The sequence below is a fragment of the Synechococcus sp. HK01-R genome (assembly GCF_014217855.1).
Classification (GTDB): domain Bacteria; phylum Cyanobacteriota; class Cyanobacteriia; order PCC-6307; family Cyanobiaceae; genus Synechococcus_C.
Map to the genome: position 1 here is coordinate 1,117,684 of NZ_CP059059.1, position 56,162 is coordinate 1,173,845.

A 56,162-nucleotide genomic window follows, 5' to 3' on the forward strand; every position below is an offset into this window, starting at 1 on the left:
CAGCCGCCATCCGCTGCAGTCCTTCCGCAGGGGTGGCACCAAGGGTTTTGTGTTTGTGATCAAACAGTCCCAGGTCCACTTGGGCGATTCGGCTGGACGCCACGTGGCGATAAACCTCAGAGAGAAGACCGATCTCCAGCCCCCAGTCGGAGGGGATCCGCAGGTTCATGGCCAGATCGCGGCTGAAGGCGAATTCACCTGCGAGCGGGTAGCGGAAGCCCTGGAGGTAGCGCAGATAAGGCAGTGGCCCGAAGATCTGTTCCAGGCTCGCCAGCAGAGGACCAACGAACAGCCGTGTCGCACGTCCCTGCAGGGCTTGTGTTTCCAGGGAGAGCCTGCTGTAGAAGGCTTTGACATAGGCCACGCCGTGGGAAGGGTCCAGGAGTGGCCTCAGCATTCGCTCGGGGTAGGCCGGAGAGAAGGTGCGAATGTCGGCATCAAACAGGCCGATCACCTCCGCTTGACGGCAGGCCACCCCCAGACCCTGCCAAACAGCCCAGCCTTTACCTGCCGGTCCAGTGACGTCGAGGCCCAGCTCGCGCATCGACTCCAGCAATTCACGAACGGCTGGTCCATTGGTCCAATGCACACGCACCGGGAAGGGCATGCCGCTGAAGAAGGCTTCGGCTGCGGCGACATCCTCCGGGCTGTCTGCTGCAAGGGCAATCACCAGTTCATGGAGCCCTTGCAGTTCCCCGAGCACGTCACGGATCAAGCCCAGGGCCGGCCGGCTGAATTCCTCCATCAGACAGGGGATCAGTAGGACTGTAGGGCGTTGCTGGAGCTGGCGCCGGAAGCCGGGAAGATCCAGATTGCCAAGCCCGTAGTCATGAATGGTGGCGATCAACCCCTGCTGAAAATCCATGTGGTGATTAATGCGACAACAGGTCGTAGAGCGCTGTCCCATACCTGGGGCAGTTGCCGATGGATCGATGCAGCAGCAGCAGCGGATGCAGCATCAAACGTTGCCATCGCTTCTCGCGGATCTCTACGACCAGCATTCTTCGGAAGAACTCGAGACGCTGTCGTCGCAATTGCTGCATTCCCGAGTGGCGTCAGGAAATGGCCATGCCGAGATTGCTGCCGAACGCCGCTGGAACGGTGCCACGTGTGTCTTGATCGCCTACGCCGATGCGGTGACGGCGGAGGGTGAGCCTGGCCTGCGCAGCTTGAAGCGGTTGATCGACGATCATCTCGCCCCCCTCGCCACGGTTCTGCATGTGCTGCCGTTTCTGAGGTCCACCAGTGATGGTGGCTTCGCCGTCTCGAGTCATGAGGAGCTGGAGGATCGCTTCGGTTCCTGGAGTGATCTGGCGGCGCTTGCCAACGGGCGTTGCTTGATGGCCGATCTCGTGCTGAACCATGTGTCCGCCTCCCATCCCTGGGTTCGGGGTTTTCTGCGTGGCGCGCAACCTTCCGCGCGCTGTGTTCTGGCCGCTTCACCCAACCCCTGCTGGGATCGAGTGGTGCGTCCACGCAGTTCGTCGCTGTTCACCACCCTGGCGACGGATCATGGGCCGGAAACGGTCTGGACCACGTTTGGGCCCGATCAGGTGGATGTGAACTGGCGGGATCCGGAGGTGCTGCTTGGCTTCAACCGTCTCTTGGAACGTCTCTGCAGCCATGGCGTCGGCTGGCTGCGCCTGGATGCGGTTGGTTTTGTCTGGAAAGAGCCCCACACCGACTGCATCCACCGTCCTCAGGCCCATCGGTTGGTGGAGATCCTGAGGCTCCTGCTGGAGGCGCGCTGTGTGGACGGGGTGGTGGTGACAGAGACGAATGTTCCTGAGCAGGAGAACCTTTCTTATCTGCAATCTGGGACTGAAGCCCATCTCGCCTACAACTTTCCACTGCCGCCCTTGCTGCTAGAGGCCAGCCTCAGTCGGCGGGCTGATCTGCTCAACAGCTGGTTAGCGCGTTGGCCTCAGCTTCCGCCGGATACGTCCATGCTCAATTTCAGCGCCTGTCATGACGGAATCGGTTTGCGCCCCCTTGAGGGCTTGATGGAGCCTGATCGATTGCTGCAGTTCCTGCAGCAGTGTGAGCAGCGAGGCGGGCTGGTGAGCCACCGCCGTCTTGAGGACGGTCGCGAGGTGCCCTATGAAATCAACATCAGCTGGTGGAGCGCCATGGCTGATGCTGGTATCGACGCCTCACGCCTGCAGCGTCAGCGTTTCTTGCTGACGCAGCTGCTTGTGCTCGCCCTTCCGGGGGTGCCCGCCTTCTACCTTCCGGCGCTGCTGGCCAGTCCAAACGATCGCGCCTCGTTTCGGCGCACGGGCCATCGGCGCGATCTCCACCGAACGCGGTATTCAGTGGATCACCTGCAGCGGCTTCTCGCTGACCCAACGACTGAGGCCAGCAGGGTGTTGTTCGCTCTGCGTCAGGCGATGAAGGTGCGAGCTGAGCAACCAGCCCTACAGCCTTGGGCACCGATGCACGTGCTTAGCCAGGGGCGTTCCGATTTGGTGATCCTTCAGCGGGGCGAAGGAGCAGAAACGCTGCTTGCTGTTCACAATTTCAGTGATGCTCGACTGAGTGTTCCCTTGCGCGCTTTGATCGCTACCCCTCCTGGGTCCCGATGGCAGGATTTGCTCTCCGGTCAGACCTTTTCCGAGGCCCAACAGGCCTTTGATCTGGAACCTTTTGCAGCGCACTGGTTCACGACAGCATGAGCATGCCTGCCTCCTCGTCATGGTCTTGGTGGGTGGTGAGCGACCTCGATGGAACCTTGATGGACCATCGCTACGACTGGCAGCCTGCTCGGGAGACGATTGGCTGGTTGCAGGATCGAGGGATCCCTCTGATCCCTTGCACCAGTAAGACGGCTGAGGAGGTGCGCCTCTTTCGAGCGGAGGCTGGTCTGCACGATCCCTACATCGTTGAGAACGGTGGGGCCGTGCATGGCGAGTCCATGGATGGCCAGCCTTGGACCTTGGCGCTGGGCGTGCCTGCAGCTGATCTGCGGCCCGTGTTGCTCGAGCTGGAGCATCGTCTCGGCACATCGTTGCCAGCGATTGATGGTCTTTCAGGCATGGAAGCCCGCGCTTTGCTTGGTTTGGAGGGGGAGGCGTTGCGTCTGGCCTGTTGCCGGAGCTGGAGTCTCCCGTTTGTTCCGCCACCGCAGGATGAGCGCGCGCGTCTGTCGGAGTTGGCGCAGTCTCTTGGTGTGGCGGTGGTGCAGGGGAACCGCATGGGGCACCTGCTGGGTGCGGGGGTGAGCAAGGGGCGAGCACTACGCGCTTTGCAGGATCACCTGCAGCCCCCCAGGGCCAAGGTTTTGGCCCTTGGGGATTCCCCAAACGATTTACCGCTTCTGAATGCAGCGGATGTTTCCGTTGTTGTCCCCGGGCCAGCGGGTCCTCATCCAGTGTTCGCTGAGGCTCTCGATTCAGGCCGCTTCCTGCTGGCGGAAGCACCCCACGCAACTGGGTGGGCGTTAGCCGTGCGCAGCGTGATTGCAGCCTGAGTGTCCAAGCCAAGAAGCGCACAACAAAAAGCCCCCTCCGAAGAGGGGGCTTTCCGGTTCAGTTGACCTGAACCTGTTGTTGATTCCAGATCAACCGATGGCGGGAGCTTGCAGAGCCACGGGGGTGGACTCAGCAGCAGCCAGGTCGAGGGGGAAGTTGTGAGCGTTGCGCTCGTGCATCACTTCCATGCCGAGGTTGGCGCGGTTCAGCACATCAGCCCAGGTGTTCAGGACGCGGCCCTGACCATCAAGGATGGACTGGTTGAAGTTGAAACCGTTCAGGTTGAAGGCCATGGTGCTGACGCCCAGGGCGGTGAACCAGATGCCGACCACAGGCCAGGCAGCCAGGAAGAAGTGGAGGCTGCGGCTGTTGTTGAAGGAGGCGTATTGGAAGATCAGGCGACCGAAGTAACCGTGGGCAGCCACGATGTTGTAGGTCTCTTCCTCTTGGCCGAACTTGTAGCCGTAGTTCTGGGACTCGCTCTCAGTGGTCTCGCGGACCAGGGAGGAGGTCACCAGGGAGCCGTGCATGGCGGAGAACAGGGAGCCACCGAACACACCAGCCACACCCAGCATGTGGAAGGGGTGCATCAGGATGTTGTGCTCAGCCTGGAACACCAGCATGAAGTTGAAGGTGCCGGAGATGCCGAGGGGCATGCCGTCAGAGAAGGAACCCTGACCGAAGGGGTACACCAGGAACACAGCAGAAGCAGCAGCCACAGGAGCGCTGTAAGCAACGCAGATCCAGGGGCGCATGCCGAGGCGGTAGGAGAGTTCCCACTCGCGGCCCATGTAGCAGAAGATGCCGATCAGGAAGTGGAACACAACCAGCTGGTAAGGACCGCCGTTGTAGAGCCACTCATCGAGGGAGGCCGCTTCCCAGATGGGATAGAAGTGCAGGCCGATGGCGTTGGAGGAAGGAACAACAGCACCGGAGATGATGTTGTTGCCGTAGATCAGGGAGCCAGCAACAGGCTCACGGATGCCGTCGATGTCGACGGGGGGAGCTGCGATGAAGGCAACGATGAAGCAGGTGGTGGCAGCCAGCAGGGTGGGGATCATCAGCACACCGAACCAGCCCACATAGAGGCGGTTGTTGGTGGAGGTGACCCACTCGCAGAAGGACTGCCAGCCATTGGCGCCGGAGCGCTGCTGAATGGTGGTGGTCATGAGAACGGGAAAAGATGCTCCGAAGAGCGGTTACGGAAGGGCAGGGATGCCCTGCCACGCACGACTGTAACGGAACATTGAGCTGTGTGTCGACGGCTTTGTGAAGCTGTTGTGAAGAAGCTTGAAGGGGCGTTGCGGCCTCGGTGGTTGTTAGCGTCCTGCCAATGGGCCGATCCATGTCGCTGTCACCCTTTGCGCTTCAGCCCCCCGCTGCGGGTGAGCGCGTGCTGCTGGTGCGATTGCCCTGCAACCCCATCTTTCCGATCGGGCCGATCTATTTGGCCGATCACCTCCACAAGTGTTTCCCTGGCCTGCCTCAGCGGATCCTCGATCTAGCCGCTTTGCCGGTGCTGGATGTGGAGCGCGTCTTGCTGGCTGTCATCGACCAGTTCCAGCCGACGTTGCTGGTGTTCTCGTGGCGCGATATTCAGATCTACGCCCCCGTTGATGGCCGCGGAGGCAACCCTCTTCAGAACTCCTTCGAGGTTTTTTACGCGCGCAATCCGCTGAAGCGTCTGCGAGGTGCCCTGGGTGGCGTCCGGCTGATGGCGAGTCACTACGGGGAGCTTTGGCGTAACCAGCGCCTTGTGCGTCGGGGACTAGCGCGGGCTCAGCGCCACCGCTCGACGGCCCGGGCCGTGCTTGGTGGTGGCGCCGTCAGTGTTTTCTATGAGCAGCTTGGCCGTTCCCTCCCTAAGGGCACGATCGTTTCCCTCGGCGAGGGTGAACCCTTGCTGGAAAAGCTTCTGCTCGGGCATTCGCTGCAAAGCGAACGCTGCTACGTCGTTGGTGAGCCCCCCCGGCCAGGACTGATCCATGAACAGCCTGAAAGTCGCCCGAAGACGGCTTGCGATTACGCGTACATCGCTTCGATTTGGCCTCAGCTCGACTGGTATCTCGACGGAGGCGACTTCTACGTCGGCGTTCAGACCAAGCGGGGCTGCCCCCATAACTGCTGCTACTGTGTTTACACGGTGGTCGAGGGCAAGCAGGTGCGCCTCAACCCTGTGGAGGAGGTTGTGGCAGAGATGCGTCAGCTCTACGACCGAGGTGTGCGCGGTTTCTGGTTCACCGATGCCCAGTTCATTCCAGCCCGGCGTTACATCGACGATGCCAAGGAGCTGCTTCGGGCCGTGAAGGCCGAGGGGCTCACCGGCATCCGCTGGGCGGCTTACATCCGTGCCGACAACCTGGATGCCGAGCTCGCTGAGCTGATGGTAGCCACCGGGATGAGCTACTTCGAAATCGGCATCACCTCTGGCTCCCAGGAACTCGTGCGCAAGATGCGCATGGGCTACAACCTGCGCACCGTGCTCGAGAGCTGTCGGATGTTGGCAGCAGCCGGTTTCCGCGATCACGTGTCGGTGAACTACTCCTTCAACGTGATCGACGAACGCCCGGAGACGATTCGTCAGACCGTGGCGTATCACCGCGAGTTGGAGCGGATCTTCGGGGCTGACAGGGTGGAGCCCGCGATCTTCTTCATCGGCCTGCAGCCCCACACCCACTTAGAGCAGTACGGCTTTGATCAGGGGCTGCTGAAACCTGGCTACAACCCAATGAGCATGATGCCCTGGACGGCGCGCAAGCTGCTCTGGAATCCGGAGCCGATGGGCAGCACCTTCGGGAGGATCTGTCTTGAAGCGTTTGACCGCAATCCAGGAGATTTCGGTCGCACGGTGATGGATCTATTGGAGCGTGATTACGGCGTTGCGCCGTTGGATCAAGCGCTGCGCGCGCCGGTAGAGGGACGGGCCGCCTTGGCTAAAGCCGTGAGCTGACGCACCAGGAGGGCGCTGAGGGCCAGGATTCCGACGACTCCGCCGAGGGGATTGCCACCAGGACCTGTCAGCCATTGCGGTGAAAGGGGAGACCACTGAATCAGTCCCGACTGCAGGGCAAACCAGCCACCCACCAGTCCGCCGTGGAGGCCGACGCACCCCCAGAGAGATCCCTGATCGAGCCGCCGGCGGGTTGCCAGGGCTATCCCCAGTAGAAACAGCCCGATCAGCAAGCCCAGCATCGGCCAGAAGCCAAGGTTGAAGCGGGTATGCACCAGGCTGAAGATCAGCGCCTGACCCGGAAGGGCCAAGCGCGGGCCAATGAGGTGGTTGAGCTCTCCCCAGAGCCAGCCTCGGAAGAGCAGTTCTTCCGCCAGGCCGACCCCAAGGCAGAGCACTACGGCATTCAGGAGCTCCGCGAGGCTTAGATCCCCCAGCCACTGACCCCAGCCACCCGCCAGGCTGAGCCCTGTGATCAACAGCAGCAGAGCGAAGGCCCAGCCGAGGCCGCCGCGGAGTCGTGCACCTGGCCCTTCGCTGCGCTGAGACGACCTAACGCCCAGGGTTTGCCAGGGATGGGCGCTGTCCCAACGGATGCGCACCCAACTCGGCAGAACCAGCAGAAACAGCAGTTCGCTGACGAGGGTGCCCATCAGGTCTCTGGAGGCCAGCGGGATGCTCGGGAAGAGCCAGCTGATCGGTTGGATCAGAAGCCAGCCCAGGCCATAGAGGGCTGGAATCAACAGCACGGTCGGTAGCCAGCGACGGCGCTGCCGCAGCCAGTCCTGCCAGCGGGCAGCGACAGACCGGCGGGCTGGAGTGCTCAGCTCTCTGGCTCCAGAGTGCTGGTCAGCCCTTTGGCCCTGAGGGTTTCGCAGTAAAACTCCGCCGGTTCGAGATCGCAGACGATCACCAGGCCAACCCCGGTGTTGTGCGCTTCGAGCATCACAGCCATGGCGTCCTGCTCGCTCAGCTGCGGCACCACCTGCTGCAGGGTCGTCACCACGTATTCCATGGTGTTGACCGGGTCATTGTGGAGAAGCACTTTGTAGCGGGGCGAGCGCTTGCGCACCCGTTCGCTCTGCTTCTCGATCACGGCGGCGCCGCCGGGGCTGGGGCTGGAGGTGTTCACCACCATGACCAAGGATCTCGGCTCTGGGCAATGTAAAACCGACACGGTCACAGACGACGAATGCGCGCCATCGCTTCGTCCACATTGGCGCGGCTGTTGAAGGCGGAGAGTCGGAAATAACCCTCACCGGCGGCGCCGAAGCCGCTGCCAGGGGTACCCACCACATGAGCTTTGTTGAGCAGGTGGTCGAAGAAGCCCCAGGAGTCCTTCCCAGCCGGGGTTTTCAGCCAGACGTAGGGAGCATGTTCACCGCCATGCACCTCGATGCCTGCAGCACTCAGTTCCCGGCGAATGATCGCGGCGTTCTCCATGTAGAAGCTCACCAGTGCCTTGATCTCTTGTTGGCCCTGGTCGGAGTACACCGCTTCAGCACCACGCTGGATGATGTAGCTGACGCCGTTGAACTTGGTGCTCTGACGGCGGTTCCAAAGGCCCCAAAGCTCCACTTCGGAGCCGTCATCGGCCTTGCCTTTCAATCCCTTCGGCACCACGGTGAAGGCGCAGCGGGTTCCGGTGAAGCCGGCGTTCTTCGAGAAGGAGCGGAATTCGATGGCGCAGTCACGGGCGCCTTCGATCTCGTAGATCGAATGGGGGAGTTCAGGGTCCTGGATGAAGGCCTCATAGGCCGCATCGAACAGGATCAGGGAACCATGGGCGCGGGCATAGTCGACCCAGGCCTTGAGCTGAGCCCTGGTGGCCACCGCCCCAGTGGGGTTGTTGGGGAAGCACAGATAGATCAGATCCACTGGCTCGCTAGGGATCTGAGCTGTAAAGCCATTGTCGGCACTGATCGGCAGGTAGGTCAGTCCGCCGTAGCGGCCGTTGTCACCGGCCTCTCCGGTGCGGCCCGCCATCACGTTGCTGTCGACATAGACGGGGTACACCGGGTCGGTGACGGCGATGTGATTGCCGCTGCCGAGGATGTCGAGGATGTTGCTGCTGTCGCACTTGGAGCCATCGGAGACAAAGATTTCCTCAGCGCTGATCGCACAGCCGCGCGCTTGGAAATCGTGCTTGGCAATCGCTTCGCGCAGCCAGCCATAGCCCTGCTCCGGGCCATAGCCATGGAATCCCGCGTTGGTTCCCATTGCATCGATGGCGGCCTTCATTGCCTCCCGGCAAGCAAGGGGCAGAGGCTCGGTCACATCGCCGATCCCCAGGCGGATCAGGGCCGCCTCAGGGTTTGCCTCGCTGAAGGCCTTCACCCGACGAGCGATTTCCGGAAACAGGTAGCCGGCCTTGAGTTTGAGGTAATTGCTGTTGACCAGAACCACGGGAAAACGAAGCACGTTGCTGGGGGGCATCCTGCTACGCGGCCGGGAGCTTTGGAGGGATCCCTCCATACGATGCGAGAAGTGCCCCGGTGGCCATGACCGTTGCGACGCCATCACCCAGTGCCGGATCCGACCACGCGTCGGAGGCCTGGCCGCCGGTTCCTTTCGAGAGCCTGGTGAACGAAGGGATCAATCGCCCCGCTCGCTACATCGGTCATGAACTCGGTGTGGAGCGGCGTGACTGGTTGGCTGCCAGGGTGCGCTGGGCGCTCACGTATCCCGAGATCTATGAAGTGGGCTCGAGCAATCTCGGCCACATCATTCTCTATTCGATTCTCAACGCCGTTCCGGGGCAGCTCTGCGACCGTGCCTACTTGCCAGCCGCCGATCTGGCCACGCGTCTGCGTGAGCTGAAGCAGCCTTTGTTCGCTGTGGAGAGTCGACGACCTCTCCCCGCCTTCGACATCCTTGGCTTCAGCCTCAGCTATGAGCTCGGCGCCACCAACATCCTCGAGATGCTGGATCTTGCGGGCATTCCCCTCCGTGCCGCCGATCGGGGCGATTGGCCTCTGAATGCTCCCGAGGCGATGCCACTGATTTTTGCCGGTGGCCCCACCGCCACCAGTAATCCCGAGCCTTACAGCCCCTTTTTTGACTTCATCGCCCTGGGGGACGGGGAGGAGTTGCTACCTGAGATCGGTCTTGTGGTGGCGGAGGCCAAGGATGCCGGCCTGACTCGCTCAGCTCTGCTGAGGGACCTGGCTCAGGTTCCAGGGGTCTATGTGCCCTCGCTTTATGCCCCAGCGACCGACGGGGTCACCCTCGAACCCATCCACCCGGAGCTGCCCCGCAGGCTGTTGCGGCGGGTCGCTACCCCCATGCCCCACTACGCCATGGGCTTGGTGCCCCACGTGGAAACGGTCCACGACCGGCTGACCGTTGAGATCCGGCGCGGGTGCACCCGTGGGTGTCGCTTCTGTCAGCCCGGCATGCTGACGCGTCCAGCCCGTGATGTGGAACCGGAAGCGGTCATCGAGGCCGTGGAGACCGGCATGAAAACGACGGGCTACAGCGACTTCTCTCTGCTGTCGCTGAGTTGTAGTGATTATCTGGCGCTTCCGGCGGTTGGGGTCGAGTTGCGCAACCGACTGGCCGATCGGAACGTCACCCTGCAGCTCCCGAGCCAGCGGGTGGACCGTTTTGATCAGAACATTGCTCACATCCTGGGCGGCGGCCGTCAAGCCGGCTTGACCTTCGCGCCGGAAGCCGGCACCCAGCGCCTGCGCGACATCGTCAACAAGGGACTGACTGACGACGACCTGCTGAATGGCATCCGCACCGCCATGGAGAACGGCTATCGCAAGGTGAAGCTGTATTTCATGATCGGTCTGCCGGGTGAGACCGACGCCGATGTGCTCGGCATCGCCGACACCTGCGTGATGCTTCAGCAGCGCTGCCGCGATCTGGGCCGCCTGAATCTCAACATCACGATCAGCAATTTCACCCCGAAGCCGCACACGCCCTTCCAGTGGCACAGCGTTTCCACAGCTGAATTTCAGCGCCGCCAGCAGCTGTTGCGGGATGCCTTCCGGCAACTGCGGGGCCTGAAGGTGAACTTCACCGACGTGCGCCTGTCGGCGATGGAAGATTTCGTGGGTCGCAGTGACCGCCGCCTGGCGCCGGTGATTGAAGCCGCCTGGCGTGCCGGTGCCGGAATGGATGCCTGGTTTGAGTCGCTCGACCGCACCTACGAGGCCTGGACCGGGGCGATCGCGGCCGCGGGATTGGAGGGGCGCTACCGGGAGATGGAGGTGGGCAGTTGGAGTGCGGTCACGGCCCTCAGTCGCGATGACCTGGAGGCGTTCTGCCGCCAGCCGCTGCCCTGGGATCACATCGATACAGGGATTGATAAGGCCTGGCTTGCGGAGGACTTGCAGCGGGCTCTGGCGGCGGCGGTGGTTCCTGACTGCTCTTTCGAGGGCTGCAGCAGTTGCGGCGTCTGTGGTCCGGATCTGGGCCACAACGTGGTGGTCCCGCCACCGCCCGTGCCGACCCAGCAGCCCTCCGTGCCACCCCCCAGCGCCCGGGTCTGTCGCCTGCGTTTCCGCTTCAGCAAAACCGGCGCCATGGCGCTCCTGAGCCATCTCGATGTGGTGCGGATGCTGGAGCGGGCCCTGCGGCGCAGCGGTTTGCCGGTGAGTTACACCGGCGGCTTTCACCCCCTGCCACGACTGCAACTCGCCCTCGCGTTGCCCCTTGGCGTCGAGGCTCACGGCGAGTGGATGGACCTCGAATTTCTCGAATCCGTTGATCCAGAAGCGGTCCTGGCGGCCTGGCAGCCCACGCTTCCTGAGGGATTCCGGCTGCTTTCAGCCGAGGAGGTCCCCGTGTCCGAGCCCAGCCTGTCCCAGCGGCTGGAGGCCGCCGAGTGGCGGTTCTGGCTCAAGGTCGTGGAGGGTGAGAGACCAGAGCCATCGCATTGGCAAGAGGCCATTGCTGCCTTGATGGCACGCACGGAACTGCTTTGGCATGACACGGATAAAAAGGGCCGTCCTCGGGTGCGCGACTGCCGACCCTGCCTGCAGGATCTCCAGCTCAGCCAAGCCCATGGTGATGGCGTCAGGCTGAACCTTTCGGCAGCCATCGATCCCCAAGGCCGCAGTCTCAAGCCCGCGCAGATTCAGTCCTGGTTGGGGGATGCACTGGGCTGCTCTCTGCAGCTGCAGCATGTGGAACGCGTTGCACTTCGCCTGCAGGACGTGATCAAGCCAGTGCTAAATTGATCCCAAGTCAACACCCCCTGAGCACTGCGCTACGGGATTGACCCGGTCTTCTCGCTCCCAGATCCTGAGGAAACGGAGGCCTGTTGCCTCAGCTCCATGCGTCCTGATTCACGTCGTCTGTGAGCTCCATAGGAGTTAATCCTCCGCCCTCTTCTTGAACGGCCCAGGCCGAACACGTTGTTTCCGTGCAGTGGACCGGCAGGTCTCTGATCGGATTTACGCCCTAAGGGGCGCTCTCTGACCTTCTCCATGCCCCAACAAATTGTCATCGCCGAGCAGCTGCGGATCGCCGCAGTGCTCACCGATGAGCGCGTTGATGAACTGATCGTTGCGCAGGGTCGATATCAGATCGGTGATGTCTATCTCGGGACCGTGGAAAACGTGCTGCCTGGGATTGATGCAGCCTTCGTCAACATCGGTGAAAGCGAAAAGAACGGCTTCATTCATGTCACTGATCTCGGCCCCCTGCGCCTGAAGAAAGGGGCCGCCGGCATCACCGAACTGCTGGAGCCCCGTCAGCGTGTGCTCGTGCAGGTGATGAAGGAACCGACGGGCACCAAAGGGCCACGCCTCACTGGAAATCTGGCTCTTCCTGGTCGTTACCTGGTGCTCCAACCCAGCGGCCAGGGGGTGAACATCTCCCGCCGGATTGGTTCAGAGGGTGAGCGCAATCGCCTGCGTGCCTTGGGCGTTCTTGTCAAACCGCCTGGAGCTGGTCTGCTGATCCGCACCGAGGCGGAGGGGGTGAGCGAAGAGCTTTTGATCGATGACCTCGAATCGCTGCTTCGCCAGTGGGAGGCCATTCAACGGGCGGCAGAAACGGCCACTCCTCCGGTGCTTCTCAACCGTGATGAGGACTTTATTCACCGCATCCTGCGCGATCACACCGGTCCGGATCTCAGCCGGGTGGTGGTGGATGACCCCGCCGCGGTGGAACGGGTTACGGGTTTCCTCGGTGAGGAGGGTGCTGCCGTTCAGGTCGATGCCCATCCTGAGCCAGCTGAGCTGCTTGAGCATTTCAAGGTCAATGCCGCCATCCGCGATGCCCTCAAGCCCCGGGTGGATCTCCCTTCCGGGGGTTACGTGATCATCGAGCCCACTGAGGCGCTCACGGTCATCGATGTCAATTCGGGCTCCTTCACCCGATCGGCCAATGCTCGGGAGACCGTCCTGTGGACCAACTGTGAGGCGGCCGTCGAAATTGCCCGCCAGTTGAAGCTGCGCAACATCGGTGGGGTGATCATCGTCGACTTCATCGACATGGACTCCCGCCGCGATCAGCTGCAGTTGCTCGAATATTTCACTGCGGCCATTCGTGATGATGCGGCTCGTCCGCAGATTGCACAGCTCACTGAGCTTGGTCTGGTGGAACTCACCCGCAAGCGGCAGGGGCAAAACATCTACGAGTTGTTCGGCCGCGCCTGCCCAAGCTGTGGTGGTCTGGGGCATGTGGCCGTGCTGCCCGGTAAGGACCTGCTCCAGCCCCTAGCCACCGCGACCGGTTTGGTGCGATCGGCCGCTTCTGCCCGCGCTGAAGTGGCGCCTCCCTCTGAATCCAGTGGTGGCCGCCGCCGCCGAGGCGGCAGAGGGCGAAGTGCCGCCGCTGTGATCAGCGACGACACCGATGCCAGCCTGGCGGTGGATGCCGACGTGAGCGAAGCGGTGGCGGCTCCTGAGACGGCGGCCCGTCGTCAGGACCCTGAGCTGTTGGCTGTGCCGATGACCGAGCAGCAGGAGGAGGTCTATGGCTGGCTTGGCCTAAGTCCGGCTCTCCTGCTTGAGGAACCCCCGGAAAGCGACAACCTGCTGGTGCGGGTGGTGCGTCCTGGCGAAGACGCCGACGCAGTGCTGGAGGAAGCTCGTCAGCAACTGGCGGCTTCCAGTGGTCGTCGTCGCCGTCGCGGCAGTCGCGGGGGTAGTCGTGGCGGAGGCCGATCCACGGCTGCTTCAGACGACAACGGCAGCTCGGACGCAGTGGCCGAGACCTCAACCCAAGCCGATTCTGCGCCGCTGTTGGTTGAGATCACGCCCCTGGAGATCACCCCATTTGAGCCGGTGGCTGTGGTTGCGGCAGAGCCCCCCGCAGAGGCCCAGGCTGAGCCTGTGCCGGTGGCAGCCGGTTCCGATGGCTCCGACGATGATCAAGAACCACGCCGCCGCCGCCGCCGTTCCTCGGCCGCCAGCGCGGACTGAAGCACGCCGCATGAGCCGATGACTGACTGGGTCGCCGGTGTCGATGAAGTCGGGCGAGGCTGTCTCTTCGGCCCTGTGTTCGCCGCAGCTGTGGTGCTTGATGAAGACGCCGCTCATGGACTTCTTGCTCAGGGGTTGACCGACAGCAAGGCCTTGACCCCTCGGCGTCGAGCACGCTTGGTGCCTCTGATCGAAACGGTCGCTGCAGCCTGGGGACTCGGTCAGGCCTCAGCACGGGAGATTGATGCGATCGGAATCCGCGGCGCCACCGAGCAGGCCATGCTTCGGGCGCTGCAGCGGCTGCCCCAGCAGCCCGCTCTAGTGCTGGTGGATGGGGTGCTTCCCCTTCGGCCCTGGCCCCATCCACAGCAGACGATTGTGCGGGGGGATAGCCAATGCGCAGCGATTGCTGCGGCCAGCGTGCTGGCCAAGGAGGCCCGTGATGCGTTGATCCGCCGGCTCGCGCAACGGTTCCCTGGTTATGGGCTGGACTCCCATGCCGGTTACGGCACAGCACGGCACCGACAGGCACTCATGGCTGAAGGTCCGACGCCTTTGCATCGCCGGAGTTTTCTGCGCACTATCCCTTGGCCTGAGGAGGTTGTCCCTGCCTCAGGCGGGTTCTGAACTCTCACACCAGCGCTCGAAATCGCTCACCAGTTGACGTCCGACCCTGCCCTTGATGGTCAAGAGGATGCCGTTGAGGATCGATTCGCCGGTGCTTTCGAGCACCCTGCGGGGGATCAGTCGAAGCAACGGGGGCTGGCTCACTTCTACCCCCAGGGTGGCTAAACCCTCCAAGCCGGAGCTACGCGCTTCGAGGACCGCTTCGAGGGTGAGCTGAAAGTCATCCACGAGCCCCAGCCCCTCAAGGTTGGCGTCAAGCGCGCGCATGGTCAGTCGATTGTCCTGATGGGTCACCTCCAGGCAGACCACAGGTTTCACCTGCAGTTGGAACACCTGCAGGGTCGTGACGGTGTATTGGTATCGGCCTGGGGCCAGCAGGCTGAGCTGGCTCGGATCCAGAAGGGCCTTCACCACCCGATCCTCTTCTTGCAGATAGGCCGGCAGCGCATCCGCCCGATGGTTCACCGTGAGGTTCAAGTGCTGGCTGGCGCTGAAGGCCAGGGGCATGAGCGGACGCTGACGCGCCATGATCCTATCGAGTGTTTGCAGGGCGATTGATGACCACGCGCGTGGCTTTCCTCGGGCCGCAGGGAACCTACGGCGAGCGAGCGGCCCGCGCCATGGTGGAGCTCGAGGCTCTGGATCCGGTGGAGTTGCTGCCCTGCCCGGGGTTGCGTTCCGTCGTCGATCACGTCGCGGATGGTCGCTGCGAGGCGGCGGTGGTGCCCGTGGAGAATTCCGTGGAAGGTGGAGTGACCACGAGTCTCGATGCACTCTGGGCCCATCCGGATCTCTGCATCCGGCGTGCTCTGGTGTTACCAATCCGGCATGCGCTGCTCAGCAGCGGTCGTCTTGATCAGGTGTCTGAGGTGCTGTCGCACCCCCAGGCTTTGGCTCAGTGCAGCGGTTGGCTGGCGCGTCATCTTCCCAATGCCCTTCAGCTACCCACCAGCTCCACCGCAGAAGCGGCCCGCATGGTGCGGGGCAGTCAGTTCCGCGCGGCGATTGCGAGTCGTTCCCTGGCAGAGGAGGGAGTGTTGGAGTCACTTGCTTATCCGATTAACGATGCCAGCGGAAACTGCACCCGATTCCTGCTGCTGCAGCGTGGCGAGCGGCGCTTGGAGGGAGATGTCGCCAGCCTTGCCTTCTCTCTGCACCGCAATGCACCAGGTGCCTTGCTGGAGGCCCTCACTGCGGTAGCAACGCTTGGGCTGAACATGAGCAGGATCGAGTCGCGCCCCTCAAAACGGGAGCTTGGGGAATATGTGTTCTTCATGGATGTGGAGCTTCCTGCAGAGCAGGGAGGAGAGGTGCTCCGCCAACTCACTGAACTTCTGACCCCTCTTTGTGAGCACCTGGCTCAGTTCGGCGCTTACCCCAGTTCGGAGTTGGCTGCGGATTGACCCCCACTGGGGCTGATTCTGAAGACGCCGAACTGCATCAAACCAGTGGCGAAGGCCCAGTGCATGAGCAGCAGGGTGGGAGTTTCGCGGAGGCCTTGGAGGATTGCCCTGGGGCCAAGGCTGAGAACGGCCCAGGGTCTGCGCAGCCCCTCTCCAATGGAGTCGATCCAGGAGGGCAGTGTTGCCCGGGTCCAGTCATCCGTCTCCAAGACGCCCCTTTGATGGGGGCTGGCGGCGATGTTGCTGGCAAAACCTTTGATGCTGGCGAATTCGGGATGGGCCCACTGGGTGAGCAGCTGATGCATCACACGCTTCTCCACGCCATTCATCTCGCCATCTGATGGATCGCGGCGGTTCCAGTCCGCGACCGCCAGCACGCCGCCCTGGCGGAGTACCCGCAGGAGTTCGTCGGCATAGCGCTGCTTGTCGGGCATGTGGGGGCCGGCTTCAACACTCCAGACAGCATCGAACTGTTGATCGGCGAGTTGAAGATCGAGGGCGTCCATCACTGCGAATTGGCAGTGGATGCCTTCAGGGGTCAGGGCTGTGGCACGGGCCACCTGGGCTGGGCTGATGCTGATACCCAGCACCTCAAAGCCGTAGTCGCGGGCAAGGATCCTGGCGCTGCCACCGATGCCGCAGCCCACATCCAGGATGCGAGAACCAGGTGGCAGTTGGTCGAGTCCGCTCCAGTGCACCAGGGCGTGCACAAAGTCTGCCTTGGCGGCACGGAAATCCCGCCGCCGCGGTGGATCGCCGTAGTAGCCGAGGTGCACATGGTCACCCCAGAGATTTTCAAGCAGGCGATCGTCGGTCCAGGCGTCGTAGGCGGCCGCGACGCTGGCGCTGGAGTGATAAGCGCGATTGCGGCGGGTCCAGAGGCTGAAAGTAATTGCTCCGACGCCAATGGCAAGGACGGCGGCCAGGCCCAGGGCTGTAGCGCTCAGCATTCCTCGGTGTTCGCGAGGGTGTCACGTAAGACCGTGCGAGCTGCCAGCTGGCGACGGGTTTCATCGAGCATGGCGTATTCCTGTTCAAGGCGTTCGCGGGTGCTGGTGAGTTCCAGCAGTTCCTGCTGTTGATCAGCAACAGGGCCTCCCAGATGGGCTCCGATCCAGAATGAGAGTTCCCTAGGGAGATCGGGTAAGTCGTCAGGCAGGGAGGCGGGTGAACCGGTCAGCTTGCCGGTGAGTTCAACAACGTCACGCAGGGCCTGATCGACCGATTGGGTGAGGGTTTCGAGCGCATCGGGAGATTCGAGCGGCTCATCTTCGATCCAGCTCACAAGTGCTGTGCGGTAAGGCGCCTCCCGCACCACATCAAGCACTCTGAAGCGCTGCTGACCGAGGGTCACAATGTTGCTTCGACCATCCTCGCCGGTTTGATGCTGCAGAACTTCGGCGCAGCAGCCAACTGGGGCCACGGTTTGATTCTGAGGATCCCAGCGGATCACTCCGAAGCGACGATCATCTTCAAGAACGCTGCGGAGCATCATCCGATAGCGCGACTCGAAGATGTGCAGAGGGAGCACTTCCCTTGGAAACAGAACAACATCCGGCAGGGGGAACAGGGGTAATTCCCTGACGGACAGGTCAGCCACGCAGCACGATCTCAGTGGGATAAATCCTAGGCAGCTGACCGCTGGGGCGGGTGCGCCTCAGAGCTTCACTTCGATGTCAACTCCGCTTGGCAAATCAAGCTTCATCAGGGCGTCGATTGTTTTTGCCGAGGGGCTGTAGATATCGATAATCCGACGGTGGGTGCGTGTTTCGAAATGCTCCCGTGAATCCTTGTCAACGTGGGGAGAACGCAGGACGCAGTAGATCTTGCGCTTGGTGGGAAGAGGAATGGGACCGATGGCAGTTGCTGCCGTGTTGTCGGCCGTTTCAATGATCTTGTCGCAGGAGAGATCCAGCATGCGGCGATCAAACGCCTTGAGGCGAATGCGGATCTTCTGCTGAGCGATTGCGGTGGACATGGAATGCGCAGAGGAAGCCCCCGAGGGGATCGGAGACGGTGAATTGTCGAGGTTCGATTTAAAAAGTGTAGGGGATGGCCCGGCCGCGGCCGAACCATCCCCTGACGATCATCGCTTGATGATCACTCGATGATCTTGGAGACCACGCCAGCACCGATGGTGCGGCCGCCTTCGCGGATAGCGAAGCGCATGCCCTGCTCGATGGCCACGGGGCAGATCAGCTCACCGGTCATCTTGATGTTGTCGCCGGGCATCACCATCTCGACGTTGGAGCCATCTTCCGCGGTGAAGGCGGTGATCTGGCCGGTCACGTCGGTGGTACGGATATAGAACTGCGGGCGGTAGCCAGCGAAGAAGGGGGTGTGACGGCCGCCTTCTTCCTTCTTCAGCACGTACACCTGACCCTCAAACTTGGTGTGAGGGGTGATGGAGCCGGGCTTCACGAGCACCATGCCGCGCTCGATGTCTTCCTTCTGGATGCCGCGAAGCAGGAGGCCGACGTTGTCGCCAGCCATGCCCTGATCGAGCAGCTTGCGGAACATCTCCACACCGGTAACGGTGGTCTTGCGGGTGTCTTTGATGCCGACGATTTCGATTTCTTCGCCGACTTTGACGATGCCGCGCTCAATACGGCCGGTGGCCACGGTGCCACGACCGGTGATGGAGAACACGTCTTCGACGGCCATCAGGAAGGGCTTGTCGATTTCGCGCTCGGGCTCGGGGATGTTTTCATCGACGGCCTTCATCAGCTCTTCGACCTTGGCTTCCCACTCGGCATCGCCTTCGAGGGCCTTCAGGCCGGAGACCTGCACCACGGGGATATCGTCGCCAGGGAAGTCGTAGCTGGAGAGCAATTCGCGGATCTCCAGTTCCACCAGTTCGATGATCTCCTCATCATCGACCATGTCGCACTTGTTGAGTGCAACCACCAGAGCGGGCACGCCCACCTGCTTGGCCAGCAGGATGTGCTCCTTGGTTTGGGCCATGGGGCCGTCGGTGGCGGCACACACGAGGATGGCGCCGTCCATCTGAGCGGCACCGGTGATCATGTTCTTCACGTAGTCCGCGTGACCGGGGCAGTCAACGTGGGCGTAGTGACGGGAATCGGTTTCGTACTCAACGTGGGCGGTGTTGATGGTGATACCGCGCTCGCGCTCCTCGGGAGCACCGTCAATCTGGTCATAGGCCTGAGCCTTGGCTTGACCCTTCTTGGCGAGCACATTGGTGATCGCAGCGGTGAGGGTGGTTTTGCCGTGGTCAACGTGGCCAATGGTGCCGATGTTGACGTGGGGCTTGTTCCTTTCGAACTTCTCGCGAGCCATTTTTTTAAAAGAATCGGGGGTGGATTTAGGGGAGGGTAGAGATCAGGAATTGCCCTGATTCTTGGAGATGATGGCTTCAGCGACGTTGCGAGGAACATCCTCGTAGTGGCTGAATTCCATCGAGAAGATACCCCGACCCTGGGTCATGGATCGGAGCTCGGTGGCGTAGCCGAACATCTCGGCCAAAGGCACCTTGGCCGAGACCTTTGACGTGCCATCGTCAATGGCCTGACCTTCCACCTGTCCTCGACGGGAAGACAGGTCACCGATGATCGAGCCGAGGAAATCCTCGGGAACCTCGACCTCGACCTTCATCATCGGTTCAAGAAGTACAGGATTGCACTTCTTGACCGCATCCTTGAAGGCCATGGAGCCGGCGATTTTGAACGCCATTTCTGACGAGTCCACGTCATGGTACGACCCGTCAACCATGCTGACTTTGATGTCGATCATCGGGTATCCAGCAATCACGCCGGATTCACAGGTCTCCTTCATGCCCATCTCTGAGGGCTTGATGAATTCCTTGGGAACAACACCACCAACAATTTTGTTGACGAATTCAAATCCGGATTCGGGCTCGCCCGGCTCCATTTCAATCACCACGTGGCCGTATTGGCCCTTGCCACCGGTCTGACGGGAGAACTTCCCTTCACCCTTGGCTGAGCCACGGATGGTTTCGCGGTAGGACACCTGAGGGGCGCCGATATTGGCCTCCACCTTGAATTCGCGCAGCATGCGATCCACCAGGATCTCCAGGTGCAATTCGCCCATGCCGGCGATCACGGTCTGACCGGTTTCGGCGTCCGTGTTGACCCGGAAGGTGGGATCTTCCTCTGCCAGAGACACAAGAGCCTTGGAGAGTTTCTCCATGTCTCCTTTTGTCTTCGGCTCCACAGCCACGGAGATCACCGGTTCAGGGACGAACAGGGTCTCAAGAACGATGGGATCTTCGGAAGAGCAAAGGGTGTCACCGGTGGTGGTGGCTTTCAGGCCTAGAACCGCTCCCAGGTCGCCAGCGCGCAGTTCATCAACCTCTTCCCGGTCGTCCGCCTTGAGCACCACCAAACGGGAGATGCGCTCTTTCTCGCCCTTGGTGGAGTTGAGCACATAGCTGCCCTTTTCCAGGACGCCGGAATACATGCGCACGAAGGTGAGCTTTCCGTAGGGGTCAGCCATCACCTTGAAGGCCAGGGCGCTGAAGGGAGCCTTGTCGTCGGAGGGACGCACGGCTTCCTTGCCATCGGGGAGCACACCCTGAATCGGGGGCACATCCACGGGGGCGGGCAGGTAGTCAACAACGGCATCAAGAACCAGCTGCACACCTTTGTTCTTGAAGGCGGAGCCGCAGAGCATCGGAACGAGACCGTGCTTCAGGACGCCATCACGGATGCCCTTCTTGAGCTCTTCATCGCTGAGCTCGCCAGTTTCCAGGAACTTCTCGATCAGGGCTTCGTCGGTTTCGGCAACCGCCTCCATCAAGACCGTGCGCCACTCGGCTGCCTGATCGGCCATGTCGGCAGGAATGTCGGTGACTTCGATGTCCTTACCGAGATCGTCCTTATAGATGTGAGCCTTGTTGGCCACGAGGTCGATGATGCCGCTGAGATCGCCCTCGGCACCAATCGGCAGCTGGATCGGCACGGCGTTGGCCTTGAGGCGATCCTTGATTTGGCCATGCACCTTGAGGAAATCGGCGCCGGTGCGGTCCATCTTGTTGACGAATACCATCCGGGGCACGGAGTAGCGGTCGGCTTGGCGCCAAACAGTCTCCGACTGAGGCTGAACGCCACCCACGGCGCAGAACACAGCGATCACACCGTCGAGAACCCGCATGGAACGTTCCACCTCGATGGTGAAATCCACGTGGCCGGGGGTGTCAATGATGTTGATCCGATGGTCATTCCAGCTGGTGGAAATGGCCGCAGCGGTGATGGTGATTCCACGTTCACGCTCCTGGGCCATCCAGTCGGTGACAGCGGCGCCGTCATGCACCTCACCGATCTTGTGCACCACACCTGAATAGAACAGGATTCGTTCGGTGGTGGTGGTTTTACCAGCGTCAATATGAGCGGCAATACCGATATTTCTGACGCGTTCCAGGGGAAAGGCGCGAGCCACAGGAAACTCCGGGGTGGGGCGTTAAAAGGCGGGTGAGACTCTACAGGTCCGCCCTGAACAGCCGAGAGCGTTCAGGGCGAGGGAGAGTCAGTAGCGGTAGTGGGCGAAAGCCTTGTTGGCTTCGGCCATCTTGTGGGTTTCTTCGCGCTTGCGAACGGCGTTGCCGGCCTCGTTGGCGGCATCCATCAATTCACCGGCGAGCTTCTGGGCCATGCTGCGGCCGTTGCGGGAACGGGAGAAGCTGACGAGCCAGCGCAGGGCCATGGCTGTGCCGCGCTCCTGGCGCACTTCCATGGGCACCTGGTAGGTCGCACCACCGACTCGACGGGCTCGCACTTCCACCAGAGGCGTGGCGTTCTTCACGGCCGTTTCGAACAGCTCGAGGGGATCACCGCCGGTGCGCTCGCCGATCAGGCTGAAGGCATCGGACAGGATCCGCTGGGCGGTGGATTTCTTGCCGTGCTTCATCAAGCGCACCACCATCATCGTGGCGAGGCGGCTATTGAACTGGGGATCGGGAAGAATCGGGCGCTTCTCGGCGGCGTTACGGCGGGACATGAACCGTGGGTAAGAGAGAAAGGGGAAAAGGGTGGTTTCAGGATTGGGGCGTCAATGAGAGACGCACTGCCATCACTCCTTAGGAGTCTTGGCGCCGTACTTGGAGCGCGACTGGCGACGATCCTTCACGCCGGCGGTGTCAAGCGTTCCGCGGATGATGTGATAACGGACACCAGGCAGATCCTTCACACGACCGCCGCGGATCAGCACAACAGAGTGCTCCTGGAGGTTGTGGCCGATGCCACCGATGTAGGCCGTCACTTCGAAGCCCGAGGTGAGGCGCACACGTGCCACTTTGCGCAGAGCCGAATTGGGCTTCTTGGGCGTGGACGTGTACACGCGTGTGCACACTCCCCGGCGCTCGGGACATGAGCGCAGGGCTGGAGACTTGGTCTTCGCCTTGAGGGTCTGGCGCTCGTGACGGATCAGCTGTTGGATGGTTGGCATCGACGGTCGGGATGCGGCCGGTACCCCGACCTGGTTCGACAATCCACCACCATACCGGGTCGCCTGCAGTGTCCTCAGAGGCGTGTGAAAGCACTGCCGCAAGGGCAGCAGCGAATGCCGCTGCGGGCGGTCACCAGAAAGCCGCCACCGCTGAGATCGCCGCGGTAATCAAGGCAGAGCCCCTCCAGCTGGCCCGCCTGGCCTGCGGGAGCATGCAGGGTGATGCCATCGGCGCGGGCCACCGGCACTCCTCCCATTGGTCCCGGTTGCAGCCGGATCACATGGGTTTCACAGCTGCCATCCAGCAGATCAAGATGCATCTGACCTGGTGTTCCGGCAACAGCGGCCTGGCGGCCAAGCTCTGCAGCGGCAGCCGGCGTGATCAGCAGGTTCGTGCTCATGGCTCCGGATCTGATCGTGAGGCTGCTCACTCTGGCACCAGTCCCAGGGCGTTCTGCACCCGCGGTGGGAAGGACCGCCCGCTCATGACAAGCCTGTTGGCGACCAGGAGTGACGTGGAGCTGCCTCCGTCGAGGTTCAGGGCCTCGTCCAGTCCAAGTTGGCGCAGGGCCAGGCTGGTCTCGAGCAGGGTGGGATCGCTGCCGCCGGCACCCTCCAGGGTCAGTAGCCAAAGCCGATCGCGGTCTTGCGCCACAACCGTCCGCGGTGCCGCCAGTGCCATAAAGCCCGCGCTGAACCCCTCCGCACGACCATTGAGAACAACCCGGCCCCCCTGGAGTAACAGTGGGCCACCGCCCATGACTTGCCTCCGATTGCCGAGCGGATTGGAAGCCTCAGAGCGCAACTCAACGCGATCTCCAATCTGGGCCGGTAGTGGTGCGCCCCCCCGGGCCACGATCAGATCGACACCACTTGCGAGGGGCACCCCCCTGGCCAGGGCTGCGGTGCCATGAACGGCAAGCACGCGTCCATCGTCAATGCTCAGGGCCTGCTCTTGGCCGCTGAGCGCTTGGTAGACCGGCCCCCAGGCACGGGTGTAGCGACTCAGTCCCTTCTGCACATAGCCGCTGTTGAGGCTGGTCAGCCCCCAGCGCTGTCCACCGGAGACCACAAGCTCCTGATGCAGCTTCAGGCGTCCAAAGTTCAGCCGGCCGCCGCTGTCCCAGCCGACGGCCCCCCTGTTCAGGATCGGGCCTGACAGCCAGGTGCCGTCCAGACGAACCGCCCCGAGCGGAAGCTGCCGCACCCTGTTGAAAAAACCGCCGTTCACCGCGAGCAGTGCCCCGGCCGGTTGCGAGAGCTGGTTGAGGAAGCGGAGTCCTTGCTGGGCATGTAAAGGGGCAAGGGGTTGCAGGCGCAGGCCCTGCTGCAGAGGGTTGCTGCCAACCCGATAGATCCGCAGCGGTTTCACCCCCACGGTCAGCGAGCGGCGATCGAGCACGAGCCCATCGCGAATCAGCGCCTGGATCCGGGGATCGACCAGTGCTGCTGCAAGGGGGTCACGGCCTTGGCTCCTTCCACCGCCCTCGCCCGAACGGACCCCATCCAGAACGATCCGCCAGGGCTCGGCCAGCGTGAGGGTGGACAAGCTCTGCCCCGCGCCGATCAGAGTGAGTTGCAGCCGCTGACGCTGGATCCGCAGTCCCATCCCCCGCAGCTGTCCGGCCTGGGTTGGGGTGGTGCTGATTCGGAGGATCAGATCATTGCCCTGGCGCTGCACCAGCGCTGGTCCCGAGAGGTCAAAAACGAGTCGGTTGGCTGTGCTGCCCTTCCCCCGTCGCAGTCGCTGTAGGCGCGGGGAGGCCAGGGTCAGGCGCAGGGTCTGCTCCGAGCGCGACAAACCCACGCCGGTGCTGCTCAGCCACTCCGCCACCTCGATCGCCACCTCGTCGTCAAGGCTGCGTTGGGGCAGGCTCCGCAGGCTTGCCCTGCGCCCGTACCACTCCAGTTGCGGGCCGTCTGCTGCTTCGCTTCGCTGGAACCCGAGCTTGTTCACAAGAAGCTCGAGGGGAAGCCAAAGTTGCGTCGGCTGGGTTCGACCGCCCCCGACCCAGAGCCAGGGACTGTTCAGGTCCATTCCCGCCAGGCGGATGCGATCGCCCTTGATCGATCTGGCGACACGCACCTCGGCGACGGGCGCTGGCGGCAGCGGTGGATCAACCATGGGCAAGACGCTAGCCGGATCCTGAACAGGCACCACGCGTCCTTAAGATCTGAGATCGCGTCGTCGGGTTATGACACACCTTTCCGGCCCCTTCTGGCCTTACTGCGACAGCAGTGCTCCAGCGGCAGTGGCCGGTGAGAAGGACGCCTGTGGTGTGGGTTTCCTGGCACAGCTTCAAGGTGAGGCCAGCCATTGGCTCCTTCAGCAGGCCCTGCGCGGTCTCGGCTGCATGGAACATCGCGGCGGGTGCGGCGGTGATGGCGATTCCGGCGATGGAGCCGGAGTGCTCTGCGGGATCCCCTGGGGTTATCTGGCGGCCGTCTGGCCCGAGGTGGCAGAGGTCACTGGTGGTCGTGGTCTGGGCATGATGTTCATGCCTGCAGACCCCAGTCGCTGCGCCGAGGCACAGCGATTTGCGGCGGAGGAGGCAGAGGCCCTCGGCTTGCGCTCCTGCGGCTGGCGTGAGGTACCGGTGGACCCATCCGTGCTCGGCCCCCTAGCGCGCGAGACCGCTCCGGCGATTCACCAGTGGCTCGTGGCAGCTGATCAGTCTGGCGATGAGCTGGAGGCCCTGCTTTTCCGCTTGCGGCGTCGGATCGGTGATCGCGCCCGCCAGGTCTGGGGGGCTGAGGCGGCTCGGGATCTCTATGTGGCCTCCCTCAGCAGCCGCACCGTTGTGTACAAGGGCATGGTGCGGTCGGAGGTGCTCGCTGCCTTCTTCGCCGATCTCCGCGATCCGCGTTTTGCGGTGAGTTTTGCGGTTTATCACCGCCGCTTCAGCACCAACACCCTGCCCCGCTGGCCCCTTGCCCAGCCCATGCGATTGCTGGGCCACAACGGGGAAATCAATACGCTGCTGGGCAACCTCAACTGGGCCCGGGCCTCCGAGTCCCGCTTGCATGAGGTCTGGGGTGAAGCTGCGGGTGACCTCAACCCAGTGGTCAATCCGGCCTTTAGTGATTCAGCCAACCTCGATGCCACCCTCGAGTTACTCGTCCGCAGTGGTCGTTCGATCACGGACAGCTTGATCACCCTGGTTCCGGAGGCCTTCCGTCACCAGCCTGAGCTCGAAAGTCGGCCTGCTGTGCAGGCCATGTATGAGTTCAATGCCGGCATTCAGGAGCCCTGGGATGGCCCAGCGCTTCTCGTGTTTGCCGATGGCAAGCGGGTGGGCGCCACCCTCGACCGCAACGGCCTCCGCCCGGCCCGCTGGTGCACGACCAGCGATGGCTTCGTGATCATGGGCTCGGAGACCGGTGTGGTGGACCTCAGCGGCAAAACCGTGGTCAGCCGTGGCCGCCTTGGCCCGGGGCAGATGCTGGCCGTGGATCTCGAGCGGGGCGAGCTGCTCGAAAACTGGGCTGTGAAAGAAGACGCGGCATCACGCCATCCCTACGCCAGCTGGCTTGAGCAGCATCGCCGCCACCTTGATGCCCAGGCCTGGACGCAGGACCGTCAGCTCGGTGATCTGGATCTGCTGCGTTTGCAGACAGCGACTGGTTTCACCGCCGAAGATCTCGAGCTGGTGATCGAGGACATGGCGGGTGCCGGTAAGGAGCCCACCTACTGCATGGGAGATGACATCCCTCTGGCGGTGCTCTCTGACAAGCCGCATCTGCTCTACGACTATTTCAAGCAGCGCTTCGCTCAGGTCACCAACCCGCCGATTGATCCCCTGAGGGAAAAGCTGGTGATGAGCCTTGAGATGCATCTCGGTGAACGCCGCCCCGCCCTTCGCCCCCAGGCGGAGGCCGCAGCTCTGGTGCACCTCGACTCGCCGGTGCTGAATGAAGAGGAGCTTCGGGCTCTGGCGCAGCAGGGTCTGCCTTGCACGACCCTGTCGACGCACTTTGATCCCACGGCTTCGGCTAACAGTCTCCCGGAGGCTCTGGATCGGCTCTGTGCCGCTGCCACCGCTGCCGTTGAGTCCGGGACGCAGATCCTTGTGCTCAGCGATCGCCATGGCCTGGCCGGCATGCCTGCTTCGCTTGAGGCCACCGCTGCCGCCTTGCCACCCCTACTGGCTGTTGGTGCCGTGCACCATCACCTGCTTCGGACGGGCCAGCGCCTGCGCTGTTCTCTGGTGGTGGAGACCGCCCAGTGCTGGAGCACCCATCACCTCGCTTGTCTGATCGGCTACGGCGCTAGTGCCGTCTGCCCCTGGCTCACCTGGGAGACCACCCGCCACTGGCTGGCCCATCCCAAAACTCAGAAGCGAATCGAACAGGGCAAACTGCCTGCCCTCACCCCTGGAGACGCCCAGGCGAATGTGCGGATCGCCCTGGAGAACGGTCTCCGCAAGATCCTCTCCAAGATCGGAATCTCCCTGCTCGCCAGTTATCACGGTGCTCAGATCTTTGAGGCGATCGGTCTCGGTGCCGACGTGGTGGAGCGCTCCTTTGCAGGGACCACCAGCCGGGTGGCGGGCCTCTCCATGCGCGAGTTGGCCAGGGAAACGCTTCTGCTCCATGCCAAGGCCTTCCCCGAGCTCAACCGCAGCAAGCTCGAGTTCATGGGCTTTGTGCAGTACCGCACTGGCGGTGAATACCACCTCAACAGCCCGGAGATGGCGAAGGCGCTGCACAAGGCCGTCCATGAAGGCCCCGGTTATGACCACTTCGGCACCTATCGCACGCTTCTGGAGAACAGGCCGGTGACCGCCTTGCGGGACCTGCTTGAGTTCAGGACTGCGTCCACGCCCCTCCCCCTTGATCAGGTGGAGAGTGTGGAAAGCATCTGTTCCCGCTTTTGTACCGGCGGTATGAGCCTTGGAGCTCTCTCCCGGGAAGCCCATGAAGTCCTCGCCGTGGCGATGAATCGCATTGGCGGCAAGAGCAACAGTGGCGAGGGCGGTGAGGATCCGGCCCGTTTCCGTCCGCTCAATGATGTGGATGCTGAGGGGCGTTCGGCGACTCTCCCGGCCATTAAGGGACTGCGCAACGGCGATACCGCCTGCTCAGCCATCAAGCAGATTGCTTCAGGCCGCTTTGGTGTGACGGCGGAATATCTGCGCAGCGGCAAGCAGTTGGAGATCAAGGTGGCCCAGGGGGCCAAGCCCGGCGAGGGCGGTCAGCTGCCCGGCCCCAAAGTGGATGAGTACATCGCCTGGTTGCGCAACAGCAAGCCCGGGGTGGCGTTGATTTCGCCACCACCTCATCACGACATCTATTCGATTGAGGATCTCGCGCAGTTGATCCACGATCTGCACCAGGTGCATCCGAGCGCCAAGGTGTCGGTGAAATTGGTGGCTGAGATCGGCATCGGCACGATCGCTGCCGGAGTGGCCAAAGCCAATGCCGATGTGATCCAGATTTCAGGTCATGACGGTGGCACGGGCGCCTCACCTCTGAGCTCGATCAAACATGCCGGTGGTCCCTGGGAACTCGGTCTTACCGAGGTCCATCGCAGCTTGATGGAGAACGGCTTGCGCGATCGCGTGCTCCTGCGTGCCGATGGCGGCCTCAAAACAGGTTGGGATGTGGTGATGGCAGCGTTGCTGGGCGCTGAGGAATTCGGTTTCGGATCGGTGGCGATGATCGCCGAAGGCTGCATCATGGCTCGCGTCTGTCACACCAATAATTGCCCCGTTGGTGTGGCCACCCAGAAGGAGGCCCTGCGTCAACGCTTCACAGGGCTGCCTGAGCATGTCGTCAATTTCTTCTTCTACGTTGCCGAAGAGGTGCGTCAGCTGCTGAGCGTGCTGGGTGTGGCACGTCTCGAGGATTTGATCGGTCGCAATGAACTGCTTCAGAGGCGGCAGGTGAAACTCGAGAAGACGGAGTCCCTGGATCTCACCACCCTGCTGGCTCCGGTGGCAGGCACGGACAATCGCTGTTGGCTCACCCACGCTGCCGATGCCCATGGCAATGGAGCGGTGCTCGAGGATCAGCTGTTGGCCGATGCCGAGCTGATGGCGGCGATTGAGAGCCACGGCACGATTCAGCGCAGCATCGAGATCGTGAACACCGACCGCAGCGTCTGCGCTCGTCTTGCCGGTGAGATTGCTGCTCGCCACGGCAACCGCGGTTTTAACGGTCAGTTGCAGCTCCATTTCCAGGGTGCTGCAGGCCAGAGCTTCGGGGCCTTCCTTGTCCAGGGCATGGATGTACGCCTGCAGGGCGAAGCCAATGACTACATCGGCAAGGGAATGAACAGTGGTCGGATCGTGCTGGTGCCGAACCCAGGCACCCCGTCTCCTGGGGACCAGGTCATTCTTGGCAACACCTGCCTGTATGGCGCAACAGGGGGTGAGTTGCTGGTGCATGGCCGCGCCGGCGAGCGGTTTGCGGTGCGGAACAGCGGTGCTCGCACCGTGGTCGAAGGCACTGGTGACCACTGCTGTGAATACATGACCGGTGGCGTGGTGGTCGTGCTTGGCAGCACTGGCCGGAACGTCGGCGCTGGCATGACGGGTGGGGTGGCCTTCATCCTCGATGAGTCGGGTGGCCTGGTGGACCGGGTGAACCACGAGATCGTGGAGATTCGTGCCGTCGACACCAGCGAGCAGGAAGCTGTGCTCAAGCCCTTGCTGGAAGCCCATCTGGCCTCCACAGGCAGTGAGAAAGCCGCGGCGATCCTCTCTGACTGGAGCAGCTGGAAGAGCCGCTTCAAGCTGCTGGTCCCTCCCAGCGAGCGGGCGGCTATGGGTCTGGTGGATCGCACGGCCGTTGCGGCCTGATCGGCCAGGCCCCAGGCGTGCCCCTCTTCATCAAGCACGAGACGTTCACTGCCGCGACGGCGACACTCCCTGTGGAGCAGCGCCGAAGCCATCTGGAAGCCCATGGCCAGTGGGTTGAGCAACTCCGGGCGGCGGGGATGGTGATCTCGAGTGGCTTCCTTGTGAATCGTGAGGGCCAACCTGGCGGCGGGGGGCTGTTGGTGCTGAAGGCTGAGAGCTATGACCAAGCCCTGGCCCTTGTGCAGAAGGATCCGATGATTGCCCGCGGCCTTGTGCACTGGACCTTGGAGGAATGGCGGCCGGTGGCGGGGCTGCCGCTCATTGACGCCCCGTCTCCAGCTCCAGGCCGGCCCGACTGAGATTCCATTGCTGGATCGCCGTGGCTTCAGCGCTGCGGGCCGCTTGCAGATCGCGTTGGGCCAGCAGCAGCTCGGTGACCGGCGCGATGCCAGCGCGATAGCGCAGCTGGGCATCCCGCACCGCTTCTTCGGTGGCGATCACGGCTTCCCGGCTTGAGACCATGGCGGCCTTGGCGCTGCGGTGGGTGTGCCAGAAGGTCTCCACCGCCTGGATGATCGTCTGTTTGCGTTGTTCCAGCAGCAAGCGTTGTTGGTCGACCTGACTGCGCGCCAGGGCTGCACTCTGGGCTGACAGCCCCCCGTCGAACAGGGGTTGGCGCAGGGTGAGCAACACGCCGTAGTCGTAAAAGCTGCCGCTGGCATTGCCGCTGCTGTTCAACGTTGGCAACTCCAGTTCACCGGCGACGGGCACATTGCTGACGCGGCCACCGCTGTTGAGCACCGGCACATTCAGGTTGTCGCCACTGATGCCGCCGCCGAGCAGGAGCCCCACCCGCGGCAGCATCGTGCCCTGGGCTGCTTGCACTTTCGCTTCCGCAGCAGCCTGTGCCTGCGCGATCACCTCCAGCGCCGGGCGATTGCGGGTGGCGGCCTCGATCGAGGCCTGCAGCTGCAGCGGCCATGGCGACTGGGCCAAGAGGGGATCGCTGGCTTCCACCCTCTGATCGGCCGGAAGGTTGAGCAATCGGGCCAGGGCGCTGGCGGCGATCGCCCGGGCCGAGCGGGCGGCGCTGAGTCCGCGCTGGTCGGTGGCGAGCAGGGCACGAGCGCGGAACACATCGATGCGTGCGCCCAGTCCTCCATCCCGCAGCGCTTCCGCATCCTTGAGCAGTTCGCCGGAGAGGGCGATCGATCGCTGCCACACGGGGATCAGCGCATCGCTGAGCTGCAGGTTCAGGTAGGCATTGGTGATGGCGAACCGGCTCTGTCGCCGCTGCTCGGCGATCCGTGCCGCGGCGGCCTGATCGAGGGCCTTGGCCGCCGACAGCAGTGGTCCCCGCTCGAAGTCGATCAGGGGGTAGGTGAGTGCGAGCCCGAGATTGCCGAAGCTGTTTTGGATGACTGCGTAGCCATCACTGCCCAGATCAAGATTCAGGTCGCCGATGGTGGGCAGATTGGAAATAAAGCCAACCGAGCTGCCCACTTGAGCCCAGCTGCCGAGGCCCACAACATCGAGCTTCGGCAGAAACAGGCTGCGGCTGAGTCCCACCCCAGCCGTGGCGGCTTCCTTCTCGGCCTCTGATTGTTGGAGGGCGAGCGATGCATCCATGCCTCGCTCGAGGGCCTGATCAAGGCTGAGGCCAAGCGGTTGCGGCTCGGCATTGGCGGGCAGACAGGTCGAGGCCGCCATGAGCAGGGAGGCCAGGACTCGTCGTCGGAGCATGCCGGTTGACATGTCAGGGGAGGCGCTGAGCCATCCGAAAACGGCGTTACCCTACGCGCGGTTTTCAATCGCAGATGGGTGCTCTGCTGCATCGGTGCTGGCCCATTGCTCTCGTCAGCGGAGCGACGGCCGTGTGGGCGGTGTTACCCGCGATCGATGTTGAGGTATTCGGTGCGGCTGTGTTGTTGGCCCCTGGCAATCGACGGGGGCTTTACAGCCGCACTCCAGGCCAGGTTCTGGATCTGAGCGTCCCAGTCGGTGCTCGTGTTGCCCGCGATCAGTTGCTCGCCAGGCTCGATCGCATCGATCAGGCTGCTGGCGGTGGCCCTGTTCCCAAGGGGCAGCCTCAGGCGCTCGATCGTCAGCTGGAGGCTAATGCTGAAAAACAGCGGGGTTTGGTTGACCAACTGTCCGCCAACAGTTCGGAGCTGGTGGCTTTGCGCCAGCAGATCGGCACCTTGCAGGTGAGTAATCAACCTGTGGGGGAGCAACTTGCTGCGCTGGAAAGCCTTCGCCAGAAGAAGGTGATCCCCACCTACAGCCCCCTCTGGGTGGCCGCGCAGGATCTCTACCTGGGCAACAAGGCAGCGATCCGCTCGCTGGAAGCCAAGATGGCTCAGTTGCAGGCTAATCGAGGGCTCCTTCAGGCACAGCAGGCCCAGTTGCGGGCGACCCGGGCAGAACTGGAGGCTCAGAATCAGGCGCTTGAGTTGCGTGCTCCCGCGGCTGGCCGACTGGTGAGTTGGGCTGTGGAGGAGGGGCAGCCCGTGCTCCCTGGTGAGCGTCTTGGAACGCTGGCACTGGAGCAGTCCCGCTCGGCTTCTCGGCAGGCGATGGCCCTGTTCACAGAGGCTGATGCAACGCGGCTTCGGATCGGCGAATCGATCGAGATCGAACCGATCCTGCAGAGCCGCAATCAATACGGCGGCACGGCCCAGCGCTACGGCGGCGTCGAAGGAACGATCAAGGCGATTTCGCCCACACCGCTGGATTCGGCCGCCCTCGCCAGTGTGGTGGGCGAAGCGGACCTGGCGGTGTCGCTGGTGGCGCGGGCCCGGCAGGAAGCCTATGGAGAAGGTGGTGATCCGCTGGCGATTCTTCCGGGTAAGGCCACGGCGCCTCTGATGCTCGTGCGAGTGGAACTGGAATCAGCCAGCACTCCCTCAGGATTGCGCTGGAGTGGCGGCCGGGGCCCGGATCTGCGGTTTGAGGCCGGTCAGCCCGCAGAAGCTAAGGCTTCAGTTGAACGACGTTCTCTGTTGAGCTACGCCCTGCCGTTTCTGCGCTGGATTGCCGGCTTCAATCGCTGAATCTTTGATCTCCCAGCCTCCCCATGTCCCGTCGTTCCCTTGCATCATCCAGTTGGTTGAACGCCCTGCGTCAGCCGGCGCCGTGGATCGCCCTCGTGTTGCTCGCGATCACGGTGTTCAGCACGGCACCAAGGCTCTGGTTCTGGTTGGCGCTGCTGATGATTGTGCTGCTGGTGGGCTGGGTGCAGGCGCTCAAGCATGACCCGGCCGATCCCCATGGCGACTGAGGCCCAGTGGCTCGGTTTGCGGGCGGCGCTGGCGATCGGTCTGGCTGCGAGCATCACGCGGCTGATCTGCCTCACGCTCGGTCTGGGCGACATCCCCGCCGCCTACGGCGTGGTGGTGGGCGTGTTGGTGGTGCGTCCTGATTTCTGCCGTTGGCCTGCGCTGATCTACCCGGTTCTGCTGGTGATCGCTGGTGTCGCGATGGCCGTTGGGCTCAGTGTGCGCATGATGTTTCCCGATGCCCCCCAGGTGTGGTGGTTCGGCCTCGTTGGGGTGGTGATGCAGCTGTTGGCGGTGGCGCTGCCAGCCAAGCTGGCGTTGCTCACCAATGTGGTGGCCGCTGCAGGGGTGCTTCCCCTGCTTGATCTGTCCGCCTCGTGGGCTGACTGGGGCCATCAGATGGAGGCGATTGCCATGGGTCTGGCCATTGGCACTGCTCTGCAATGGGGTCTGACGCCATCCGGTTACGGCGCTCCGGCACCGCCCAGTGGGCCGGAAGGAGAGGATCTGCCCCTGCCGGAGCGGTACCGGTTGGCTTTCACAAGCTGGAGCTTTTGGCGCAAGCTCGTGCTGGCGGCGTTCGCCCTAGCGATTGGCGTCGGCCTTGGAACGCAGACGCCGAAGTACCTCTATTTCGGTGTGGTGTTGCTGCTCAACGACAGCATCGGCGCGACCCTCGCTCGAGTGCGTGATCGGATGGTGGGTGTCAGCCTCGGGGTGCTGATGCCCCTGCTGGTGTTCAACAGCATCGGTCTCAACAGCGTGGGGGTGGCCCTGGCGATGGGCGGGACCGCTGCCCTTGTGGCTGCCTTGAATCTTGGCCCCTACCTGCGCACGGCGCTGATTTCGAGCGGTGTGGCTTTTGCCGGCTATGGGCCGCTCGTGGCCTGGTACATCCCGAATCGGTGGATTGATTACTTGATCGGTAGCGGCCTCGCCCTTGTTTCAGGGATTCTTCTTTTCCCCCATTCGTCGCTCAGCCGATATCGGCGGCTACTGGAGGTGTCTGACAACGACAGCCATGAACAGCTTCGCCGTTTATATCCGGCGGCAAGGGAGGAAGCGGCCTGGCTCGGTCAGCGCCTTCCGCCTGTCGATTGAACAGGCTGTCTGACTCGCGCCCATGCCTTCAGCGCGGATGCGATGCCATCAGTTTCCTCACTTCGCCCGCGTGATAACTGCTGCGGGTGAGTGGTGTGCTCACCACCTGCAGGAAGCCGAGCTCCTCTTCGCCATGGCGGCGGAACGCTTCGAACTGCTCTGGCCGTACGAAGCGGTCCACCGGTAGGTGTTTGGGGCCAGGGGAGAGGTACTGGCCGATGGTGACGATGTCGACGTCATGGCGGCGTAGGTCGGCGAGGGTCTCGAGCACCTCTTGATCGGTTTCGCCCAGACCCACCATCAGCCCTGACTTGCTGTAGACCCTTGACCAACCATGGCGAACCCGTTCCAGCAGTTCCAAGGATCGGCTGTAGACACCCTGGGGCCGGGCTTTGCGATACAGGCTGGGAACGGTCTCGATGTTGTGGTTGAGCACGTCTGGACCAGCGTCCAAGACCGTGGCCAGTGCCTCCCAGTTGCCGCAGAAATCGGGGATCAGCAGTTCGATCGTGGTCTGGGGTGAGCGTTGCCGCACCTGTTCGATGCAGGCCACGAACTGGCTGGCCCCGCCGTCGCTGAGATCGTCGCGGTTCACTGAGGTGATCACCACGTGCTTGAGGCCAAGCCGCGCCACGGCTTCCCCGAGGCGCTCGGGCTCGGTGGGATCCAGCTCTCGAACACTTTTGTCGAAATCAATGTCGCAGTAGGGGCAAGCGCGGGTGCAGCCGGGCCCCATGATCAGAAACGTGGCGGTGCCGCCGGCGAAGCATTCGCCGATATTCGGGCAGCTGGCCTCCTGGCAAACCGTATTGAGCCTGAGGTCGAGAAGCAGGTCAGCAACAGCGCCGATGCGCTCGCGCTGCGGCGCTTTCACGCGCAGCCACTCAGGTTTCAAGGTGGAGGTCATCTTCTACAGTCGGGCCATCGGGATGTAGCGCAGCTTGGTAGCGCACTTCGTTCGGGACGAAGGGGCCGCAGGTTCGAATCCTGTCATCCCGACTGCATGAGTCATGCCCTTCGAGGTCAGGAGTTGGGCTCTCTTTTCTGACGATCCCTAGCGATCGTCAGCTCAGGCTGGCGCCCGGATAGCCCCGTGGGGTGACCATCGTTCCGGCTTTCGCATAGGTGGTGCTGTTCCCGATCAGCACCACCGTGAGCATGTCGACATCACAGGGATTCAGCGCTTCCAGCGTGGTGTGTTGGATCGTCTCGTCAGCCCTGCCCAGCTGCCTGGCCAAGACCACAGGGGTGCTGCCCTCTCGTTCGGTTCTCAACAGCTCGATGGCTCGCGCCAGCTGCCAATCGCGCCCCTTGGAGCGGGGGTTGTAGAGCGCCACGACGAAATCGCCTGCCGCCGCTCCCTCCAGGCGCCGTTCGATCACTGCCCAGGGGGTGAGCCGGTCGCTCAGGCTGATGGTGCAGAAGTCGTGCATGAGCGGAGCGCCCGCCCGAGCCGCTGCCAGCTGCAGGGCTGAGATTCCTGGATGCACTTGAAAACTGGGCCGATGGCCTTCGGGTTGTTGCAACCAGAGCTCGAGGGCCAGGCCTGCCATGCCGTAGATGCCGCTCTCGCCTGATGAGATCAAGGCCACCTTCACCCCCTGCTGTGCCAGGTCGAGGGCCTCGGCGCAGCGCTCCCATTCGCGGGTGAGCTGGCCGTCAAGGCGGGCCTGGTCGCTCCGGCGCAGGGGCTCGAGCAGATCGAGGTACAGCCCGTAGCCCACCCAGACGGCACAGCGTGCCAGGGCGCGACGGGCATCAGCGGTGAGCAGGCTCAGGTCTCCGGGGCCGCTGCCAATCAGATGCAATTCCCCCCGTTGAGGTGCATAGGGCTGTCCGCCAAGGGCGATCGCCACCGTGGCCGCTCCCCGTTCCTCCGGGCCAAGCGGCTTCTCAATGCTTTTCGCTCGGACCAGGCGCCCTTCGGCTCCAGCCGCCAGGAGGGCGGCGGCTTCCGCCACCGATGGGGTCCCCATTTCTGCTTCTACAACGGGGGATGGGGTGGGGACTTCAACAGCAGCCAAGGCTTCTGGCTCGAAAAGCTGGAGAGGCCACCCTTGTTCCGCAGTGATCTGGAGCAGGGCTGGTTCATCCCCCTTGCGCGTGATGGTGCTCAGCCCTGCCACCGCCTCGGGGGCGAGTCCTGCCTGGCGCAAGGCCCGGTCGATCGCGCGAAGCACAAGGCTTGGGCTGGTGTTGCGCTCACAGCCGATCCCCAGCCAGAGACAGGCCGGATGCCAGCGACAGCCATCAGCAGGGCAGGCCTCCGCGGTGACTGTGAGATCGGCATACGCTTCGTCTTCCGCTTTACAACAGTGATCTGCCGCTCCTGGCAGTTGACGCCACAGTTGGCTGCCGACCGATTGGCGGATGGTGCTGGTCTCGCCCCCGGCTTGGCGGATCATGAGGTCATGCCAGGCCCCCGTGGGACCTCCCCGCCGCCAGCCCCAGGCTTCCCCGAAGGCATCAAGGGCCAGGCGTCCCTGGCTGGCAGCATCGCCGGTGAGCACTGCCTCACCTCCTAGTTCTGCCGCCAATTCGCGGGCTTGCTGTTCAGCGCCTGCGATGTGGCTTCCCAGCAGGGGGATGACAACGCGTCCGTGGGCATCGAGCACCAGCACAGCTGGATCCTGATCTTTATGGGTCAGCAGGGGTGCCACCAAGCGAGTGACGGCTCCCAACGCGCCGATCACGATCAGGGTGCTGCTGCGCGCCCAGTGTTCGTTCAGGAGGTCTGCGGCACGACCAATCTGGAGATCGGCAGGTTGCTCCTCAAGCCCTGAGGCCGCTTGAACGGTCAGGGCAAGGGTGTCGACGTAACCGCCTTGCTTGAGGCGTTGCAGCAATGGCCAGGCGCTGGCGGAAAGCCCCATGGCCAGAGAGTGGGGAGCGTTAGAGGCGGGCGTTGCGGCGTTCAGAACGTCAGGCTCAAAGGATCAGCGCTGGGTGCCATCGGCGTTCAACAGCTCCCGAGCTGATCCTCCCAGGCTGGTGGTGGGGGCGAGCGGCGGCGGCTCGGCCCGGGGGATCAGACGGGTTGCAGGTTGCTCCTTAGAAGGCTGTTCTCCAGGAGGTTGTTGTGGGGAAGCCTTTGGAGAAGAAGGCTGTTCTTCCCCAGGATCTGTCCCGTCGGGTTGGGCAGCACGTGCGTCTTCGGCCGGTGCGTTTTGCGCGGGTGGTTCTGCTGTGGATGCGTTCTCCGTTGGCCCGTTCCCTGTTGCCGCTTTCGCAGGGCTTGCTGCTTGTGGAGCAACCGCTGGGGCGTTCGGCGTCTGCTCTGATGATGGGGCGACGATTGGATCGGCCTCAGGCTCTGCAATGGCGGCTGGTTTGGGGGCTGGCTCCTGTTCGGGACGTGCCTGGCCCAGGAGTCGCGCCAGCTGCTGACCACTCAGGTTGGATTGCATCCAAACGGGCCTTTTGCCTCGGCTGTTGGTCACGACCCGCAGTTGATTGTTAAAGACGGGAGTGATCGGCTCGCCCAGGCTGTCGAGCAGTTCCATCTGCACCTCCTGGTTCCCGCTGCCCTGGCCACGAATCCAGAGAGCCTCCTGGCGATCCATGAGGAAGCTGTCGCCGTTGAGGGTGAGTCGCAGACGCCAGCGCGCATCCCCTGCGCGCAGGTTCTGGAGCGGTGCATTCCAGATGAGCCAGTCGAGCAGCAGCGGCTCGCCTGCGCTGAGTTCTGATGGGCTGACGAGCTCCAGCCAGGGGGCGTTTTGCTCCGGTTGGGTGCCTTCGAGAGCCTGGGCTTGATGGAGCCGCCAGTTCAGGCTGGCGCCAGGGGTCTTCACCGCTTCCCCCCACGGATACGCGGCGTAGGCACTGAGCCTGTGACTGCCAGGGCTGAGGGCTGGCAGCTGAGCCTGCAGATGCCCGTTGCTCAGTTGGCTGAAGCGCTGAGGCGGTGACCCATCGATTTGCAGAGCGATGTGGGCACCGAGGCCGAGCTCTGGATCCGAGGCTGCAGGCCAGTCCTCCACCCTGAGCTTCAGGGTCCAGGTCTCTCCATTGAGCACGCTGTCGTTGCTAGGCCCTTCAAGGCTCAGGCGAGGCTGGTGGCTCGCAAGCTCTCGCCGCAGCTGCTGGACGGCCCCTGGTGCGGCGACCTCCTGTAGTCGGCCTGAGGGACCGGCTGCGGGCAGCGTCACTGGCTCGCGATCAGTCGTCCCCCGTGACCAAGGCAGGCTGAGGGCCTGTGCCGGGGCTGGGACCTCTAGAAGGATCAGCACAGAGATCAGGCCCGCCATCAGGCCTGTCATCAGGCCCGTCATCAGGACAGTGATCAGGCGGCGCAGAGCCGAGTCCCCCATGGACGGTGCGGCGGATAGAAGGCATTCTGGTCGGAAGGCGCACAGGTGCCCAGTCGCCAGGGTTTGTGTTAGCGGCTGGGAAATGTTTTTCCGAATTGATAAAACAAGCGCGATCAATCTTCTCGGATTTGCTGTTAATCAGTCTTCCGCAGACCCCGTGCCACGACTGGTGCGCTGAGGGATTGAACCTTTGTAACTCCCGTGCCGAGTGGCGGATCTCCGCCTCTATGCTTCCGCCAGCGGTCCCCTCTTTGGGGCCCAATGCTCCAGTGAGAGTCAGGGGTTTCCGCCTCTGAAAACCACTGGCGCCCGGGTGTGGTGAAGCCTTGCTGCGCTGCATCCGGGGCCCCGATGAACCTCCGGTTTGTCGGAGGGGTGGCCCTCCACCTCGACCCCGTCCCTCGAGGAACGACTCGATGACCATCAGCCCACCAGAGCGTGGGAGCACCGCGAAGAGCCAGGTCGAAAAGGTCGACAATCCAGCGACCTTTGAACTGTTCGGCAAGCCCGGACATTTCGACCGTGCCCTCGCGAAAGGTCCCAAAACCACCACCTGGGTTTGGAACCTCCACGCCAACGCTCACGATTTCGACAGCCACACGAGTGACCTTGAGGAGGTCTCTCGGAAGATCTTCAGTGCTCACTTCGGCCACTTGGCCGTGATCTTCATCTGGCTGAGCGGCGCTTTCTTCCATGGCGCTCGCTTCTCCAACTTCTCCGGCTGGCTTGCCGATCCCACCCACGTGAAGCCCAGTGCTCAGGTGGTGTGGCCGGTGTTCGGCCAGGAGATCCTCAATGGCGATATGGGTGCCGGTTTCCAAGGCATTCAGATCACCTCCGGTCTCTTCCACGTCTGGCGTGCCTGGGGCATCACCAACGAGACGCAGCTGATGGCCCTGGCCATTGGCGCCCTGGTGATGGCCGGCTTGATGCTGAACGCCGGCGTTTTCCACTACCACAAGGCAGCTCCAAAGCTGGAGTGGTTCCAGAACGTTGAGTCCATGCTCAACCACCACCTGGCCGGTCTTCTCGGCCTGGGGTCACTGTCCTGGACCGGACACCTTCTGCACGTGTCTCTGCCCACCACCAAGTTGATGGATGCCATCGACGCCGGCCAGCCGCTGGTGCTCAACGGCAAGACCATCGCTTCCGTGGCTGACATTCCCCTGCCCCACGAGTTCTTCAACCAGGATCTGCTTGCGCAGCTCTATCCCGGATTCAGCGCCGGCATCGGTGCCTTCTTCCGTGGTGACTGGGCCGCCTACAGCGATTTCCTGACCTTCAAGGGTGGCGTGAACCCCGTCACCGGCAGCATGTGGATGAGCGACATCGCCCATCACCACCTGGCCATCGCGGTGCTGTTCATCGTGGCCGGTCACATGTACCGCACCAACTGGGGCATCGGTCACTCCATCAAGGAGATCCTCGAGGGTCAGAAGGGTGACCCCCTGCTGTTCCCCGCCTCCAAGGGCCATGACGGCCTGTTTGAGTTCATGACCACCAGCTGGCATGCACAGCTGGCCGTGAACCTCGCCCTTCTGGGCTCCCTGAGCATCATCGTTGCTCAGCACATGTACGCGATGCCTCCCTATCCGTACATGGCGATCGATTACCCCACCCAGATCGGTCTGTTCACCCATCACATGTGGATCGGTGGCTTCCTGATCGTCGGTGCCGCCGCTCACGGCGCGATCGCGATGATCCGCGACTACGACCCCGCCAAGCATGTCGATAACGTGCTCGACCGGGTGCTCAAGGCTCGCGATGCCCTGATCAGTCACCTGAACTGGGTCTGCATCTGGCTGGGCTTCCACAGCTTCGGCCTTTACATCCACAACGACACCATGCGTGCCCTGGGCCGTCCCCAGGACATGTTCAGCGACTCTGCGATTCAGCTGAAGCCCGTCTTCGCGCAATGGATCCAAGGCCTCCACGCCGCCGCTGCTGGTAGCACTGCTCCCAACGCTCTTTCCAGCGTGAGTGAAGTGTTCAACGGCACTGTCGTGGCTGTGGGCGGCAAGGTCGCCGCTGCCCCGATTCCTCTGGGCACCGCCGATTTCATGGTGCACCACATCCATGCCTTCACGATTCACGTGACGGTGTTGATCCTGCTCAAGGGTGTTCTCTACGCCCGCAGCTCCCGTCTCGTGCCCGATAAGGCCAACCTGGGCTTCCGCTTCCCCTGCGATGGCCCCGGTCGTGGTGGCACCTGTCAGGTGTCCGCCTGGGACCACGTGTTCCTGGGTCTGTTCTGGATGTACAACTCCCTGTCCATCGTGATCTTCCACTTCTCCTGGAAGATGCAGAGCGATGTGTGGGGCACGGTGAATGCTGACGGTTCCGTCCAGCACATCACCAACGGCAACTTTGCCAACAGCGCCATCACCATCAACGGCTGGTTGCGTGACTTCCTGTGGGCTCAGGCCGCACAGGTGATCAACAGCTACGGCTCCAACACCAGTGCCTACGGCCTGATGTTCCTTGGTGCTCACTTCGTCTGGGCCTTCAGCCTGATGTTCCTGTTCAGCGGCCGCGGCTACTGGCAGGAGCTGATTGAGTCCATCGTCTGGGCTCACAACAAGCTGAAGGTGGCTCCCGCCATCCAGCCCCGTGCGCTGTCCATCACCCAGGGCCGTGCCGTGGGTGTTGCCCACTACCTCCTGGGCGGCATTGCGACCACCTGGGCCTTCTTCCACGCCCACATCCTTGTGGTCGGCTGATCTCCACCTGTCTTTTCCCTAATGGCAACGAAATTTCCTTCGTTCAGCCAGGGTCTGGCACAGGACCCGACAACCCGTCGTATTTGGTACGGCATCGCCACGGCTCACGACTTCGAGAGCCATGACGGAATGACGGAGGAGAAGCTTTATCAAAAGCTCTTCTCCACCCATTTCGGTCACCTGGCGATCATCGGCCTCTGGGTTTCGGGCAACCTGTTCCACATCGCCTGGCAGGGCAACTTCGAGCAGTGGGTCGCCGACCCCCTGCACGTGCGCCCCATCGCTCACGCAATCTGGGATCCCCACTTCGGTCAGGGCGCGATTGACGCCTTCACCCAGGCGGGTGCTTCCTCCCCGGTGAACATCGCCTACTCAGGCCTTTATCACTGGTTCTACACAATCGGCATGAAGACCAATGCCGAGCTGTATCAGGGTTCCATCTTCATGATGATCCTGTCGTCTTGGGCCCTCTTCGCCGGCTGGCTGCACCTGCAGCCCAAGTTCCGTCCCTCCCTGGCTTGGTTCAAGAACGCTGAATCACGCCTCAACCACCACCTGGCCGTTCTCTTCGGCTTCAGTTCGATCGCTTGGACCGGTCACCTGGTTCACGTTGCGATCCCTGAATCCCGCGGTCAGCACGTTGGTTGGGACAACTTCCTCAACGTGATGCCTCACCCCGCCGGTCTGGGACCTTTCTTCACCGGCAACTGGGGGGTGTACGCCCAGAACCCCGACTCCATGGGTCAGGTGTTCGGCACCGCTGAAGGCTCAGGCACCGCGATCCTGACCTTCCTGGGTGGTTTCCACCCTCAGACGGAAGCCCTCTGGCTCACCGACATTGCGCATCACCACCTGGCCATCGGCGTTCTGTTCGTGATCGCCGGTCACATGTACCGGACCAACTTCGGTATTGGCCACTCCATCCGCGAGATCCTCGAAGCCCACAACCCCCCCAAGGGCACCCCTGGTGACCTGGGCGCTGGCCACAAGGGTCTTTACGACACCATCAACAACAGCCTGCACTTCCAGCTCGGCCTCGCTCTGGCTTCCCTCGGCGTGGTCACCAGCCTGGTGGCGCAGCACATGTACTCGATGCCCTCGTATGCCTTCATCGCGAAGGACTACACGACTCAGGCAGCCCTGTACACCCACCACCAGTACATCGCCATCTTCCTGATGTGCGGTGCCTTCGCCCACGGTGCGATCTTCTTCATCCGTGACTACGACCCCGAAGCCAACAAGGACAACGTCCTGGCCCGGATGCTCGAGCACAAGGAAGCGATCATCAGCCACCTGAGCTGGGTCTCCCTGTTCCTCGGTTTCCATACCCTCGGCCTCTACGTCCACAACGACGTGGTCGTGGCTTTCGGTACTCCTGAGAAGCAGATCCTGGTGGAGCCCGTCTTCGCTCAGTTCGTCCAGGCCGCTTCCGGCAAGGCGATCTATGGCTTCGACGTGCTGCTCTCCAACGCTGGCGGTGTGGCTGCCAACGCCAACGCTGCCTACATGGGCGGTTGGATGGATGCCATCAATAACGGTGGAAACGACCTGTTCCTTCCCATCGGCCCTGGTGACTTCCTGGTCCACCACGCCATCGCTCTTGGACTCCACACCACCACCCTGATCCTTGTGAAGGGTGCGCTGGACGCCCGTGGTTCCAAGCTGATGCCTGACAAGAAGGACTTCGGCTACTCCTTCCCCTGCGACGGCCCCGGCCGTGGCGGTACCTGCGACATCTCGGCCTGGGACGCCTTCTATCTGGCCGTCTTCTGGGCTCTGAACACCGTGGGTTGGCTCACCTTCTACTGGCACTGGAAGCACCTCGCCATCTGGCAGGGCAACGTGGCTCAGTTCAACGAGTCCAGCACCTATCTGATGGGTTGGTTCCGCGATTACCTGTGGCTCAACAGCTCGCAGCTGATCAACGGCTACAACCCCTTCGGCAGCAACAACCTCGCCGTCTGGTCCTGGATGTTCCTGTTCGGCCACCTGGTGTGGGCGACAGGCTTCATGTTCCTGATCTCCTGGCGTGGTTACTGGCAGGAGCTGATTGAGACCATCGTCTGGGCTCATCAGCGCACGCCTCTGGCCAACTTGGTTGGCTGGCGCGACAAGCCTGTGGCTCTGTCAATCGTTCAGGCCCGTGTGGTGGGTCTCGCCCACTTCACGATCGGCTACATCCTCACGTATGCCGCCTTCCTGATCGCCTCCACATCCGGCAAGTTCGGCTGATTGCTCAGCTGAATCCATCTGGATTCCCCAAGAGTCGTTCCTCGACCCCGTCCGGTTCACCGGGCGGGGTTTTTACTTGGGATCCAAAGTTGACGGGGCCTTGTGTGGTCGACAGTTGCAGCGCTCTCATCGCTGAAGGCTTAGCGTCACGATCCTTTCGATCTCATCGATGACGAGTCAGTGGGAGAACTTTCTGCGCAATCTTGGTGAGTGGCATGGCACCTTTGCGTCACTTGATTCTTAGCAGCGAGAGTTGTCTCGTACCAGTTCGATTCTCACCTTGGAGCAGGGAGATGATGAGCGTTTGGTGCGCTTTGGGTTGCAGCGCTGGGAGGACCCGGCGCTGTCCGGCTCGGCGGCTGATCGCGGCGCACCCACTAGCTCCATGCAGCAGGACTATCGAACACTGGGGCGTCAGGTTGTCTTCTTCCCTTCAGGCACATTCTGCAAGGGGTCCCAGCAGCTTGCTCCTGGGACTGCTTTTGGAGGCGAATTCGGTTTTATCGACGCCAACCGGCGTCATCGCCTGGTGATTCTTTTTCGTGAGTCCGGAATATTTGAGCGATCTGTTCTGATTCGGGAGTTTCGAGCCGGTACTGATGTGCCTGAGCGCCCATCCCTTTCGCCTGAGCAGCTGACTGGTGAATGGCATGGCGAGGAGCTGACGATCACGGCGGACTGGCCTGAACCATCGCTGGCCTCTGTGCAGTTGTGCCTTGGAGTTCAGGATCTTGCTGGAGTCCGTTGGCTGCCCGATGGCGGTGCTTTTCGCGTGCCTGAGCAAGTCAGCCATCGCGCTTCTTTTTGCGTGGAAGCCTTGTGGATGCAGGCTGATGGACAGCTTGAGCAGTTGATCCGTCGCTATGACAGCTCTGGTGCCTGGCAGTCAGTCACCCAGCGGCGTCTCCGTCGCCAGACCCCCTGAGCTGCTGAACAGGATGTCGAGAGTGCGCAGATAGGTGTGCAGGCCGGCATCTTGAATGGGAAGTACATAGGCATCGGCTCCTGATTCGTTGTGGTGCGAATGCCAGTAGCCGGGCGGTGTCACAAAGGAGGCGCCTTCAAGCCAATCCTCCCGATGGGGATTGAGAATCCTGCCATCACGATCCAGCTGCGTGCCGATCAGGGTGTAACAGCCTGGTTGGCAGGCCACGGCGAAATCAAGCGCAATGGATTGGTGGCGGTGTGGCTTCTGCTCCTGTCCCGCCGGCAGGATCCCCAGCATGGCCCAGAGTGTGTGGCTCACCGTGCGCGTCTGAGGGAAGGCGCTGTTGCCCAGGAGCACGCTCACCCGATTGGCCTTGGCACCGGAGGGACTTTCGGCGATTTCAGCTAGATGACGCTGACTGTCGCGGTGGCTGTAGAAGGTTGGTTTAAACCGGCTTTCGCTTGGTGTGACTCCGAGATGACGCAACAGTGGTGCGTCGTGAACCCAGTAGATGGCAGCCTTGTGGGCGCAGGTGTGGATGGCGTCTCCGCCGGCCGGCAGCACAAGGATGTCGCCTTTGCTCCAGGCGAAGCGTTCACCACAGGCCGCGGTTTCTCCCTCGCCCTCGGCCACGAAGAACAACTGGCTGGTCGCTACGGCGGCGGTTCGCAACTCGCCTTGATCCAGGCGGATGAAGTTGGCACACAGAGACGGACCTGTGGCGGGGCCTGCGCAGCCCAGCTCCTCACTCAAATCCAGCGGCAGCAACGCGCTACCAGGCTCCTGGAAGAAGGCAGGTGAGAAGGATCGATAGGGCACCAACGCTGTCAGGCCACTGCGAATCGGGTTGGCGGCTTCGCCATAGGAAAAGAATTGCGCCTGCTTCGAGGAGGTGCGCTGGGTCGATGCACTGCTGACCATGACGGACACACCCCACGACAAAGAGCTTTACACCTTACGAATCGCTGCACCCTGGTTCCGTATGCATCGCGTCACTGTTGGGTGGCGATTCAGTCACATTTGGGCCTTGGCTCCGCGCTCCACTGGGCAGAGCCTGCGCAGTTGCTTGTCCATGTTCCCTTCCCGCTGGCCATCGATTCCTCCCAAGCTCGAGTTGGTGCTTCTACTGGCTGCCGCCACCACCACGTACAACCTGACCATGCAGATGCTGCCCAGTCAGCGCATCGACCTCGCGCAGGTCAGGCTTGATGAACCGGTTGCTGCCCCATCAAGAGTGGCAAAGGCTCCAGGCGTGAGCTCCGTTGTCCATGCCTTCAGGCCTAAAGAACTCCCGGACGCTGGTCCCTGCAGGGTTCCGCCCGGGGGTGGTCCTGCTCTGAATGCCCGCTTTGAGCCCTGCTGAGGATCATCCATCCAACTGCGGAGCAGGCTCCTGCCGCACTCCGCGCCAGCGCTTCAGGAGCAGATACATCGCCGGCACAACAAACAAGGAGAGCAGGGTGGACACGAGCAGACCACTGAAGACCACCGTGCCGATGCTGAGACGACTGGCGGAGCCAGTGCCGCTCGCCAGGAGCAGTGGCAGGAAGCCCGCCAGAGAGGTGACCGCCGTGAGCAGGATCGGTCGCATGCGGTTGATCGCGGCTCCTTCGATCGCATCAAGCAGAGCCATCCCCTGCTCCAGCCGCTGGTTGGCGAATTCCACGATCAGGATGCCGTTCTTGGCAGCCAGGCTCACCAGCACCAGCATTCCCATCTGCCCGTAAACATCGAGGGGCAGTCCGCGCAGCTTGAGGCCGATCAGTGCTCCAAGCAGGGCCATCGGCACCGTGAGCAGGATGATCAACGGATCGAGGAAGCTTTCGTAGAGACCGGCCAGCAGCAAATACACCACCAGAATCCCCATGCTGAAGAGGATCCATGACACGTCTTCTGCCTTGGTTTCCTCCTTGGCTAAGCCCGTGAATGCCAAGCCAAGACTGGTGCCGCCCGTGCGCTCACTGATGTCTTGCAGCAGGTCGATCGCCTGACCGCTACTGACGCCATCGCTTGGAATCGCCGTGATGCTGATGGATCGGTTCTGGTTGTAGTGGTTGATGCTGTTGGCACCTTCGGCCGGCTTGAGTTGGGCCACGTTGGCGACCGAGACCAGATCTCCTTGGCGATTGCGCACCATCAGGCTGGTGAGATCTCCTGGATCACGGCGGTTGGCTGCATCGAGCTGCAGATAGATCGTGCGGATCTGCCCGCCTTCGAAGGTGTCATCGATGTAGCGGCCGCCGATGGCCGTGCCGATGTCCCGCAGGGTCCGCCCAACGGGTAGGTCGAGCGCTGCCATCTGGCTGCGGTCGATCTCCAGGCGCCAGCGCGGTGAGCTGGCATCGAAGCGGGTGCTCACCCGCTCGAAATCTCCAGTGGCCTCGGCAGCGCGGATGAAGCGCTGGGCCTGCTCCTCAAAGTCCGCCAGGCTGAGCTGGCCGGCGCTGCGATCGAGCAGCTCCAGCTGAAGGCCCGACTCACTACTGAAGCCACGCACTGTGGGGGGGGTGGTGACCACCACGCGGGCATCCTTGATGCGCCGTCGCAGGGCCCTGTTCAGGCGTTCCTTCACGGCTTCGCTACTGTTCACTGCCCCCGGTCGATCCTTCAGAGGCACCAGCCGCAGATAGAAGGATCCCTTGTCTTCACCACTTTGTCCGAAGGATCGTCCCGCGTAGAAGTTGCCGGTGCGAATCAGCGGCTCGCCAGCCACCACCTGTCGGATCTGTTCCATCACCGCTTCGGTGCGCTCCAGGCTGGCTCCGTCTGGGAGGGTGAAGTAGCCACGCACCTGACCCTGATCTTCATCGGGGATGAAGGCGGTGGGCATCGTCGCCAGCCCAATCCCTGTGATCATCAGGCCCGCCAGCAGCAGGGCGATCACCATGCGTCCCCGGGGGAGCCAGATTGCCAACAGGCGTCCATAGCGCTCTTGCAGGTTGCTCATCCCTCCACGCAGGCTGGCGCTGAGCCGTTGAATCGGACCGGGCAGTCGGCCGCCACCGGGGCCGAGCACCCTGGCGCAGGCCATCGGGGTGAAGGTGAGTGCATTGAAAGTGGAGAACAGGATCGCGCCACTAATCGCCAATGCAATCGGCTGATAGAGGCGGCCGATGGAGCCAGGAATCAGCAGCACCGGCACGAAAACGGCCGCCAACACCAGCGAGGTGGCGATCACAGCACCGGCAAGTTCTGCCATCGCATCTTCTGCAGCCCCCTGAGGTTCTGCGCCCCGCTCAATGCGACCAGCGATGTCTTCACTCACCACGATCGCGTCATCGACCACGATGCCCGTGGCCAGCACCAGGCCAAAGAGGATCAGGCTGTTGAGGTTGGAACCGCTCAGTTTCACGATCACCAAACTGCCAACCAGGGCCACCGGCACGGCGATCCCAGGGATCATCGCTAGACGCCAGCGGCCAAGAAACAGCACCAGCACCACCAGCACCAGCAGCACCGCATCCCTCAGGGTGTCGGTGGTGCGGTCGAGGTTGGCCTGAACCGTCTCGGCCACATCCACGATCACCTGCATGCTGAGCCCTGGGGGGAAGTTCTCCTGCAAACGGGTCAGCTCGGTTTGCACCGCTCGGCTCACCTCAAGAGCATTGGCACCGTCGCGCTGATAGATCCCCACAGCCACGGCACTCTCTCCCTGGAGATTCATGGCGCTGCTTCCGTAATTCTCTTTGCCGAGTTCCACCCGGCCCACATCCTTCAGTCGCACGAGCCCACCGGCGGCGGTGCGTTTCACGACCATGGCCTCGAAGTCAGCCTTGCTGAGTAGTCGGCCTTCCGCATCCACCGGAAGGCTCAACATCTGGCCGGCAGGAGCCGGCGCCTCGCCCAGGCTGCCCAGGGCGGCCAGCACGTTTTGCTCGGCCAGGGCTTCGGTGATGTCGTTGCTCGTGAGGTTGTATTGCTCGAGCTGTGCGGGGTTCAGCCACAGGCGGAAGGCCAGTTCGCTGCTACCGAAGACCCGGATATCGCCAACTCCCGGCGTGCTGCGCAGCGACTCACGCAGGGTCTGGTCCAACCAGCCCCCTACGAAGGTGGGGGCATAAAGATCTTTGGGGGCACTGAAGCCAAGGATCAGCAGGATGTCATCCGACGATCTGCGCACGTTGAGCCCCTGACGGGTCACGGCCTGCGGCAGTCGACGATTCGCCAGGTTGACCTCGTTCTGAACCTTGATCGCATTGAGCTCCGGGTCTCCCCCTTCAAAGCGCAGAGAGATGCTTGCGCCTCCTTGGCGACTGCTGGAGCTCATGCTCTCGAGACCCTCCAGTCCGTTGAACTGTTTCTCGAGCACGGCGGTCACGCTCTGCTCCACCACCTCCGGCCCTGCGGCTGGGAAGGTGGCGCTGACACTCACGCGGGTGGGGGCAAGCTGGGGGAGATCCTCCAGTCCAAGACCCACCAGGGCCACCAGGCCGGCCAGCAACACCAACAGGCTGCACACGATCGTGAAGACAGGCCGGCGCAGAAACGGCTGTGAGATGGACCGCAAGGCAGCACCTGCTGCAGAAGCGCAACGATCTTGACAGCGAAAAGCCCCTGATGGAGGCCAAGACCTCCATCAGGGGCAATCAAGGAATGAACAGGGATGACTGGAAAGTCAGACTGATCTGATCAGCTGACGCTCCAGACGCCACCAGCGATGTTGACCAGGGGGGCAACGATGGCAGTGCCAGCCAGGAACCAGGCGAAGGCGGCACCGCCGCAACCACCCAGCCAGAAGCCGCTGGCGAACTCAGCCCAGCCGGCCTTCGTGAACAGATCGGCAGGGGGGTTGTCGATGGTCGCGTCGGCAGGCTGCACATTGGGGCCGTTGCCGGCGGTGCCGTAGATCGACAGGCAGACGGTCAGGATCGAGACCAGACCGATGGCAGCCAGCAGACCTGCGGTGGCGGCGTAGTCGGTGTTGCGCAGGGGGCCGCAGACGGCGAAGGGGCCGTAGAGGAAGAAACCATGGGCCATGCCCACTTCCAGGCCACGGCGGTTGGGGGACAGGGCCGGACGGTAGGCGGGCAGCGCGTTGAGGAAGGCCTTGGCGAAATAGCTGCTGTTCACCGGGGTGGCCAGGTTGCCGACGGTGGGATCGGCGACGGGGGTCACAGTCATGGGAGGAATCGGAATGACGGTTTGGGAAGCGAGCGGTGCGACTCAGTCGCGAGCTTCGATCACGTTGAAGAGCAGTGCCATGGCCACAGCCGGGCCCATGATTCCCACCAGGGGCACGAACACGGAGGGCATCCAGGCGGCGACGAAATCTCCAGTCATGGCGACGGCCTAAGCCAAAAAGGTCCGCCGTTACTGTAGGGATCGCTTTTCTTAGCGCCCGCCGCCGGCTTTCGCGGCGACATAAAAGTTCAATCCCCCGATGTCTCAGTTCTTTGCTAGTGGCGCTGCCATCGTTCTTGCGCTTCTGCTCTGGGGAATGGGCCGTCGGCCCCGCAAGACCCTGTTGCGAAGCACCGACGCGGCTGCCGTCGCCGCCCTTAATCGCGCTCAGGTGGAGCTTGTGCAACAGGCGCAGGCTGAGCTGGAGCCGGTGGGCCTCGATGGTGAGCCTTGGTCGCTGCCATCCACAACGGCGGAACGTCTGACCCTGGAAACCGAGCTACGCCGCCTGATGTCCGGTGACCCGGAGCAGCGGATGGAGGCGGTGCGCCTTGCGGCCCTGTGGGGGCACAGGGCAGGACTGCCTGTGTTGCGGCGAGGGCTTCGCGATCCCGATCAACGCATCGTGGAAGCGGCTGCAGCGGCGATGGAGCGCCACCGCGGCGCTCCAGGGCGCCGCAGCGTTCAGCTGGCGCGCCTGCCGCGCAACGTGGCCCGGATGCGATAGATCGGCCGACCCTGGCTTTCGTGATACGTGCGGATCAGTAGCTCTGCCAGCAGGCCGAAGCAGAACAGCTGCACGCCCGTGAGCCCCAGCACCACCGCGAGGGTGAGCAGGGGGCGGTTGCCAATGTCGGCACCCATCAGCTTGATGGCCAGAAGGTAGGCGCTGGCCACAAGGCTGGCGGCGATCGCCACCAGGCCACCGAAGCCGAAGACATACATCGGTCGGGTGAGGAATCGCTTCATGAACCAAACCGTCAGCAGGTCCATCAGCACGCGGAACGTGCGGTCGATTCCGTATTTGCTGCTTCCGTACTGACGGGCGCGGTGGTTGACCTTCACCTCTGTGATCCGGGCTCCTTCAATGAAGGCCAGGGCGGGCAGGAAGCGGTGCAGCTCGCCATAGAGACGCATGTCGCTGAGCACTTCGCGGCGATAGGCCTTGAGTGAGCAGCCGTAGTCATGCAGGCGCACGCCTGTGACCCGCCCGATCAGGCGATTGGCGATTTTCGAGGGCAGCTTGCGTTGCAGTGCTGCATCTTGGCGCTGATGCCGCCAGCCGCTCACCAGGTCGAAGCCCTCGCGCAGGGTGGCGAGCAGCAGCGGGATATCGGCGGGATCGTTCTGGAGATCACCATCCAGACTCACGATCACTTCGCCGCGTGCCACGTCGAAGCCGGCCGCCATTGCTGCGGTTTGGCCATAGTTCTTGCGCAGCAGCACCCCCACCAGCTCTGGAATCTCCAGGCTCAGATCCTCCAGCACCTGGGCCGTGCCATCGCTGGATCCATCGTTGACCAGCACCAGCTCGAAACGTTCGCCTGTGGGGCGTAGGGCCGTGAGCAGCTGCTCCACCAGCTCAGGCAGGCTTTCCTCTTCGTTGTAGAGAGGCACCACCACCGAGAGATCGAGCGGAGCCTCGCCCGCATCGAGGGCAGTGGCTGAGGGTGCGGCGCTGAGGGACATCCCGGTGCGGTTCGGTGGGGGCAACCTAGATCGGGCTGCTACGGCAGAGGCTGCTCGGCCGAGCCTGTGATGGCTGGGGCTGTTACGGCAATGAGGTTCCGTCATGGCAGCGATGCACGCGGCCGGCCCCGCGCAGTTCCGCCCGGTAATGGCAGGCGACCGGGTGCTGATCACGGGGATGAATGCAGTCGCTGCCGATTCCGTTGCGGCCATGTTGCTGTCCTGAGCTGTGCCAGTAATGGCCTCCACCCCTGTGAATTCCCACATGGGTGCAGCGCTGAGGTGTGCCGAAGAACAGCAGGTCCCCGGGGCGCAGCAGCCTGTCATCCCCGGCGCGCACGGCGACTGGCATGCAGAACCGCTCCTGCTGATAGGCGTCCCGTGGCAGCCAAATTCCGGCGCTTGCAAAGGCCGTTTGCACCAACCCTGAGCAGTCAAGATTTGGCCCGACCGTGCCACCCCAGAGATAGACATTCGGCCTGGCCGCAGCAGCGGTGATCCAGCTGAGCACTGCCGGCAGCCGGTGGACGATCGCCTTCTCATCGAGCAGCGTCGGTCTCCATGGGGCGCTGCTGCGGGCCTGGCCGACGATCTCTGTCAGCGCCATCCAGCAGGGATAGCCATCCTCCAGCAGCACAACGCGCAAGCGCCCAGGGTGGGCCTGTTCTGGGCTGTCCAGCACCCGGAATCGGCGGCCCGCCGCTGCTTGGGTCGCCAGACCATCGCCTGCAGCACGGGCGTAACCGTTAACGCTTCGCGTCAGTTGCCAGACGCTTCCTGCTTGGAGCAGTTCAGGGGCGAGTGGGGTGCCTAGGGTCGGCATGGTTCAGCGGCCAGCTTCATGGCGTTCTACCGTCCCGACCCGGCGATGCAGGAGCATCTGTCCTCCCTGTTGCGCCGACTGGAGTCGGAGGGCCGGCCTGGACTCACTGAGCAGGTGGCCATCACTTGGGTGCGCTACGACCAGCAGGCTCCGGCTGCCGGCACTGGCCTCGGAGCGGCCTGGGCGGATCAGCGTCTCCTCTATCCCGCCAGTGTGGTGAAGCTGTTTTATGCGGTGGCGGCTGAGGATTGGCTGCAGCGCGATCTCCTGGTGGACAACGACGAATTGCGTCGGGCTCTGCGGGACATGATCGTGGACTCAGGCAACGACGCCACCGGTCTGGTCGTGGATCTGCTCACGGCTACCACCAGCGGCCCCACCTTGCGGGGGCAGGCCTGGAGCCAATGGCAGCAGCAGCGGCAGTTGGTCAACACCTGGCTGCAGACGATCGGATGGCCTGAGCTGGAACGCATCAACTGTTGCCAGAAAACCTGGAACGAAGGGCCCTATGGCCGCGAACGTGACTTCTATGGGGTCATGAATGACAATCGCAATGCCCTCAGCACGGCCGCTACGGCCAGGGTGCTGGAGGCTGTGATGACCGATGCGCTGCTGTCCCCTCCGGCCAGCCGTCGTTTACGCGATCTGCTGGAGCGTTCCCTCGATCTGGCCCAACGGGCCGCCGATCCTGAGAATCAGGTGGATGGATTCCTGGGGGAAGGGCTGCCTGCAGAGAGCAGGGTCTGGAGCAAGGCCGGCTGGATGAGTCAGGCCCGTCACGATGCCGCCTGGTGGAGCTTGCCTGATGCCTCACCGTCCCTCTTGGTGGTGTTCAGCGACGGCCAGGAGCGTGCGCAGGACACAACATTGCTTCCTGCTCTGGCAAGAGAGCTCGCTGCGTTTGCGATCGATTAAGTCAACGGAGAGGGAGGGATTCGAACCCTCGACAGAAGTTGCCTCCTGTAACTCCTTAGCAGGGAGCCGCTTTCAACCACTCAGCCACCTCTCCAGCGGCTCGCCCACCTTACCAAGGAGTGGGCCCAGAAGGTCAGATCACCACCCTTGGCAGACGGTGTTTGAAACCGCACAGCACCTCCCAGGGGATGGAGCCGCTTTGCTCACTCCAATCACGGGGGGTGATCCTCTCAGCACCGTCTTGGCCCAGCAAGGTCACCACGCTGCCGGCTTCCAGCTGGGGATGGTCGGTGGCATCGAGGATCAGTTGATCCATGGTGATCGCTCCAACCTGGGGTAGACGCCGACCCTGGTGCAGGGCGGCGATCCGACCCGAGAGCGCTCGGCTCACGCCATCGGCGTAGCCAATTGCCACCACGGCCAGTCGGCTGGGGCGCTGGGTGATGAAGCGATGCCCGTAGCTGACCCCAACGCCGGCGGACACCTGGCGAATCAGTGTCACGCGTGCTTTGACGGCCATGGCCGGCTCCAGGGCTAGGGCTCCATCCAGATGCGGGCTTGGGCAATGGCCATAGAGCGCCAGGCCAACGCGGACCAGGTCGTGATGGAGAGCCTGGCTGCGTAGCGTCCCGGCCGAGTTGGCGAGATGACGCAAGGGGCCGCCGGCGGGCAGGTGTTGCAGAACCGTTTCAAACCGTTGTTGCTGCAGGGCTGTGACCCGGTCACCCTCGCCTTCAGGCTCGCCATCGGCGAGGGCCAGGTGGCTGTAAACCCCGCTGAGTTGGATCTGATCCAGCTGCCCAATCGCCGCTGCCAGCCGTGGTCCTTCTTCCCAGTCGCAACCCAGGCGCGTCATCCCCGTGTCAAGTTTCAGCTGGACACGGAAAGGACGCCCACTGCCACTGGCGAGGTTTTGGCAGAGCAGCGCTTCGCGCATGCTGCTCAGGGTTGGCATCAGTTGCCAGTGCAGGCAGGCTCGCAGCTCCTCCGGTTGGGTGAGGTTTCCCAGCACTAGAACGGGCTGATCCAGTCTGGCCTTCCTGAGTTCGATCCCTTCCTGCAGCGTGGCCACACCGAGCTGGCTGGCGCCGCCCACTAGGGCCGCACGGGCCACGGTGACGGCTCCATGGCCATAGCCATCGGCCTTCACGACCGCCATCAGCGCGCAGGATGGCAGCAGCAGGCCGCGAAGGGACCGGGCATTGGCTTCGATGGCCGCTGGTGATACCTCCAGCCAGGCCCTCTGACGGGGATCGGGCGCTTCCGTGTCCCGCAGGGGCGTCATTGGCTCGGTCGTGAAGGACACCTTGACAGGGGTTGGATGCCGATAGCATGCCGCTTAATCAGGGGGCTGGCATGGGCCAGGTTCTCGTTCTCAATGCGTCCTACGAGCCGCTGAATATCACCACCTGGCGTCGCGCCATGGTGATGTTGCTCAAAGGAAAGGCCGAGGGCCTGGAACATGACCCTGACCACTGCGTGCGTGCCGACCTGCTGGTGCCGACGGTTATTCGTTTGCGCCAGTTCGTGCGCGTTCCGTTCCGTCAGTTGCCGCTGACCCGCCGCAACCTGTTTCAGCGCGACAACCATTGCTGCCAATACTGTGGAAGCCGTGGCGATCAGCTTTCGATCGACCATGTTCTGCCCCGCAGTCGCGGTGGGGACGACACCTGGGAGAACGTGACCACCGCCTGTTTGCGCTGCAATGTGCGCAAGGGAAACCGCACTCCTCAGGAGGCGAACATGCCCCTGCGCCGGGTGCCGCGTCGGCCCTTGAGCAGCCTAAGCTTTGAGGCCACCCGTCAGATTGATTCAGGCCGTCGCAGCGAGTGGGCCAAATATGTGATCGGTGCCTGAGTCTCAGGCGTCCGTGTCGTCACTGAGGGCCTCGAGCTTGGCGCGCTGTTCCTCAGCGATGCAGGCGCCGATCACGTCTTCTAACTGACCCTCCAGCACCGGATCAAGACTGAAATTGCGCCCAAGCCTGTGGTCGGTCACTCGGTTGTCCTTGGCGTTGTAGGTGCGAATTTTTTCGCTGCGATCGCCTGTCCCCACCTGAGCCCTGCGGGCTGAGCTCTCCTTTGCGTTCGCTTCTGCCAGCTGTCGCTCATAAAGCTTGGCGCGCAGGATCTCCATGGCCCGTTCCCTGTTCTGAAGCTGGGAGCGCTCCTGGGTGCAGAACACCCGGATCCCAGTCGGTTTATGGAGCAGGTCCACGGCCGTTTCCACCTTGTTGACGTTCTGGCCGCCGGCTCCGCCTGAGCGCGCTGTGCTGATCTCAAGTTCGGTGGGATCGATCTGCACCTCCACCGGGTCCGCTTCTGGCATCACGGCCACAGTGGCGGTGGACGTGTGCACACGGCCCTGGGATTCGGTGGCGGGTACCCGCTGCACGCGATGGACCCCAGCTTCGAATTTCAGCTGGCTGAACACCGCATCCCCCTTGACCGAGAGGATGAGTTCCCGATAGCCGCCGAGATCGGCGATGTTCGCGCTGACCGGTTGCACGGTCCACTGCCGGCGGCTGCCATAGCGCTCATACATCCGAGCCAGATCGCCTGCCCAAAGGCAGGCCTCATCGCCGCCGGCACCGGCGCGAATCTCCAGCATCACGCTGCGCTCATCCCGTGGATCGCGGGGAAGCAACGCCAGGGTGACCCGTCTGACCAGCTCGTCATGGCGGTCCTGGAGGGCCTGCAGCTCCTGCTGAGCGAGCTCCTCCATGGCGGTATCGCCGCGGCTGTCCCGCAGGAGCGCACGGGTCTGGTCGAGCTCCGCCTCGATCTGATTCAGGCTCGCGTAATCCTGCACCAGGGGTTCCAGTCGCGCGCGCTCCCTGGCAATCGTCTCCAGGCGTTTGGGATCTGCAGCCACATCTGGATCCGCCAGCTGACGCTCCAGGGTTCGGAAGCTGGTTCTGGCGGCTTCCAAGCGGCTGATCAGGGTTGAGCTGTCCATCCCCTCAGGCAGGCGGTGATCAAAAGACCCCCGACCTCAGACGCTTGTCCGGGGCCGGGGGTGGTGAATGCAGGTGTCATCAGACCCTGGACAGGGAGGCCTTGTTCAGGCGTCGGCAGCAGCTTCGTCCTTGCTGGCAGCATCGGATTTGGAGCTGTCAGCGGCTTTCTTTTCGCCAGCAGCCTGTCCGGCGCCACCCATGCCGTATTTGCGCATGAAGCGGTCCACACGGCCCTCGGTGTCGAGGATCTTCTGGGTTCCGGTGAAGAAGGGATGATTGCCGCTCCAGACGTCGACGTGAATCTCCGGCTGGGTGGAGCCAGTGGTCATGACCACCTCTCCATTGCAGATCACCTTGGCGTCGGGATACCAGGTGGGATGAATCTCGGGCTTGGGCATGACAGGGATCAGCGCTTGGAGAACTGAGGAGCCTTGCGGGCTTTCTTGAGGCCGTACTTGCGACGTTCCTTGGCACGGGGGTCGCGGCTGAGGTGACCCTCAACTTTGAGGGGCTTGCGGTTGTCCGCCGACAGCTCGCAGAGGGCTCGGGCTGCACCCTGCTTGATGGCGTCGGCCTGACCGGTGAGGCCACCACCACGGACATTCACCAGCACGTCATAGTCGGCGGTGAGGCCGAGGGTCTGCAGAGGAGCCTTGACGGCGGCGATGTAGGCCGGGTTGTAATTCAGATAATTGTCACCCGGGCGACCATTGATGGTGATCGTGCCGTTGCCGGGGACCAGGCGGACGCGGGCCACGGAGGTCTTGCGGCGACCAGTGCCCCAGTAGACGACGGAATTAGAAGTGCTCATTGGGCGGAAGCGGCGGGATCGAGCGCGAGGGGCTTGGGCTGCTGAGCTGCATGGGGATGCTCGCTGCCTTTGTAAACCTTGAGCTTGCGGAACAGCTGGCGGCCCAGAGCGTTGTGGGGAAGCATGCCCTTGATGGCTTTCTCCACGATGCGCTCAGGCAGGCGCTCCTGCAGGTGAGCGAAGGTTTCAACCTTCATGCCGCCCGGACGTCCGG

General features: G+C 62.9%; 49 protein-coding genes, 2 tRNA genes and 1 pseudogene (2 of these 52 only partly in view). 21 read left to right on the forward strand and 31 right to left on the reverse strand.

Features of this window, described 5'->3' with window-relative positions; genetic code table 11:
• Positions 1-865, reverse strand: the 5' portion of a protein-coding gene (locus H0O21_RS05780; protein WP_185190712.1) for a glycosyl transferase. The gene continues 419 nt to the left of window position 1, outside the view; the window shows 865 of its 1,284 coding nt (coding positions 1-865); it begins with the start codon at positions 863-865; its stop codon lies beyond the left edge, outside the window.
• 67 nt (positions 866-932) lie between these two features.
• On the opposite strand from H0O21_RS05780, the gene H0O21_RS05785 reads away from it, so the two are divergent.
• Both H0O21_RS05785 and H0O21_RS05790 read left to right on the forward strand, forming a co-directional pair.
• Positions 933-2,675: an alpha-amylase family glycosyl hydrolase gene (locus tag H0O21_RS05785; RefSeq protein WP_255441158.1), complete on the forward strand. Its 1,743-nt coding sequence runs from the start codon at positions 933-935 to the stop codon at positions 2,673-2,675.
• A gap of 2 nt (positions 2,676-2,677) precedes the next feature.
• Positions 2,678-3,469 carry an HAD-IIB family hydrolase gene (locus tag H0O21_RS05790; RefSeq protein ID WP_370523093.1) on the forward strand — a complete coding sequence of 264 codons (792 nt, stop codon included), beginning with the start codon at positions 2,678-2,680 and terminating at the stop codon, positions 3,467-3,469.
• A gap of 90 nt (positions 3,470-3,559) precedes the next feature.
• Here the strand turns inward: H0O21_RS05790 and psbA are convergent, their stop codons facing one another.
• Positions 3,560-4,639 carry a photosystem II q(b) protein gene (gene psbA, locus H0O21_RS05795; RefSeq protein ID WP_007100687.1) on the reverse strand — a complete coding sequence of 360 codons (1,080 nt, stop codon included), beginning with the start codon at positions 4,637-4,639 and terminating at the stop codon, positions 3,560-3,562.
• Between the two features lie 176 nt (positions 4,640-4,815).
• Here psbA and H0O21_RS05800 point away from each other — a divergent pair, with 176 nt between their 5' ends.
• Positions 4,816-6,420 (forward strand): photosystem II high light acclimation radical SAM protein, encoded by a 1,605-nt coding sequence (locus H0O21_RS05800; RefSeq protein ID WP_185190715.1) that lies wholly within the window; start codon positions 4,816-4,818, stop codon positions 6,418-6,420.
• On the opposite strand, the gene H0O21_RS05805 is transcribed toward H0O21_RS05800, so the two are convergent.
• The 3 genes from H0O21_RS05805 to H0O21_RS05815 all read right to left on the reverse strand — a co-directional run bounded on the left by H0O21_RS05805 (position 6,363) and on the right by H0O21_RS05815 (position 8,826).
• Positions 6,363-7,169: a CPBP family intramembrane glutamic endopeptidase gene (locus H0O21_RS05805; protein WP_255441160.1), complete on the reverse strand. Its 807-nt coding sequence runs from the start codon at positions 7,167-7,169 to the stop codon at positions 6,363-6,365. The genes H0O21_RS05800 and H0O21_RS05805 overlap by 58 nt on opposite strands.
• A gap of 74 nt (positions 7,170-7,243) precedes the next feature.
• Complete coding sequence (gene clpS / locus H0O21_RS05810; protein ID WP_185190716.1) at positions 7,244-7,558, reverse strand: ATP-dependent Clp protease adapter ClpS; 315 nt, start codon at positions 7,556-7,558, stop codon at positions 7,244-7,246.
• A 41-nt stretch (positions 7,559-7,599) separates the two neighbouring features.
• Positions 7,600-8,826 (reverse strand): LL-diaminopimelate aminotransferase, encoded by a 1,227-nt coding sequence (locus tag H0O21_RS05815; protein WP_185190902.1) that lies wholly within the window; start codon positions 8,824-8,826, stop codon positions 7,600-7,602.
• A 95-nt stretch (positions 8,827-8,921) separates the two neighbouring features.
• Here H0O21_RS05815 and H0O21_RS05820 point away from each other — a divergent pair, with 95 nt between their 5' ends.
• From H0O21_RS05820 to H0O21_RS05830, 3 genes are all read left to right on the forward strand, one after another.
• On the forward strand, positions 8,922-11,609 hold the full coding sequence (locus H0O21_RS05820; RefSeq protein WP_185190903.1) for a TIGR03960 family B12-binding radical SAM protein: 2,688 nt from the start codon (positions 8,922-8,924) through the stop codon (positions 11,607-11,609).
• Between the two features lie 249 nt (positions 11,610-11,858).
• On the forward strand, positions 11,859-13,802 hold the full coding sequence (locus H0O21_RS05825; RefSeq protein WP_185190717.1) for an Rne/Rng family ribonuclease: 1,944 nt from the start codon (positions 11,859-11,861) through the stop codon (positions 13,800-13,802).
• 18 nt (positions 13,803-13,820) lie between these two features.
• A complete protein-coding gene (locus H0O21_RS05830) occupies positions 13,821-14,429 on the forward strand; it encodes a ribonuclease HII (protein ID WP_185190718.1) in 609 nt (202 codons plus the stop codon).
• Here H0O21_RS05830 and H0O21_RS05835 read toward each other — a convergent pair.
• Positions 14,415-14,957: a DUF1997 domain-containing protein gene (locus tag H0O21_RS05835; protein WP_255441161.1), complete on the reverse strand. Its 543-nt coding sequence runs from the start codon at positions 14,955-14,957 to the stop codon at positions 14,415-14,417. The genes H0O21_RS05830 and H0O21_RS05835 overlap by 15 nt on opposite strands.
• 29 nt (positions 14,958-14,986) lie before the next feature.
• On the opposite strand from H0O21_RS05835, the gene pheA reads away from it, so the two are divergent.
• Positions 14,987-15,832: a prephenate dehydratase gene (gene pheA / locus H0O21_RS05840; RefSeq protein ID WP_131454769.1), complete on the forward strand. Its 846-nt coding sequence runs from the start codon at positions 14,987-14,989 to the stop codon at positions 15,830-15,832.
• Here pheA and H0O21_RS05845 read toward each other — a convergent pair.
• From H0O21_RS05845 to H0O21_RS05885, 9 genes are all read right to left on the reverse strand, one after another.
• Positions 15,802-16,782: a methyltransferase domain-containing protein gene (locus tag H0O21_RS05845; RefSeq protein ID WP_185190719.1), complete on the reverse strand. Its 981-nt coding sequence runs from the start codon at positions 16,780-16,782 to the stop codon at positions 15,802-15,804. The two genes, pheA and H0O21_RS05845, sit on opposite strands and share 31 nt — an antisense overlap.
• On the reverse strand, positions 16,776-17,432 hold the full coding sequence (locus tag H0O21_RS05850; RefSeq protein WP_131454767.1) for an LON peptidase substrate-binding domain-containing protein: 657 nt from the start codon (positions 17,430-17,432) through the stop codon (positions 16,776-16,778). The genes H0O21_RS05845 and H0O21_RS05850 overlap by 7 nt, the downstream gene beginning before the upstream one ends.
• A 57-nt stretch (positions 17,433-17,489) precedes the next feature.
• Complete coding sequence (gene rpsJ, locus H0O21_RS05855) at positions 17,490-17,810, reverse strand: 30S ribosomal protein S10 (RefSeq protein WP_006042265.1); 321 nt, start codon at positions 17,808-17,810, stop codon at positions 17,490-17,492.
• 122 nt (positions 17,811-17,932) lie between these two features.
• Positions 17,933-19,132: an elongation factor Tu gene (gene tuf, locus H0O21_RS05860; RefSeq protein WP_131454766.1), complete on the reverse strand. Its 1,200-nt coding sequence runs from the start codon at positions 19,130-19,132 to the stop codon at positions 17,933-17,935.
• Positions 19,133-19,174: 42 nt separating this feature from the next.
• Positions 19,175-21,250, reverse strand: coding sequence for an elongation factor G (fusA, locus tag H0O21_RS05865; protein WP_131454765.1), 2,076 nt, complete (start codon positions 21,248-21,250; stop codon positions 19,175-19,177).
• Between the two features lie 87 nt (positions 21,251-21,337).
• Entirely contained in the window at positions 21,338-21,808 is a 471-nt protein-coding gene (gene rpsG, locus H0O21_RS05870; protein WP_131454764.1) for a 30S ribosomal protein S7, read from the reverse strand.
• A 72-nt stretch (positions 21,809-21,880) separates the two neighbouring features.
• Entirely contained in the window at positions 21,881-22,255 is a 375-nt protein-coding gene (gene rpsL, locus H0O21_RS05875; protein ID WP_131454763.1) for a 30S ribosomal protein S12, read from the reverse strand.
• A gap of 74 nt (positions 22,256-22,329) precedes the next feature.
• Positions 22,330-22,656, reverse strand: coding sequence for an AIR synthase (locus H0O21_RS05880; protein WP_185190720.1), 327 nt, complete (start codon positions 22,654-22,656; stop codon positions 22,330-22,332).
• A 26-nt stretch (positions 22,657-22,682) separates the two neighbouring features.
• Positions 22,683-24,380 (reverse strand): phosphodiester glycosidase family protein, encoded by a 1,698-nt coding sequence (locus H0O21_RS05885; RefSeq protein ID WP_185190721.1) that lies wholly within the window; start codon positions 24,378-24,380, stop codon positions 22,683-22,685.
• Positions 24,381-24,450: 70 nt separating this feature from the next.
• On the opposite strand from H0O21_RS05885, the gene gltB reads away from it, so the two are divergent.
• Together gltB and H0O21_RS05895 are read left to right on the forward strand one after the other, a co-directional pair.
• Complete coding sequence (gene gltB, locus H0O21_RS05890) at positions 24,451-29,058, forward strand: glutamate synthase large subunit (RefSeq protein WP_185190722.1); 4,608 nt, start codon at positions 24,451-24,453, stop codon at positions 29,056-29,058.
• 17 nt (positions 29,059-29,075) lie between these two features.
• The gene (locus H0O21_RS05895; RefSeq protein WP_185190723.1) at positions 29,076-29,417 is read left to right on the forward strand and encodes a YciI family protein; all 342 of its coding nucleotides are present in this window, start codon (positions 29,076-29,078) and stop codon (positions 29,415-29,417) included.
• Here H0O21_RS05895 and H0O21_RS05900 read toward each other — a convergent pair.
• On the reverse strand, positions 29,377-30,801 hold the full coding sequence (locus H0O21_RS05900; protein ID WP_185190724.1) for a TolC family protein: 1,425 nt from the start codon (positions 30,799-30,801) through the stop codon (positions 29,377-29,379). The two genes, H0O21_RS05895 and H0O21_RS05900, sit on opposite strands and share 41 nt — an antisense overlap.
• A 74-nt stretch (positions 30,802-30,875) precedes the next feature.
• On the opposite strand from H0O21_RS05900, the gene H0O21_RS05905 reads away from it, so the two are divergent.
• Genes H0O21_RS05905 through H0O21_RS05915 form a run of 3 tightly spaced genes read left to right on the forward strand, consistent with a single transcriptional unit; the run spans position 30,876 to position 33,437 of the window.
• Positions 30,876-32,111, forward strand: a complete 1,236-nt coding sequence (locus H0O21_RS05905) for a hypothetical protein (RefSeq protein ID WP_185190725.1) — start codon at positions 30,876-30,878, stop codon at positions 32,109-32,111.
• A 23-nt stretch (positions 32,112-32,134) separates the two neighbouring features.
• Positions 32,135-32,338, forward strand: a complete 204-nt coding sequence (locus tag H0O21_RS05910) for a hypothetical protein (RefSeq protein WP_131454756.1) — start codon at positions 32,135-32,137, stop codon at positions 32,336-32,338.
• A complete protein-coding gene (locus H0O21_RS05915; RefSeq protein ID WP_255441162.1) occupies positions 32,310-33,437 on the forward strand; it encodes an FUSC family protein in 1,128 nt (375 codons plus the stop codon). The genes H0O21_RS05910 and H0O21_RS05915 overlap by 29 nt, the downstream gene beginning before the upstream one ends.
• 28 nt (positions 33,438-33,465) lie before the next feature.
• Here H0O21_RS05915 and lipA read toward each other — a convergent pair whose 3' ends face one another.
• Positions 33,466-34,344 (reverse strand): lipoyl synthase, encoded by an 879-nt coding sequence (lipA, locus tag H0O21_RS05920; protein ID WP_185190726.1) that lies wholly within the window; start codon positions 34,342-34,344, stop codon positions 33,466-33,468.
• Between the two features lie 18 nt (positions 34,345-34,362).
• Between lipA and H0O21_RS05925 the strand changes: the two genes are divergently transcribed.
• A tRNA-Pro gene (locus tag H0O21_RS05925) sits at positions 34,363-34,436 on the forward strand.
• Between the two features lie 65 nt (positions 34,437-34,501).
• Here the strand turns inward: H0O21_RS05925 and cobJ are convergent.
• Positions 34,502-36,310 carry a precorrin-3B C(17)-methyltransferase gene (gene cobJ, locus H0O21_RS05930; protein WP_185190727.1) on the reverse strand — a complete coding sequence of 603 codons (1,809 nt, stop codon included), beginning with the start codon at positions 36,308-36,310 and terminating at the stop codon, positions 34,502-34,504.
• Positions 36,311-36,373: 63 nt separating this feature from the next.
• Entirely contained in the window at positions 36,374-37,750 is a 1,377-nt protein-coding gene (locus tag H0O21_RS05935; RefSeq protein ID WP_185190728.1) for a hypothetical protein, read from the reverse strand.
• Positions 37,751-38,166: 416 nt separating this feature from the next.
• Here H0O21_RS05935 and psaA point away from each other — a divergent pair, with 416 nt between their 5' ends.
• From psaA to H0O21_RS13630, 4 genes and pseudogenes are all read left to right on the forward strand, one after another.
• Positions 38,167-40,470, forward strand: a complete 2,304-nt coding sequence (gene psaA, locus H0O21_RS05940; RefSeq protein ID WP_185190729.1) for a photosystem I core protein PsaA — start codon at positions 38,167-38,169, stop codon at positions 40,468-40,470.
• Positions 40,471-40,491: 21 nt separating this feature from the next.
• On the forward strand, positions 40,492-42,702 hold the full coding sequence (gene psaB / locus H0O21_RS05945) for a photosystem I core protein PsaB (protein ID WP_185190730.1): 2,211 nt from the start codon (positions 40,492-40,494) through the stop codon (positions 42,700-42,702).
• 169 nt (positions 42,703-42,871) lie between these two features.
• A pseudogene (locus H0O21_RS13625) lies at positions 42,872-43,288 on the forward strand (DUF3598 family protein); the annotation flags it as partial.
• 15 nt (positions 43,289-43,303) lie between these two features.
• On the forward strand, positions 43,304-43,627 hold the full coding sequence (locus H0O21_RS13630; protein WP_370523106.1) for a hypothetical protein: 324 nt from the start codon (positions 43,304-43,306) through the stop codon (positions 43,625-43,627).
• Here the strand turns inward: H0O21_RS13630 and H0O21_RS05955 are convergent.
• Entirely contained in the window at positions 43,589-44,551 is a 963-nt protein-coding gene (locus H0O21_RS05955) for a cupin (protein ID WP_185190731.1), read from the reverse strand. The two genes, H0O21_RS13630 and H0O21_RS05955, sit on opposite strands and share 39 nt — an antisense overlap.
• A gap of 151 nt (positions 44,552-44,702) precedes the next feature.
• Here H0O21_RS05955 and H0O21_RS05960 point away from each other — a divergent pair, with 151 nt between their 5' ends.
• A complete protein-coding gene (locus tag H0O21_RS05960; RefSeq protein WP_185190732.1) occupies positions 44,703-44,993 on the forward strand; it encodes a hypothetical protein in 291 nt (96 codons plus the stop codon).
• A 3-nt stretch (positions 44,994-44,996) separates the two neighbouring features.
• On the opposite strand, the gene H0O21_RS05965 is transcribed toward H0O21_RS05960, so the two are convergent.
• From H0O21_RS05965 to H0O21_RS05975, 3 genes are all read right to left on the reverse strand, one after another.
• Positions 44,997-48,137: an efflux RND transporter permease subunit gene (locus H0O21_RS05965; protein ID WP_185190733.1), complete on the reverse strand. Its 3,141-nt coding sequence runs from the start codon at positions 48,135-48,137 to the stop codon at positions 44,997-44,999.
• A gap of 122 nt (positions 48,138-48,259) precedes the next feature.
• Positions 48,260-48,751, reverse strand: a complete 492-nt coding sequence (locus tag H0O21_RS05970; RefSeq protein WP_131454746.1) for a photosystem I reaction center subunit XI — start codon at positions 48,749-48,751, stop codon at positions 48,260-48,262.
• A 42-nt stretch (positions 48,752-48,793) separates the two neighbouring features.
• Complete coding sequence (locus H0O21_RS05975) at positions 48,794-48,910, reverse strand: photosystem I reaction center subunit VIII (RefSeq protein WP_131454745.1); 117 nt, start codon at positions 48,908-48,910, stop codon at positions 48,794-48,796.
• Between the two features lie 100 nt (positions 48,911-49,010).
• Between H0O21_RS05975 and H0O21_RS05980 the strand changes: the two genes are divergently transcribed.
• Complete coding sequence (locus H0O21_RS05980; protein WP_185190734.1) at positions 49,011-49,478, forward strand: HEAT repeat domain-containing protein; 468 nt, start codon at positions 49,011-49,013, stop codon at positions 49,476-49,478.
• Here the strand turns inward: H0O21_RS05980 and H0O21_RS05985 are convergent.
• Entirely contained in the window at positions 49,436-50,440 is a 1,005-nt protein-coding gene (locus H0O21_RS05985; RefSeq protein ID WP_185190735.1) for a glycosyltransferase family 2 protein, read from the reverse strand. The two genes, H0O21_RS05980 and H0O21_RS05985, sit on opposite strands and share 43 nt — an antisense overlap.
• 82 nt (positions 50,441-50,522) lie before the next feature.
• Positions 50,523-51,263, reverse strand: a complete 741-nt coding sequence (locus H0O21_RS05990; RefSeq protein WP_185190736.1) for a C40 family peptidase — start codon at positions 51,261-51,263, stop codon at positions 50,523-50,525.
• A gap of 18 nt (positions 51,264-51,281) precedes the next feature.
• Here H0O21_RS05990 and H0O21_RS05995 point away from each other — a divergent pair, with 18 nt between their 5' ends.
• Positions 51,282-52,178 (forward strand): serine hydrolase, encoded by an 897-nt coding sequence (locus H0O21_RS05995; RefSeq protein WP_131454741.1) that lies wholly within the window; start codon positions 51,282-51,284, stop codon positions 52,176-52,178.
• A 5-nt stretch (positions 52,179-52,183) separates the two neighbouring features.
• Here H0O21_RS05995 and H0O21_RS06000 read toward each other — a convergent pair.
• Positions 52,184-52,272 (reverse strand) — tRNA-Ser (locus H0O21_RS06000).
• A gap of 39 nt (positions 52,273-52,311) precedes the next feature.
• The gene (gene alr, locus H0O21_RS06005; RefSeq protein ID WP_185190906.1) at positions 52,312-53,463 is read right to left on the reverse strand and encodes an alanine racemase; all 1,152 of its coding nucleotides are present in this window, start codon (positions 53,461-53,463) and stop codon (positions 52,312-52,314) included.
• A gap of 71 nt (positions 53,464-53,534) precedes the next feature.
• Between alr and H0O21_RS06010 the strand changes: the two genes are divergently transcribed.
• The gene (locus tag H0O21_RS06010; protein WP_131594210.1) at positions 53,535-54,035 is read left to right on the forward strand and encodes an HNH endonuclease; all 501 of its coding nucleotides are present in this window, start codon (positions 53,535-53,537) and stop codon (positions 54,033-54,035) included.
• Positions 54,036-54,038: 3 nt separating this feature from the next.
• On the opposite strand, the gene prfA is transcribed toward H0O21_RS06010, so the two are convergent.
• The 4 genes from prfA to rplM all read right to left on the reverse strand — a co-directional run.
• Positions 54,039-55,136, reverse strand: a complete 1,098-nt coding sequence (prfA, locus tag H0O21_RS06015) for a peptide chain release factor 1 (RefSeq protein WP_185190737.1) — start codon at positions 55,134-55,136, stop codon at positions 54,039-54,041.
• Between the two features lie 105 nt (positions 55,137-55,241).
• The gene (gene rpmE / locus H0O21_RS06020; protein ID WP_131454737.1) at positions 55,242-55,535 is read right to left on the reverse strand and encodes a 50S ribosomal protein L31; all 294 of its coding nucleotides are present in this window, start codon (positions 55,533-55,535) and stop codon (positions 55,242-55,244) included.
• Positions 55,536-55,543: 8 nt separating this feature from the next.
• Complete coding sequence (rpsI, locus tag H0O21_RS06025) at positions 55,544-55,948, reverse strand: 30S ribosomal protein S9 (protein ID WP_131594215.1); 405 nt, start codon at positions 55,946-55,948, stop codon at positions 55,544-55,546.
• Positions 55,945-56,162: the end of a 50S ribosomal protein L13 gene (gene rplM, locus H0O21_RS06030; RefSeq protein WP_131454735.1), read on the reverse strand. It continues 235 nt past the right edge of the window; the window shows 218 of its 453 coding nt (coding positions 236-453); the start codon falls outside the window, past its right edge; the stop codon is at positions 55,945-55,947. The genes rpsI and rplM overlap by 4 nt, the downstream gene beginning before the upstream one ends.

Excerpts from the sequence above, each read along its gene's own strand:
- H0O21_RS05785 (WP_255441158.1), top strand. The coding sequence starts at position 933 with ATGCAGCAGCAGCAGCGGATGCAGCATCAAACGTTGCCATCGCTTCTC.
- H0O21_RS05790 (WP_370523093.1), top strand. The coding sequence starts at position 2,678 with ATGCCTGCCTCCTCGTCATGGTCTTGGTGGGTGGTGAGCGACCTCGAT.
- psbA (WP_007100687.1), bottom strand. The coding sequence starts at position 4,639 with ATGACCACCACCATTCAGCAGCGCTCCGGCGCCAATGGCTGGCAGTCC.
- H0O21_RS05800 (WP_185190715.1), top strand. The coding sequence starts at position 4,816 with ATGTCGCTGTCACCCTTTGCGCTTCAGCCCCCCGCTGCGGGTGAGCGC.
- clpS (WP_185190716.1), bottom strand. The coding sequence starts at position 7,558 with ATGGTGGTGAACACCTCCAGCCCCAGCCCCGGCGGCGCCGCCGTGATC.
- H0O21_RS05820 (WP_185190903.1), top strand. The coding sequence starts at position 8,922 with ATGACCGTTGCGACGCCATCACCCAGTGCCGGATCCGACCACGCGTCG.
- H0O21_RS05825 (WP_185190717.1), top strand. The coding sequence starts at position 11,859 with ATGCCCCAACAAATTGTCATCGCCGAGCAGCTGCGGATCGCCGCAGTG.
- H0O21_RS05830 (WP_185190718.1), top strand. The coding sequence starts at position 13,821 with ATGACTGACTGGGTCGCCGGTGTCGATGAAGTCGGGCGAGGCTGTCTC.
- H0O21_RS05835 (WP_255441161.1), bottom strand. The coding sequence starts at position 14,957 with ATGGCGCGTCAGCGTCCGCTCATGCCCCTGGCCTTCAGCGCCAGCCAG.
- pheA (WP_131454769.1), top strand. The coding sequence starts at position 14,987 with ATGACCACGCGCGTGGCTTTCCTCGGGCCGCAGGGAACCTACGGCGAG.
- H0O21_RS05845 (WP_185190719.1), bottom strand. The coding sequence starts at position 16,782 with ATGCTGAGCGCTACAGCCCTGGGCCTGGCCGCCGTCCTTGCCATTGGC.
- rpsJ (WP_006042265.1), bottom strand. The coding sequence starts at position 17,810 with ATGTCCACCGCAATCGCTCAGCAGAAGATCCGCATTCGCCTCAAGGCG.
- tuf (WP_131454766.1), bottom strand. The coding sequence starts at position 19,132 with ATGGCTCGCGAGAAGTTCGAAAGGAACAAGCCCCACGTCAACATCGGC.
- rpsG (WP_131454764.1), bottom strand. The coding sequence starts at position 21,808 with ATGTCCCGCCGTAACGCCGCCGAGAAGCGCCCGATTCTTCCCGATCCC.
- rpsL (WP_131454763.1), bottom strand. The coding sequence starts at position 22,255 with ATGCCAACCATCCAACAGCTGATCCGTCACGAGCGCCAGACCCTCAAG.
- H0O21_RS05880 (WP_185190720.1), bottom strand. The coding sequence starts at position 22,656 with ATGAGCACGAACCTGCTGATCACGCCGGCTGCCGCTGCAGAGCTTGGC.
- H0O21_RS05885 (WP_185190721.1), bottom strand. The coding sequence starts at position 24,380 with ATGGTTGATCCACCGCTGCCGCCAGCGCCCGTCGCCGAGGTGCGTGTC.
- gltB (WP_185190722.1), top strand. The coding sequence starts at position 24,451 with ATGACACACCTTTCCGGCCCCTTCTGGCCTTACTGCGACAGCAGTGCT.
- H0O21_RS05900 (WP_185190724.1), bottom strand. The coding sequence starts at position 30,801 with ATGCTCCGACGACGAGTCCTGGCCTCCCTGCTCATGGCGGCCTCGACC.
- H0O21_RS05905 (WP_185190725.1), top strand. The coding sequence starts at position 30,876 with ATGGGTGCTCTGCTGCATCGGTGCTGGCCCATTGCTCTCGTCAGCGGA.
- H0O21_RS05910 (WP_131454756.1), top strand. The coding sequence starts at position 32,135 with ATGTCCCGTCGTTCCCTTGCATCATCCAGTTGGTTGAACGCCCTGCGT.
- H0O21_RS05915 (WP_255441162.1), top strand. The coding sequence starts at position 32,310 with ATGACCCGGCCGATCCCCATGGCGACTGAGGCCCAGTGGCTCGGTTTG.
- lipA (WP_185190726.1), bottom strand. The coding sequence starts at position 34,344 with ATGACCTCCACCTTGAAACCTGAGTGGCTGCGCGTGAAAGCGCCGCAG.
- cobJ (WP_185190727.1), bottom strand. The coding sequence starts at position 36,310 with ATGGGGCTTTCCGCCAGCGCCTGGCCATTGCTGCAACGCCTCAAGCAA.
- H0O21_RS05935 (WP_185190728.1), bottom strand. The coding sequence starts at position 37,750 with ATGGGGGACTCGGCTCTGCGCCGCCTGATCACTGTCCTGATGACGGGC.
- psaA (WP_185190729.1), top strand. The coding sequence starts at position 38,167 with ATGACCATCAGCCCACCAGAGCGTGGGAGCACCGCGAAGAGCCAGGTC.
- psaB (WP_185190730.1), top strand. The coding sequence starts at position 40,492 with ATGGCAACGAAATTTCCTTCGTTCAGCCAGGGTCTGGCACAGGACCCG.
- H0O21_RS05955 (WP_185190731.1), bottom strand. The coding sequence starts at position 44,551 with ATGGTCAGCAGTGCATCGACCCAGCGCACCTCCTCGAAGCAGGCGCAA.
- H0O21_RS05960 (WP_185190732.1), top strand. The coding sequence starts at position 44,703 with ATGTTCCCTTCCCGCTGGCCATCGATTCCTCCCAAGCTCGAGTTGGTG.
- H0O21_RS05970 (WP_131454746.1), bottom strand. The coding sequence starts at position 48,751 with ATGACTGTGACCCCCGTCGCCGATCCCACCGTCGGCAACCTGGCCACC.
- H0O21_RS05975 (WP_131454745.1), bottom strand. The coding sequence starts at position 48,910 with ATGACTGGAGATTTCGTCGCCGCCTGGATGCCCTCCGTGTTCGTGCCC.
- H0O21_RS05980 (WP_185190734.1), top strand. The coding sequence starts at position 49,011 with ATGTCTCAGTTCTTTGCTAGTGGCGCTGCCATCGTTCTTGCGCTTCTG.
- H0O21_RS05985 (WP_185190735.1), bottom strand. The coding sequence starts at position 50,440 with ATGTCCCTCAGCGCCGCACCCTCAGCCACTGCCCTCGATGCGGGCGAG.
- H0O21_RS05990 (WP_185190736.1), bottom strand. The coding sequence starts at position 51,263 with ATGCCGACCCTAGGCACCCCACTCGCCCCTGAACTGCTCCAAGCAGGA.
- H0O21_RS05995 (WP_131454741.1), top strand. The coding sequence starts at position 51,282 with ATGGCGTTCTACCGTCCCGACCCGGCGATGCAGGAGCATCTGTCCTCC.
- alr (WP_185190906.1), bottom strand. The coding sequence starts at position 53,463 with ATGACGCCCCTGCGGGACACGGAAGCGCCCGATCCCCGTCAGAGGGCC.
- H0O21_RS06010 (WP_131594210.1), top strand. The coding sequence starts at position 53,535 with ATGGGCCAGGTTCTCGTTCTCAATGCGTCCTACGAGCCGCTGAATATC.
- prfA (WP_185190737.1), bottom strand. The coding sequence starts at position 55,136 with ATGGACAGCTCAACCCTGATCAGCCGCTTGGAAGCCGCCAGAACCAGC.
- rpmE (WP_131454737.1), bottom strand. The coding sequence starts at position 55,535 with ATGCCCAAGCCCGAGATTCATCCCACCTGGTATCCCGACGCCAAGGTG.
- rpsI (WP_131594215.1), bottom strand. The coding sequence starts at position 55,948 with ATGAGCACTTCTAATTCCGTCGTCTACTGGGGCACTGGTCGCCGCAAG.